Origin of the sequence: Pedobacter sp. AJM, assembly GCF_002197755.1 — a bacterium.
Lineage (GTDB): Bacteria > Bacteroidota > Bacteroidia > Sphingobacteriales > Sphingobacteriaceae > Pedobacter.
This window is the reverse complement of the sequence record NZ_NHOT01000001.1, coordinates 807,400-865,070: the sequence shown is the minus strand read 5'-3', so window position 1 is coordinate 865,070 and position 57,671 is coordinate 807,400. Positions and strand designations below refer to the sequence as shown.

General features: G+C 39.7%; 45 protein-coding genes (1 of these 45 running past the window's edge). 24 read left to right on the top strand and 21 right to left on the bottom strand.

The window, feature by feature from the left end; translation table 11 throughout:
* The 7 genes from CBW18_RS03730 to CBW18_RS03700 form a co-directional block, all read left to right on the top strand.
* A protein-coding gene (locus CBW18_RS03730; RefSeq protein WP_088299871.1) for a DUF4197 domain-containing protein crosses the window boundary here: on the top strand, positions 1–297 show its end. 459 nt of this gene lie to the left of the window's left edge; the window shows 297 of its 756 coding nt (coding positions 460–756); its start codon lies off the left edge, out of view; it ends in the stop codon at positions 295–297.
* 122 nt (positions 298–419) lie between these two features.
* Positions 420–1,346, top strand: a complete 927-nt coding sequence (locus tag CBW18_RS03725; protein ID WP_172406433.1) for a PD40 domain-containing protein — start codon at positions 420–422, stop codon at positions 1,344–1,346.
* Between the two features lie 214 nt (positions 1,347–1,560).
* Complete coding sequence (gene groES / locus CBW18_RS03720; RefSeq protein ID WP_010599229.1) at positions 1,561–1,851, top strand: co-chaperone GroES; 291 nt, start codon at positions 1,561–1,563, stop codon at positions 1,849–1,851.
* A gap of 119 nt (positions 1,852–1,970) precedes the next feature.
* Positions 1,971–3,605 (top strand): chaperonin GroEL, encoded by a 1,635-nt coding sequence (groL, locus tag CBW18_RS03715; protein ID WP_088299869.1) that lies wholly within the window; start codon positions 1,971–1,973, stop codon positions 3,603–3,605.
* A gap of 309 nt (positions 3,606–3,914) precedes the next feature.
* A complete protein-coding gene (locus CBW18_RS03710) occupies positions 3,915–9,830 on the top strand; it encodes a PKD domain-containing protein (RefSeq protein WP_253248955.1) in 5,916 nt (1,971 codons plus the stop codon).
* Between the two features lie 11 nt (positions 9,831–9,841).
* Entirely contained in the window at positions 9,842–10,849 is a 1,008-nt protein-coding gene (locus tag CBW18_RS03705; RefSeq protein ID WP_253248954.1) for a PorP/SprF family type IX secretion system membrane protein, read from the top strand.
* A 23-nt stretch (positions 10,850–10,872) separates the two neighbouring features.
* Positions 10,873–11,532: an MgtC/SapB family protein gene (locus CBW18_RS03700; protein WP_088299866.1), complete on the top strand. Its 660-nt coding sequence runs from the start codon at positions 10,873–10,875 to the stop codon at positions 11,530–11,532.
* A gap of 22 nt (positions 11,533–11,554) precedes the next feature.
* On the opposite strand, the gene CBW18_RS03695 is transcribed toward CBW18_RS03700, so the two are convergent.
* Positions 11,555–12,556 (bottom strand): energy transducer TonB, encoded by a 1,002-nt coding sequence (locus CBW18_RS03695; protein WP_088299865.1) that lies wholly within the window; start codon positions 12,554–12,556, stop codon positions 11,555–11,557.
* Between the two features lie 114 nt (positions 12,557–12,670).
* Between CBW18_RS03695 and CBW18_RS03690 the strand changes: the two genes are divergently transcribed.
* Complete coding sequence (locus CBW18_RS03690; protein WP_088299864.1) at positions 12,671–14,098, top strand: L-serine ammonia-lyase; 1,428 nt, start codon at positions 12,671–12,673, stop codon at positions 14,096–14,098.
* A 111-nt stretch (positions 14,099–14,209) separates the two neighbouring features.
* Positions 14,210–15,403: an aminopeptidase C gene (locus CBW18_RS03685; RefSeq protein ID WP_088299863.1), complete on the top strand. Its 1,194-nt coding sequence runs from the start codon at positions 14,210–14,212 to the stop codon at positions 15,401–15,403.
* 213 nt (positions 15,404–15,616) lie between these two features.
* On the opposite strand, the gene CBW18_RS03680 is transcribed toward CBW18_RS03685, so the two are convergent.
* The 15 genes from CBW18_RS03680 to CBW18_RS03610 form a co-directional block, all read right to left on the bottom strand.
* Positions 15,617–16,528, bottom strand: a complete 912-nt coding sequence (locus tag CBW18_RS03680; RefSeq protein ID WP_088299862.1) for an AEC family transporter — start codon at positions 16,526–16,528, stop codon at positions 15,617–15,619.
* Between the two features lie 63 nt (positions 16,529–16,591).
* On the bottom strand, positions 16,592–17,830 hold the full coding sequence (locus tag CBW18_RS03675; protein WP_172406431.1) for a DEAD/DEAH box helicase: 1,239 nt from the start codon (positions 17,828–17,830) through the stop codon (positions 16,592–16,594).
* Positions 17,831–18,021: 191 nt separating this feature from the next.
* On the bottom strand, positions 18,022–18,354 hold the full coding sequence (locus CBW18_RS03670; protein WP_216359184.1) for a hypothetical protein: 333 nt from the start codon (positions 18,352–18,354) through the stop codon (positions 18,022–18,024).
* Position 18,355: 1 nt separating this feature from the next.
* Positions 18,356–19,009, bottom strand: coding sequence for an RNA polymerase sigma factor (locus CBW18_RS03665; RefSeq protein ID WP_253248953.1), 654 nt, complete (start codon positions 19,007–19,009; stop codon positions 18,356–18,358).
* 49 nt (positions 19,010–19,058) lie between these two features.
* Positions 19,059–19,409, bottom strand: coding sequence for a preprotein translocase subunit SecG (secG, locus tag CBW18_RS03660; protein ID WP_088299861.1), 351 nt, complete (start codon positions 19,407–19,409; stop codon positions 19,059–19,061).
* Between the two features lie 14 nt (positions 19,410–19,423).
* Positions 19,424–20,440, bottom strand: coding sequence for a hypothetical protein (locus tag CBW18_RS03655; protein WP_088299860.1), 1,017 nt, complete (start codon positions 20,438–20,440; stop codon positions 19,424–19,426).
* A 76-nt stretch (positions 20,441–20,516) separates the two neighbouring features.
* Positions 20,517–21,023: an LptE family protein gene (locus CBW18_RS03650; RefSeq protein ID WP_088299859.1), complete on the bottom strand. Its 507-nt coding sequence runs from the start codon at positions 21,021–21,023 to the stop codon at positions 20,517–20,519.
* A gap of 62 nt (positions 21,024–21,085) precedes the next feature.
* A complete protein-coding gene (locus CBW18_RS03645) occupies positions 21,086–22,327 on the bottom strand; it encodes a sigma-54-dependent Fis family transcriptional regulator (protein WP_088299858.1) in 1,242 nt (413 codons plus the stop codon).
* A 91-nt stretch (positions 22,328–22,418) separates the two neighbouring features.
* Entirely contained in the window at positions 22,419–23,834 is a 1,416-nt protein-coding gene (gene miaB, locus CBW18_RS03640; protein ID WP_088299857.1) for a tRNA (N6-isopentenyl adenosine(37)-C2)-methylthiotransferase MiaB, read from the bottom strand.
* A gap of 142 nt (positions 23,835–23,976) precedes the next feature.
* Entirely contained in the window at positions 23,977–25,002 is a 1,026-nt protein-coding gene (locus tag CBW18_RS03635) for a cell wall metabolism sensor histidine kinase WalK (protein WP_088299856.1), read from the bottom strand.
* 33 nt (positions 25,003–25,035) lie between these two features.
* Positions 25,036–25,800, bottom strand: coding sequence for a TIGR03915 family putative DNA repair protein (locus tag CBW18_RS03630; protein WP_088299855.1), 765 nt, complete (start codon positions 25,798–25,800; stop codon positions 25,036–25,038).
* 15 nt (positions 25,801–25,815) lie between these two features.
* Positions 25,816–27,072 (bottom strand): putative DNA modification/repair radical SAM protein, encoded by a 1,257-nt coding sequence (locus CBW18_RS03625; protein ID WP_088299854.1) that lies wholly within the window; start codon positions 27,070–27,072, stop codon positions 25,816–25,818.
* Positions 27,073–27,180: 108 nt separating this feature from the next.
* A complete protein-coding gene (locus tag CBW18_RS03620) occupies positions 27,181–27,825 on the bottom strand; it encodes an HD domain-containing protein (RefSeq protein ID WP_088299962.1) in 645 nt (214 codons plus the stop codon).
* Between the two features lie 76 nt (positions 27,826–27,901).
* Positions 27,902–28,183, bottom strand: a complete 282-nt coding sequence (locus CBW18_RS03615) for a helix-turn-helix domain-containing protein (protein ID WP_088299853.1) — start codon at positions 28,181–28,183, stop codon at positions 27,902–27,904.
* Between the two features lie 341 nt (positions 28,184–28,524).
* Complete coding sequence (locus CBW18_RS03610) at positions 28,525–29,715, bottom strand: class I SAM-dependent RNA methyltransferase (protein ID WP_088299961.1); 1,191 nt, start codon at positions 29,713–29,715, stop codon at positions 28,525–28,527.
* A gap of 71 nt (positions 29,716–29,786) precedes the next feature.
* Here CBW18_RS03610 and CBW18_RS03605 point away from each other — a divergent pair, with 71 nt between their 5' ends.
* From CBW18_RS03605 to CBW18_RS03595, 3 genes are all read left to right on the top strand, one after another.
* Positions 29,787–30,155 (top strand): DUF3127 domain-containing protein, encoded by a 369-nt coding sequence (locus tag CBW18_RS03605; protein ID WP_088299852.1) that lies wholly within the window; start codon positions 29,787–29,789, stop codon positions 30,153–30,155.
* Positions 30,156–30,376: 221 nt separating this feature from the next.
* The gene (locus CBW18_RS03600; RefSeq protein WP_088299851.1) at positions 30,377–32,209 is read left to right on the top strand and encodes a sensor histidine kinase KdpD; all 1,833 of its coding nucleotides are present in this window, start codon (positions 30,377–30,379) and stop codon (positions 32,207–32,209) included.
* Positions 32,210–32,376: 167 nt separating this feature from the next.
* Positions 32,377–33,072 (top strand): response regulator transcription factor, encoded by a 696-nt coding sequence (locus tag CBW18_RS03595; RefSeq protein WP_172406430.1) that lies wholly within the window; start codon positions 32,377–32,379, stop codon positions 33,070–33,072.
* Between the two features lie 101 nt (positions 33,073–33,173).
* On the opposite strand, the gene CBW18_RS03590 is transcribed toward CBW18_RS03595, so the two are convergent.
* On the bottom strand, positions 33,174–34,022 hold the full coding sequence (locus tag CBW18_RS03590) for a menaquinone biosynthesis family protein (protein ID WP_088299850.1): 849 nt from the start codon (positions 34,020–34,022) through the stop codon (positions 33,174–33,176).
* 38 nt (positions 34,023–34,060) lie between these two features.
* Positions 34,061–34,687, bottom strand: coding sequence for a futalosine hydrolase (gene mqnB, locus CBW18_RS03585; protein WP_088299849.1), 627 nt, complete (start codon positions 34,685–34,687; stop codon positions 34,061–34,063).
* 101 nt (positions 34,688–34,788) lie between these two features.
* On the opposite strand from mqnB, the gene CBW18_RS03580 reads away from it, so the two are divergent.
* The 4 genes from CBW18_RS03580 (at position 34,789) to CBW18_RS03565 (ending at position 40,629) form a co-directional block, all read left to right on the top strand.
* Complete coding sequence (locus CBW18_RS03580; protein ID WP_088299848.1) at positions 34,789–35,199, top strand: 6-carboxytetrahydropterin synthase; 411 nt, start codon at positions 34,789–34,791, stop codon at positions 35,197–35,199.
* A gap of 12 nt (positions 35,200–35,211) precedes the next feature.
* Positions 35,212–35,847, top strand: a complete 636-nt coding sequence (gene folE, locus CBW18_RS03575; RefSeq protein WP_088299847.1) for a GTP cyclohydrolase I FolE — start codon at positions 35,212–35,214, stop codon at positions 35,845–35,847.
* Between the two features lie 99 nt (positions 35,848–35,946).
* Positions 35,947–36,828, top strand: a complete 882-nt coding sequence (fabD, locus tag CBW18_RS03570; protein ID WP_172406429.1) for an ACP S-malonyltransferase — start codon at positions 35,947–35,949, stop codon at positions 36,826–36,828.
* A 72-nt stretch (positions 36,829–36,900) separates the two neighbouring features.
* Complete coding sequence (locus CBW18_RS03565) at positions 36,901–40,629, top strand: ATP-binding protein (protein WP_088299845.1); 3,729 nt, start codon at positions 36,901–36,903, stop codon at positions 40,627–40,629.
* A gap of 5 nt (positions 40,630–40,634) precedes the next feature.
* Here the strand turns inward: CBW18_RS03565 and CBW18_RS03560 are convergent, their stop codons facing one another.
* A complete protein-coding gene (locus CBW18_RS03560) occupies positions 40,635–41,537 on the bottom strand; it encodes a hypothetical protein (RefSeq protein WP_088299844.1) in 903 nt (300 codons plus the stop codon).
* A gap of 200 nt (positions 41,538–41,737) precedes the next feature.
* On the opposite strand from CBW18_RS03560, the gene CBW18_RS03555 reads away from it, so the two are divergent.
* The 6 genes from CBW18_RS03555 to CBW18_RS03530 all read left to right on the top strand — a co-directional run bounded on the left by CBW18_RS03555 (position 41,738) and on the right by CBW18_RS03530 (position 51,106).
* Positions 41,738–43,282, top strand: a complete 1,545-nt coding sequence (locus tag CBW18_RS03555) for a glycoside hydrolase family 10 protein (RefSeq protein ID WP_088299843.1) — start codon at positions 41,738–41,740, stop codon at positions 43,280–43,282.
* 211 nt (positions 43,283–43,493) lie between these two features.
* Positions 43,494–44,591, top strand: a complete 1,098-nt coding sequence (locus CBW18_RS03550; protein ID WP_216359183.1) for an endo-1,4-beta-xylanase — start codon at positions 43,494–43,496, stop codon at positions 44,589–44,591.
* Positions 44,592–44,595: 4 nt separating this feature from the next.
* Complete coding sequence (locus CBW18_RS03545) at positions 44,596–47,463, top strand: glycosyl hydrolase 115 family protein (RefSeq protein ID WP_088299959.1); 2,868 nt, start codon at positions 44,596–44,598, stop codon at positions 47,461–47,463.
* A 24-nt stretch (positions 47,464–47,487) separates the two neighbouring features.
* Positions 47,488–48,588, top strand: coding sequence for a glycoside hydrolase family 43 protein (locus tag CBW18_RS03540; protein WP_371566168.1), 1,101 nt, complete (start codon positions 47,488–47,490; stop codon positions 48,586–48,588).
* 263 nt (positions 48,589–48,851) lie between these two features.
* Positions 48,852–50,012, top strand: a complete 1,161-nt coding sequence (locus tag CBW18_RS03535; RefSeq protein WP_088299840.1) for an acyltransferase family protein — start codon at positions 48,852–48,854, stop codon at positions 50,010–50,012.
* Between the two features lie 71 nt (positions 50,013–50,083).
* Positions 50,084–51,106: a LacI family DNA-binding transcriptional regulator gene (locus CBW18_RS03530; protein WP_088299839.1), complete on the top strand. Its 1,023-nt coding sequence runs from the start codon at positions 50,084–50,086 to the stop codon at positions 51,104–51,106.
* A 3-nt stretch (positions 51,107–51,109) separates the two neighbouring features.
* Here CBW18_RS03530 and uxuA read toward each other — a convergent pair whose 3' ends face one another.
* A complete protein-coding gene (uxuA, locus tag CBW18_RS03525; protein ID WP_088299838.1) occupies positions 51,110–52,279 on the bottom strand; it encodes a mannonate dehydratase in 1,170 nt (389 codons plus the stop codon).
* A 251-nt stretch (positions 52,280–52,530) separates the two neighbouring features.
* On the opposite strand from uxuA, the gene CBW18_RS03520 reads away from it, so the two are divergent.
* Positions 52,531–54,186 carry a glycoside hydrolase family 43 protein gene (locus CBW18_RS03520; protein WP_088299837.1) on the top strand — a complete coding sequence of 552 codons (1,656 nt, stop codon included), beginning with the start codon at positions 52,531–52,533 and terminating at the stop codon, positions 54,184–54,186.
* Between the two features lie 217 nt (positions 54,187–54,403).
* Here the strand turns inward: CBW18_RS03520 and nagB are convergent, their stop codons facing one another.
* Positions 54,404–56,329 (bottom strand): glucosamine-6-phosphate deaminase, encoded by a 1,926-nt coding sequence (gene nagB / locus CBW18_RS03515; protein WP_088299836.1) that lies wholly within the window; start codon positions 56,327–56,329, stop codon positions 54,404–54,406.
* Between the two features lie 142 nt (positions 56,330–56,471).
* Between nagB and CBW18_RS03510 the strand changes: the two genes are divergently transcribed.
* Positions 56,472–57,668, top strand: coding sequence for an anhydro-N-acetylmuramic acid kinase (locus CBW18_RS03510; RefSeq protein ID WP_088299835.1), 1,197 nt, complete (start codon positions 56,472–56,474; stop codon positions 57,666–57,668).
* Positions 57,669–57,671: the final 3 nt, after the last annotated feature.

Genomic DNA, 57,671 nt, shown 5'->3' with positions numbered 1-57,671 from the left:
TATTTTAAACGTGTAACTACCGCGCAATTGCTTGAGAAATTTAGCCCTGTCGTTAAGAATAGTTTGAATAAGGTAAATGCAGGTAAATACTATTCAGATCTGACTACCCAATATAACCGTTTGCCATTGGTTAAGCCCGTAAGCACAGATTTAACCGGTTATGTTACGCAAAAGGCAATAGATGGTTTGTTTATAGAAGTGGCAAAAGAGGAACTCAAAATCAGGGGAAATCTTAATTCACGAAGTACCACATTGCTGCAAAAGGTATTTGGTTACGCCAATAGGAAAAAAGGTTAAAAGAATCTTGCAGGTCATATGCGTTAAGTCTTGTTAAAATCATAAATAAGAGAAGATCCGTGTTTCTATAGCAACCGGATCTTTTTTGCTTTAAACAATTCGTAAAATTGTGGATGATTAAATTGAATTTATATTTAGTGGTAATCGCGGTTACCGGCCTTGGTTTATTTTTGGCCTGTAATGCCAATAACGATCGTCAACAAAAAACTTCAGCAGTTTTAGATACGGTTTCATTAAGCAGTAAAAGTTTTGCCCTTGCATATCAGGATGGAAGTAAAATTGTGGCCACCAGTATTGATACCATGAAACAGATTTCCTTTGGTGGTGCTACGCATCCAGCAATCTCTCCTGATGGAAATAAACTGGCTTATACCGTAACCGATAGCGCAGGCAATAAAAGCATCTGGATTGCGGATATGGAAAGTAAAAGTCAGTTGCAATTACAGGCTGACAGCAAGGACTATGATCATGCCATGTGGTCGCCGGACGGGAGAACTATAGCCTTTAATTTTTTAGATAAGCAACATATTTGGAAGGTGGGGGTCATAAAAGCGGATAATACAGGTTTTATCTTGCTGGATAGTAAACCGGCAGATAGTCTGTTTTCACCCAGCTGGAAAAATGAAACTGAATTGGTTGCACACGATCTGAAAAACCTGTATACGTTTAATAAGACTGGAAAGCTGACAGACACAAAGAAAATAACAGACTGTTTTGGCCCTGATTATCAATTTTTGAGCAGCAGCCGTTTCTTTTATACCAGTGATGGGAGAAAACTGATTTTTAATGCCAGATACGGGAAGCCGGTTGAAGAATTACATCATCAGGCTGAAGCTGTTTTTATCCTAGAAGCGGATTCGAAAAAAGTAAGCCGCATTTCGCCTGAAGGAATGAACGCGCTGGATGTTTTTGTAACGGCCGATAACCGGATTTTCTTCAGCGGAGCTGAAAAACCATTTAGTCAAAGTAAGATTTATGTTTCCGATTTAAAAGGTAACATTAAAACAGTAGTTGATAAAGGTACCTATCCAACCGCGACATTAAAATAATTTTTTCAAACCCTGCTTAACCCTTGCTCTTTTTAAAGGAGCTTTATAACCTGCAATGTGTGCTATCGGGCCTGCCAAGCTGACACCTTCTATCCCCTGATCATTTATATTTTGACAGTACGGGTGTAAATTTGTCCCTCAAAACCTATTGGCATAAAAAGTGTACTTGCAGGCTTAGTAAAAACTCAAATTAATATAAAAAATAATAAAAGTTATGGCGTTAAACCTAAAACCAATTGCTGGCAGTTCGAACAGAGTAATAGTTGAACCAGCTGCGGCGGAAGAAAAAACTGCATCGGGTTTGTATATCCCTGATACTGCTAAAGAAAAACCATCTAAGGGAACCGTAGTTTCTGTTTCTGAAGAAGATGCTGAAGGTAAGAAAGCGAGTGTAAAAGTTGGAGATGTTGTAATTTATGGTAAATACGGTGGCACCGAGTTTCCTTATGAAGGCAAAGATTACCTGATCATGCGTGAAACTGATATTTACGCTGTTGTAGGATAATAAATAATGATTGAATGACTGAATTTCGAATGCGTGAATTCAGCATTAATCAGGTAACTAATTATAAGATCGGGTATTCAACTATTCTATCACACAATCATTCAAAAATTTAAAAAGAAATGTCAAAACAAGTAAAATATAACGTGGAAGCACGTGACGCCCTGAAACGTGGTGTTGATATCTTAGCGAATGCAGTAAAAGTAACTTTAGGCCCTAAAGGTCGTAATGTAATTATCGATAAAAAATTCGGTTCTCCGGCAATTACCAAAGATGGTGTTACCGTTGCTAAAGAGATCGAATTGAAAGATGCGGTTGAAAACATGGGTGCACAAATGGTTAAAGAAGTGGCTTCTAAAACAGCAGATATTGCTGGTGACGGAACGACTACTGCAACTGTGTTGGCTCAGGCCATCATTACAACTGGTATTAAAAATGTTGCTGCCGGTGCAAATCCGATGGATTTAAAACGCGGTATTGATAAAGCTGTTGCTGCTGTTGTAGCTAACTTAAAAGAGCAATCTCAAACGGTTGGTGAAGACAATAATAAAATCAAACAAGTTGCATCCATTTCTGCAAACAATGATGAGGTAATCGGTGCTTTAATTGCTGAAGCCATGAGCAAAGTGGGTAAAGATGGTGTAATCACTGTTGAGGAAGCAAAAGGTACTGAAACTGAAGTAAAAACGGTAGAAGGTATGCAGTTTGACAGAGGTTATTTATCTCCATACTTTGTAACCAACGCAGATAAAATGGAAGCTGAATTAGATAGCCCATACATTTTAATCTACGATAAAAAAATCAGCAACATGAAAGAATTGTTGCCGGTATTGGAAAAAACTGTTCAGACTGGTAAACCATTGGTGATCATTTCTGAAGATTTAGACGGCGAAGCTTTAGCTACATTAGTAGTGAACAAAATCCGTGGTTCTCTGAAAGTGGTTGCAGTGAAAGCGCCAGGTTTTGGAGACAGAAGAAAAGCCATGTTAGAAGATATCGCAATTTTAACTGGCGGTATCGTAGTGTCAGAAGAAAGAGGTTATAAATTAGAAAATGCTGATTTAACTTATTTAGGTTCTGCGGAGAAAGTGGTAGTTGATAAAGACAATACCACTGTTATTAATGGTGCCGGAAATTCAGAAGATATTAAATCTCGCGTAAGTCAGATTAAAGCACAGATTGAAACTACTACTTCTGATTATGATAAAGAAAAATTACAAGAGCGTTTAGCTAAATTGGCTGGCGGTGTTGCCGTTCTTTATGTAGGTGCAGCAAGTGAAGTGGAAATGAAAGAGAAAAAAGACCGTGTTGATGATGCCTTACATGCTACACGTGCAGCAGTAGAAGAAGGTATTGTTGCTGGTGGTGGTGTAGCATTTATCCGTGCGGTAGCTGCTCTTGCCGATTTAAAAGGTGTTAACGAAGATGAGAATACAGGTATCCAAATCATCCGTCGTGCGATTGAAGAGCCTTTACGCCAGATTTGCGAAAATGCCGGTATTGAAGGTTCTATCGTAGTTCAGAAAGTGAAAGAAGGTACTGCAGATTACGGTTATAATGCCCGTACTGATGTTTACGAAAATTTAATTGGTGCCGGTGTAATCGATCCAACTAAAGTAAGTCGTGTAGCCTTAGAAAATGCGGCATCTATTGCAGCCATGTTATTGACTACAGAAGTTGTTTTAGCAGACGAGCCTGAAGAAGGTGGTGCACCAATGCCTCCTATGGGTGGCGGCGGTATGGGTGGTATGATGTAATATCACTTGTGGCGAAATCATTTCGTATAAAAAAATTCCCGGAGGCTATAAGTTTCCGGGTTTTTTTTTGCCCATGGAGTCTTAAAGAAAGTTGCCCAACATTTAGATTAATATTGATTCATTCATTTTGTTCGTCTTCATACTAAAAATTGCAATTATTATACAAAAATATCGTACTTTACATTAATATTTAAGAAATGTGTAAACGTTAGGATGAGGATGAAATCATACAACATTAGAAGGTGTTTGCGCGCTTAAATAAACAGAATTAATCATTCCCCCTACGTGTTTGCGACTATGAAGATCTGTTTGAAACGGAAATGGCCGGTTTTTGTGCTATTTGTTGTGCTGTTTTTTATTTCCTTCGCCGGTTATACACAGATCAACATTGGTGCCGTAAATGCAGGTCCTTTCACCCCCGGAAGCACTATAGCAGTTCCATTCAGCATTGCCAATGGTTGTACGCAACAAGGCAATACGTTTCAACTTTACTTATCTGACCAAAATGGAGACTTTAGTACAGAAAAGTTAATCGGCACTTACTCGGGATTTTATAGTACTTATGTAAATGGGATCATCCCAGCTACAGGAGTGGTACCGGGAATAGGGTATAAGGTAAGGGTAAAAACCACACAACCCGTTTCAGTCAGCAATGCATCTTCGGCCTTTGAAATAAAAGCCGGACCTTCGGTACAAGCCAGGTTGGTAACCTCGTATCTTAATTCCTCAAATAATGAAACCTTTGGCACTTGTGTAAGCAGACCTAATAATTCATTTATCATCAGTAATGAATCTACGGCAACAGCAGCAGTTACAGCGGCTATTAAAAATGAATCATCTGGAAGTACATCAACCCTCACTTTTACTAATCCCAATCAAACTTTTACGGCTGATCAGACCCAATATACCATTATCGCCACAGCGACTATGCCCAATGGTACAATCGGGACCAAAGCTTATTTGCTGGTGAATAACAGAACCATTACCGCATTTGGCACTTCTGGTAATAACATTGTATGCCTGCCCCTAGGCGCGTTAGAATTCAACGTGGATTATACTTCTCCGGCAGGTATTCAGAACAACTTTCCAGGTAACCGTTATACCATTAGCTGGGGAGACGGAAGCCAAACGGTTTATACCTTATGCGATATTATTAATAATTCAGGAAAAGTAACACATCCATATACCAGGTCATCATGCGGTAGCAATTCAGTAACCAGTGCAGGTACCATTTACAATGCATTTCCTGTGACCATAAATGTATCAAATGATTTTTGCGGTACCGTAGGAACACCGGTTTCTTCATCGGCGAAGGTAGTGGTTAAACCCATGAATGCCTTCACGTATCAAACGCCATCCTGTACCAATACGGATGTCACATTTTACAATACATCTATTTTAGGGGAAAATCCGGATACCAATACGCCGGCCTGTGCACCCAATAATGTTACCTATAACTGGTTTGTGGATGGGGCAATTGAACAAGCTAACAAGCCACGTTCATACAATCTTATTACCAGATTTTTAACACATGGCGTGCATACTATTCGCCTGGAATCAAACAGTTCAGGCGCTTGTAATGCTGATCCTGTAGAGATGCAGATTTGTATTCAGGATCCCCCGAAACCAGCATTTTCACTGCCGCAAACCACCATCTGCGCAGGGACTACCTTAACCGCTACCGATTTATCTGTACTGGATAATATTTGTGAAGCGGCCAATACCTACTCTTGGAATGTTTCTCCTGCTGTAACGTATGCGAATGGAACTAATGCATCAAGCAAAGAACCTGCATTTATATTTACAAATCCGGGTATTTATACCATCACTTTAAATATTTCTACTCCATCATGTGGCTTAGTGGCATCTGCCCCGCAAACGGTTATTGTTAATGAGTTACCAACAGCCACACTTTCTCCTGATATTACCCTTTGTAATCTGACAACTTATGATTTTAATAATACCACCACCGGACCAACGCGTACATTAATTTCGGGAACTTATCAGGACCTGGCAGATACCTATACCTGGACAGTTACACCTACCGGATCTGGAACATATAGCTTTACCAATGGAACAACAGCAAATTCCAAATACCCTTCCATAAAATTTGATAATTATGATGAGTACAATATTACCGTTACCCACAAAAATAACTGCGGAACAGTATCCAAAACACAAAAATTAACCTTCAGTACTGCACCAGTGATTAATGCAGGCGAAGATCAAAGTTTATGTTTTACGGGCACCAGTTTTAATCTGGCTGGAACCATTACGGGTACCGTAAGTACCCAGACGTGGATAGGTGGTTTAGGCGTATTTACACCAAGCCGAAATGACCTGAATGCAGTGTATACTCCAACGGCAGCAGAGAAAGCCAATGGCACCGTAAACTTAATCTTAAGAGCAACCACTACACTGGCACCACCCTGTAACCAGATTGAGGATGAAATCGTATTAAGGATAAAACCTGATATTAGCGTAAACAGTGCAGCAAGAAAATCTATCTGTACAAGAAAAAATGTTGATTATACCCCAACAGGATTAGTTAGCGGTACCACATTTAACTGGACGGCTACCGGATCTGCTAATGTAACCGGAGTTACGGCATCTGGAACAGGTATGATCAACGATGTACTGGTGAATAATGATCCGGTTTCTAACGGAACTGTAACGTATATCATTACACCCCAAAAAGATGGTTGTGATGGCGCTCCATTTAACTTTGTGGTTACTGTTACTCCAAATCCTGACGTGGTCGCTACAGCTGCCAATCAAACCATTTGTAGCAGTACATCTTCTGCCATCACCTTAACTTCGGCATTGACCAATGTTAATTATACTTATACCAGCGCAGCAACAGGTACCATTACTGGAAACAGCAACCGTCCTGTTGCCACTGCGGCAACTCAGATTAATGATATTTTAATCAATACCGGAACCACTAGCGAAACAGTAACCTATACGATTACTCCGGTTTCTGCAGGCGGTTGTACCGGAGCATCAACATCTATTACCGTTACAGTTTTACCAACGCCCACATTAGCCAGTGCCGGGCCGGACGAATCCATTTGTAATGCTTCAACCTATACCTTAAAAGGAAATGTTCCGGTGGTGGGAACGGGCAAGTGGACTGTGGTTTCTGCGCCGACAACCATTACTTTTGATGATGATACTAAGAACAATGCAGTAATTTCTGATTTAGTTGGCGGCAACAGTTATACTTTACGTTGGACCATCAGTGATCAGAATTGCAGCAATAGCAGTGATGATGTAGTGATCAGGGTAAATCTCCCAAGTGTTGGTGGTACAACCGGTAATGACTTAACATTGTGCGCCGGTGCAAATAATGGTGCAATTGCTTTAACAGGTCAGGTTGGCGATATCTTAAGATGGGAAATGTCCATAGATAATGGTGTGACATGGGCAGGCTTAAGCTCAAGGGCAAATCCATATGTTTTTTCAAACCTCACGGTAACCACCAAATTCAGGGCCATCGTTCAGAGTTTTCCTTGCTCAGAAGCGCAATCATCAGTAACTACTATTACCATTAATCCAGCAACTGTAGTTTCAAATGCGGGTGCAAACCAGAGCTTATGTAGTGGCAATACCATTATTTTAAGCGGAAATGATCCATCACCTAATACTGGTTTATGGACCCTTGTTTCCGGGCAAAGTGATGTGGTGATTGCTGATCCAACCTTGTTTAATACCCCTGTAACAGGATTAGTGCCCGGACAAACTTACAGGTTCAGTTGGGCCATCTCGGGATTTACAGGTTGTCCGCCATCAGTATCAGAAACAACAGTTACCTATTTTCTACCTGTAACCAATAGTGTTTCTACGTCTGCCATCCCTGTTTGCTATGGGCAGAGTACAACGATCACCGGAAGTACGCCGACCGGAGGAAATGGTACATATAGCTATCAATGGCAAAGCAGTATTGACGGGAATACATGGTCAAATATATCTGCTGCAACCAGTAAAGACCTAACTTTAACTGTAACAGCTTCTACTTTCTACCGCAGATTAATTAACAGCAATATCTGTACATCAGAAAGCAATAGCGTTGAGGTGGTTGTTTTACCTGCATTAACCAATAATACAATTACTGCAGATCAGACCATTTGTATAGGTGCTGCAGCAGCGCCGCTAACTGGTTCTGTGCCGGGTGGCGGAAACGGAACTTATACTTACCAATGGCAAACCAGTTTAAACGGAACGACCTGGACGGATGTGTCTGGCGCAACTGACATCAATTTTACCCCTCCTGTACCTACAGCAACAATCTATTACAGGCGAGCTGTGGTTAGTGGCTCTTGTTCTGCAATCATCAGTAATCAAGTTAAAATTACAGTAAATCTACCTGCAAAGGCAGCGTTTACTTATACTATTGATAAAGGCTGTGTTCCTTTTGAATTGAGTACGGCCAACATTACTGCAATCGCTTATCCGGATCGGAATGCTACTTATACCTGGTTTGCCAACAATGGGCAAATTGGTACAGGTATTAATTTTCCAGGTTATACCATTACAGGTGAAAATCAATCTGTAGTGATCAAGTTGGTCGTCACCAGCAGTTTAGGCTGTAACAGTGATGAGTTTTCTCATACTTTTTCAACCCGGCAAGATGTTACAGCAGCTTATACGCAAAGCGTTACAGAAGGGTGTGGCCCACTTAATGTGCGGTTTACGAATACTTCAAATTCATTAACTGCAGCAACTTTTAGATGGGATTTCGGTAACGGAACGACTTCTAATCTGGTTCAACCTGCAGATGTAGTTTACCCTGCCGATTTAAATGGGAGAGATATCACTTATACGGTAACAATGGAAGCGACTACACCTTGTGGCGTGAGCAGACAAACCTCTACGGTTTTAGTGAAAGCAGCGCCGATATCAGTTTTTTCTCCTGATAAAACAGCGGGATGTTCACCCTTTACGGTTACTTTCAGCAACACTTCATTAGGAAATAACAGTAGCTATACCTATGATTTTGGCGATGGAACAACACTTACAAAAACGGATAAAAGTAATGTATCACACACCTACAACACCATCGTTGTAACAAACTATGTGGTGAAAATGACTGCTACTAACGAATGCGGAACCAATGAATCTTCCTACAACATTAATGTGGCACCAAATGATATTACGGCAGAAATGGTGGTCAATAGTAGTCAGTTGCGGGGTTGCGCACCTTTAAAAGTTGATTTCTTTAATAATACCAAAGGTGCCAATACCTTTGTGTATGACTTTGGAGATGGAAGTACGGTAGTGAGAAATGTTGCTCCAGAAGTCGTTTCACATACCTTTACAACAGCCGGAAAATATAGGGTTACACTTTATGCTTCCAATGATTGCTCAAGTGCCTCAACTGTTGAAGAAATTGAAGTGTTGGCTCAGCCCGAGCTCAGTTTTACTGCTGATAAAACCAGTGGCTGTGATGGCTTAACCGTGAATTTTAAGAACAACAGTAAAAATGCCATAGGCTACCTTTGGGATTTTGGAGATGGAACAACCTCAACGGCTTTTGAACCCAGTCATACTTTTACCGGAGCAGGTAGAAATTTTATTGTAAGCTTAACCGCAACCAACATTTTGGGCTGTACCAATACCATTACCCTGGCTTCGCCGATTAGCGTGGTGGCACCTCCGGTTGCCGGCTTCGCCGTTTCACCTGGCAATGAAATATCAATCCCGAATTATTCCTTTGGTTTTAAAGATACGAGCACCGGATCAGTAAGCTGGGAATGGACATTTGGAGATGGTGCTGTTTCAACACTGCAAAATCCAAATCATACTTATGGCAATGAAGGTACCTATACCGTTACGTTAAAGGTGCTTAATAAGGAAGGCTGCAGCTCTACCACGGTGCAGTCGGTTAGGATTATTGGTGTGCCCGGGTATTTAAATGTTCCAAATTCATTTATGCCGGCAAGCGCGAAAAATGAAATCAGGGTTTTCAAAGCAAAGGGCCGTGGGATTAAGGAATGGACCATGTCTGTCTTTAATAAATGGGGGCAGCTTCTATGGGAAAGCTCGAAGCTGGACGATGGCGCACCCTTGGAAGGGTGGGACGGAACGTATAACGGAAAAGAGCAGCCACAAGGTGTTTATTACTGGAAAATAGAGGTTAAGTTCATTAATGGCACCGAATGGAAAGGGATGACATATGATTCATCATCCCCAAGGAAAACAGGAGTAATATATTTAATAAGATAATGATGAGGAGGATGAAATTATGTTTGCTGGCTTTACTACTGCCGCTGATTTCGGTAGGGCAGGATCATATTTACTCGCAGTTTTATAATGCACCGATTTATTTAAATCCGGCATTAACCGGTCAGTTTGAAGGTGACATCAGGTTTAATGCACTTTACAGAAACCAATGGACAGGTTTGGCAAGTGATTTTTCATACATGAGTGCATCGGCTGATTTAAATCTGCACCGCATGAACAGTGGAATTGGATTAATTTTTAACCGGAGCAGTGAAGGAACAGCTTATCTGGTAAAAAACAATGTAGCCGCCAGTTATTCTTATATTATTGGTGGCGATGATTTTACACTTTCATTTGGTTTGCAGGCTGGTGTAACCAACCAAAAATTAAACTGGGATAAACTGGTTTTTGGTGATCAGATTGATATCAATGCAGGTTATATTCCCGGAAGTGTGTCTGGTGCAGAAAGGCCGGCTATTGATAGCCGTTTTTACCTGGATGCCAATGCGGGTACCAATTTGGTTTATGGTAAGTTTATGGTAGGTGTAGCTGCGCATCATTTAAATCGGCCTGATGAGTCTCTATCTGGCTTCCAGGCGAAATTGCCCATGCGTATTTCCGCTAACTTAAGTTATAAACTCAGCCTTATTCCAGATCAGTATGACCGGGATGGAAGCTACCTGATCCCTTCAGTGGTGGTTTACAGACAGGGAAACGTAAACTCCTTCAGTATCGGCACACAATACAAATATGCGGGTGTCAACGCAGGGATCTGGTACCGGAATGATGGAAATTCAAATGGAAACGATGCAATTGTTTTTTCAGTCATTTTTGATATTTTCAACAGAAGAACCAATGGCGAAAAGTTTAGGTTAGGAATCAGTCACGATGCAACCACTTCTAAAATCAATTATTCCAATACCGGCGGAACGTCTGAAATAGGTGTGGGGTATGAAAAATATTTCCCAAATAGTTCTAGTGGTGGCCGTGCCAATGGCTTAAGATGTTACGATTTTTATTAATTTGCTTCCATTAATTTAGGGCAATGAATGAAATTTTAGATAACAGCCATTTTATTACACAAAGTGAAGTCAATAAATTCCTGCTGGCTACATTATTATGCGGTTTAATAGGCGCCGAGCGTGAATACAGAAGCAAATCTGCCGGATTAAAAACCATGATGATGATTGGCTTGGGTGCCACGTTATTTACGATCTTATCTATTAAAATCGGACCTGCAAGCCAGGATCGCATTGCTTCGAATATTGTTACGGGTATTGGTTTCCTGGGCGCTGGCGTAATTTTTAAGGAAGAAAACCGGGTTAAAGGTTTAACAACTGCCTGTATCATTTGGATCGTTGCCGCCATTGGGATGGCTGTTGGTTCCGGATATTACGAGCAGGCCATCGGTGTTACCGGTGTGGTGCTGCTGGCCTTGATTATTTTTCCTTTTGTTGAAGAAATAGGCGATCGTCGTTTTACCAAGAGGGTCTATCGCATTGTCAAAAAACAACATACGCATGGTGATTTAGAAAGTTATGAGGAGGTTTTTCGGGAAAATAAGTTAAAGCCTCAACGAGGCAAACACCAATTGGTCAATCATGTCATCACCGGAAACTGGACCGCAACCGGAACACCACAAAACCACCAACGGTTTGTGGAACAAATGTTAAAGGATAAGGAAATTCTGGAGTTTGATTATTAGGTTAATTAGTATCAATAGCCTTCTAAAAGGCAAAATTAAAACTTTGATTATATTTTACCTTAACTGGTACGCCACGCTCTTTACCAGGTTCCCATTTTGAGGAGTATTTTAAGACCCTTATGGCTTCCTCGTCTAATGATCTATCTGCAGATTTCTCAATAACAATATCAGTAATTCTCCCTGTAACGTCTACAACAAAACTGGTTTTAACAGTTCCTCTTATTCCATTTCGGTATGCATCCTGAGGATATTTTGTTGTTGTTGCGATAAAGTTATTCCAGGATTTTATTCCGCCTCTGTATTCCGGAGCCTGCAGCGGCGAAGTGTAGGAATATGTTTTTCCATCTTTTAAGCTTTCTCCGGAGATGAATTTGTTCCCATCATAAACTTCTTTAAATGTTAAGCCCATTCGGGTATCATAGCCTGTCCATACTCCATTTTTCATGCCATTCAAATAATCACCTTCCTCACCCTTTTCAAATTCTTTATACTTATCAACTACTTTTAAATGGCCTTTTCCGTTTTCAATATTAACTTTTCCTGAAGAGTCAGCATCAAATATTATTTTGAAACTGGTACCAAAAATGAGATCTGCCAAAGAAGAATTTATTCCCAACATCTGATTTGGCCGCGCTTCAATAGGAATGTATTCCGTTTCCCTGTAGAGTTTGCCATTACTATGATAATATAGCGAACTGCCAGAAGGCATTCCGTTTTTATAGTTAACTATTTCCGATCTTCTTCCTAAAGAATCATAACCAATTACGTGACCTTCGTAAATTAAGTTTGGCTCAAAAGCTGATAAATAACCGAGCTTTTTCCTTTTACCATTATTATAAAACTCGAAAAGCTTGAAGCGGGTATCAGCAGAATCAGGTTCCTCGATAATTCTGACAAAATCAGCTTTATCCTTTGTTTGAACTTGTTCGCCATTGTTTTTTAAATAATAAATATTTTGAGCTTTCTGGGCCTGTACCGAAGTAACAATTAATAAGCTAAACAATATTAAAAAGCGTAATTTCATAGATCAAAGTTAATTAGATTTAAGAATTAAATATGTCTGTTATATTATGTTTTGATTATTATTTCTTTACAGTTTCAATAAAACAATCATAGCTTTGTATAACTAACTTTTTTCATGATAAAAGAGCAAATCTCCGTTTTTGATATTTTTAAAATAGGCATTGGTCCGTCAAGTTCACACACACTTGGGCCATGGCGTGCTGCACAACAATTTACGGCATCGCTAAATCAACAAGGTCTTATCGATCGGGTAGAAACGATTAAAATACTCCTTTATGGATCACTGGCTAAAACAGGTAAAGGCCATGGAACGGATGTGGCAATCTTACTCGGATTATCAGGTGCTGATCCGGTTACTTTTGACGTGGATGCAGTTACACCAACATTTGAAGCCATTCAAAAAGATAAAAAGCTTAAGCTTGCCGGAGATTTAGAAATTGATTTCGACTATGAAAATGATCTGCTTTTTCTTTTTGCAGAAAGTCTTCCCTTTCATCCGAATGCAGTTACTTTTCAGGCCTTTTTATCAACTGGGAAAGCTTTTTCCGAGACATATTATTCTATTGGTGGAGGTTTTGTTGTGAAGGAAGGTGAAGACAACAGTCAGAAGCCACAGGTTGATTTACCCTTTCCAATAGAAAAAGCGAAAGAACTTTTACACTGGTGTTTGTCAACAGGGTTGAAGGTGAGTGAAATTGTATTGGAAAATGAACTGGCCTGGCGACCTGAAGCCGAAACTAAAATGCGGATGCTGCAGCACTTTGCCGTAATGAGGGATTGCATTTACCGGGGTTGCCATACCACCGGATTTTTACCCGGAGGCTTGGATGTTGCCCGCAGGGCGTTCCCGCTAAATAAACGATTGATCGGTAAAAGTGATTATCAGGACTATACCTCATGGGTAGAAGCCATCAGAAAGGGTGGGAATGGATTTAATTATATTTTGGATTGGGTAAGCTGCTTTGCATTGGCTGTAAATGAGGAAAATGCTTCTTTCGGGCGTGTGGTAACAGCACCTACAAATGGAGCTGCGGGTGTAATTCCTGCAGTGCTTCAATACTTTATTACCTTTTGCGATGGTTATGCAGAAGATAAGATTATTCAGTTTATTGCCTGTGCATCAGAAATAGGCAGTATTTTTAAAAAAGGTGCTACCATTTCAGCAGCAATGGGTGGGTGTCAGGCCGAAATCGGAGTTTCGTCTGCTATGGCGGCTGCGGCATTAACAGAGTGTTTAGGTGGCTCTCAGCGACAGGTTTTAATGGCTGCAGAGATCGCTATGGAGCATCATTTAGGCTTAACCTGCGATCCTATTGGCGGTTTGGTTCAAATTCCATGCATTGAAAGAAACACCATGGGGGCTATCAAAGCCATCACCGCAAGTCAGCTGTCATTACAAAGCAATCCTGATAAGGCAAAAGTTAGTCTGGATGCTGTAGTCAATACGATGTGGGAAACAGCCCTGGATATGAATGCAAAATACAAGGAAACATCCGATGGAGGCTTGGCAACAAATATCCCAATCAGCTTGCCGGAATGTTAATTCAACATTGTTGCATTTGAATGACTTTATTTATCGATTTATTAAAAACTTTCTGATTGTAAATCGGCAACAATTTTTACATTCGCTAAATTTTAATAATTATTCATAAAAATGATCAAATACACCAAACTATGTTTGATTGGTTTGGCATTATCGTTATCAACATTGGTAACTTTTGGCCAAGACAATCTGGTTAATTCTTTAAAAAATAACCAAAGCGATAACAGCAAGGATGCTTTTAAATTTACCGAAGTTATCAATTTAGCAAATACGCCAGTTCAAAACCAAGGTTCATCCGGTACCTGCTGGAGCTATTCTACAAATTCATTTATTGAATCAGAAATGATTAAGGCAGGCAAACAACCTGTTCAGTTATCACAAATTTTTACTGCCCGAAATGCTTATGTAGAAAAAGGGATTAATTATGTACGCATGCACGGTGCTGTTAACTTAGGTGATGGTGGTGCATTACACGATGTAATTAATATGTACAGAAAATATGGTGCGGTTCCGCAAGATGTTTACACGGGCTTAAACTATGGTACTAAAACCAATAAAACTGCAGAGCTTGGCGATATCGAGAAAGGCGTTTTAGAGGCTGTGGTTAAAAATGCCAATGGCGAACTGACCCCAAACTGGTTAAAGGCATATTCTGGCGTTATTGATGCTTATTTAGGAGCTGTACCCGAAAACTTCACATTTAAAGGAAAGAAATATACGCCTAAAACTTTTGCTAATGAGGTTGTAGGAATTAATCCCGATCATTATGTAGAATTATCTTCTTTTAATGATCATCCTTTCTACAGCAAGTTTACTTTGCTGGTTCCAGATAACTGGTCATTCGATCAGGTTTATAATATTAAAGTGAATGAAATCACTGAGATTATTGATAACGCTTTGAAAAATGGATTTACAGTTGCCTGGGCTACAGATGTAAGCGAGAAATCTTTCAGTTATAAAAATGGTGTAGCTTTCGTTCCTGAAATTCCATTTAACGATATGTCATTGAAACAAAAAGCAGATATGTTTAATGGCCCTCAGCCAGAAATGGAAATCACGCAGGAAAACCGTCAGGCTGCATTTGATAATTATCAGACCACTGATGATCATGGCATGCACATTGTTGGTTTGGCTAAAGATCAAAATGGTAAAGAATATTATATTGTTAAAAATTCTTGGGGCGTTACCAACGATTATAAAGGTTATTTATACGTAACAAAGAACTATGTAAAATATAAAACAACTGCGTTTTTATTAAATAAAGCTGGTATTCCTTCAGCAATATCTAAGAAATTAGGATTGTAATTCGTTCAAAATATTTGAGAGCCGCTGAAGAAATTTTGCGGCTTTTTTTGCTTTACTTATAAGCAATTTTATTTAAAATTTTGTCAACAGAGCTTTTATGACCTGTTCAGATTTACCTTTTGAAAAGCCAAGCATTATCTCTTTGTTCTACTTTTAATCAGTCTAATCAATTTCCATAAGGTTGAAAATAGAGCCAGTCTCATGTTATGACGCTTAAAAAAAGCCAAATTGCGTTAACACAAACCACCAGATAGCGGTTGTAATAAACGACAGTAAAATGCCCAAGCCCACAACTAAATTAGAAAGCTTCGGATTTAAATTATACTGATCGGCTACAACGCCAGCGGTTAATAAAGTTGGCATGGCCATTTCGAAAATAGTTATTTTAGTAATTATTCCATTCATACCCAAGAGCAATGCGATCATTAAAATGGCAAGTGGTGCTAAAATTAATTTAAACAACAAAGCAAAGCTGATGTGTTTAATCTCTCCAAACCATCCGCCAAATTTCAACTGTAAACCGATAGAGAATAAAGCCAAAGGACCAACTGTTCCTGCCAGTTTATCAAATAATACGTCCAGGGCAGATAAATCAATATATCGTGGAACAGTCAGCGCCAGTATACAGCCAATTAACGGCGGAAAGGTTAATACCTTTTTCAAAACTAATTTTACATTTAGCTTTTGCTGTTGCGAAGAACGGATGGCTACAATTATACCGATGGTTGATAAAAGCGTAAAGGTTACCTGGTCGCAAATGATGGCTACAGCCAGCTCCTTTTCACTGAAATAGGCAATAATCAAGGGAAAACCAACAAATGATGTATTGCTTAATGAACTAATTAGCTTCAAACCGCCAGATGTGGCTTTACTGATATTTCTAAACTGGCTGTAAAGTGTAATAAAAAGCCAGCCAAACATCCATACCACAACAGGGGCGAGAGCGGGGAAAAGTAAATCTTTAGTCCAGGTAATATGTGGTAAATATTTGAAAGATACCGCAGGTAGTGCAACGTAAATTATCCAGGCATTAATGCCTTTATGTGCATCTTTAGGTAAAGTTTTGCTTTTTCTAAAAAAGATTCCGGCTAAAATGCAGATGCCGATAAGGATAAAGTTTGCCATTTAAGAAAACAAAGATAGGCGTAAAATGAAAAACACCAATAAGAATCTTACTGGTGTTTTAATTTATGAAGCAGGATTACTCGGCTTAGGTTTCTTTTTATGCCATACCTTTTTCTTCGCATTGTTATTTCTGGCATGTTGCGGTTTCTTCTCTTCCACGTGCGTAATTTCCATGGAAGCAATATGTTCCGGCAGGGGCATTCTGGGAACTGCTTTTTCAATCAGTTTTTCAATGTTTTCGAACTTCCGTTTATCCCGTCCGTTTACCAGTGTAATTGCAGTTCCTTTAGTCGCAGCCCTTGCTGTTCTACCGATTCTGTGTACATAATCTGCCGGATCACCAGGTACATCATAATTAATCACCAGATCAACACCTTCCACATCAATTCCACGAGATAAAACATCTGTTCCGATAATGATGGGAAGCCTTCTGTTTTTAAAAGCTAATAAAATATCTTCACGCTCTTTCTGACCTAAATCAGAGTGGAATGCATCTGCTTTAATACTTAAGCTTTTAAATGTTTTATACAAGGCTTTAACCTTCTCTTTGGTGGATGCAAAAATAATAGCGCTTTTGTATTTCCCGTCTTTGAAGAGGTCAGTTAATAGCGCCTGCTTTTGCTGATCATGAATATTATAGGCCTGTTGATCAATCCCCTCTGCCGGCTTTGCAATAGAAATGGTAATTTGCTGCGGTTCATTCAGAATACTTCCGGCCATTTTTCTGATCTTCGGTGCCATGGTGGCCGAAAATAAAAGGGTTTGTCTTTTCTTTGGCAGGTAGCTTACAATGCGCATAATATCATCATAAAACCCCATGTCTAACATTCGATCTGCTTCGTCCAATATCAAATGCTGCAAATGTTCAAGCTTTAAAACGCCTGAAGACAAATGAGCCATTAAACGACCAGGAGTTGCGATAATGATATCTACACCATCCCGCATCGAACGTTTTTGCTGCTCGTATGCAATGCCATCACCGCCACCGTATACAGCAAGCGAACTGATATTGGTAAAATAAGCCAAGGCTTCAACCTGTAAATCAATCTGTTGTGCAAGTTCTCGGGTAGGGGCTAAAATCAGGGTATTGTTATGTCTGTCAGCAGCACGACTAATTTTATCCATCACCGGCAATAAGTAACTGGCCGTTTTTCCAGTTCCGGTTTGTGCACAGGCAATCAGATCATGATTGTCTAAAATTACCGGAATGGCTTGCTCCTGTATTGGTGTGGCACTTTTATACCCCATCGCCATCAGGCCCTCGTATAAATCAGGGCCAAAGTTAAAATCGTTAAAATTCAATCTGTTGTATTTATTTCTTTTAGCAAAAGTACCTCAAATTAAGGCGAATAGCAAACTGCATTTAACATCAGATCAGATTTGGAATTTGAAACCTGTATTCAGGTTATGTAAAGATGTGTTAAATTGTGAATGGCGCTTTTTTGGAAGATAAAAAAATCCTCTTTAAAATAAAACTGAATCAAAAATTATGATTAACCTTTTCTCCAGGAGCTGCACCTGTTTTTATATTCTTCTTTAAACTTCGCACGTTCTTCCTCATTCATGTTTTGCCATTTTGAACGCAATTTAGAGGCATTTTCGCGGAAACGGTTCCTGCCTCCTTTATTAAAATTACCGAAAAGCAACCTGCATAATACCAGAAGACCTAAAGCCTGCCAGAAATTCAACCGGCCGGCATGGGCAACTTCAGGTAAAATCCAGTTCCACAAAGACATTACAGTATAACCTATCGCTGTTCCGATAAGGGCTACAACAGGTAAAAAGAAAATGAATTTTTTGACTTTACTATATTTTCTGTGTCTCATATTAATAGTTTATAAATTCCTGATATAAATTTTGCAAACGGTTACGTAAATGTTTCACTGCATATCCTTTCCGGGATATAAGCGTTTTGATATTTTCGCCTGTTTCATCTGCCAGTTCCCGGAAACTACGTTCTTCCAGTTCATTTTGAATAAATACATATTGCTTGTTAGCAGGTAGCTCTTCGAGTGCCATAAATAACTGTTCCCAGAATAACTTTTTTAATCCTTCTTGTTCGGGGGCATAAGGTTCTGCCAGCAAAATCTCCCTGAAATTAAATCCGCCGTCTTCATCCTCACCTATAAAATCGTCAAGAGAGGCTTCTTTTTGCTTGCGGTACCGATCGGTAATCTTATTCCGGGCAACACGATACAGCCAGCCACTAATTTGTTCAATGGCACCAAGTTCAGGCTGATTGCTGAGCTGATACCATACATCCTGCAAAATATCTTCCGCATCTTCATCTGTATTTACCCGCCCGCGGATAAAGCTGAACAGGCGCTTGCCATAATAGGCAACAGTAGAAATGATATTTTGAGATTCGTTTTTCGGCACCACTAATTTTGCATTATAAACCGGTAAACGGATGGAGCTCCGGAATACTTTAAATTTATTCAGTTTTTTATAAGGGATAAGGTCAAAAACGGCTGAAAACAAAAAAGCCTTCCTTTAAGGGGAAAGCTTTGGCCAAATAAATTAGTCTGGTTTATTTTTTAGTGGTATCAGCAGGTTTTGCTGGTGCTGTATTGTTCAGGTTACTACCAATCGGAGATGGAGATGGTGTTTTGTCTAAACGATCCTGTATTGCTGAATTTCCTACTGCGGTAGCACCGCCGCCACTTTTAGAAACAGTGGTAATGGCTAATGTTAAAATTACGATTGCGGCAAGCAAAACCCATGATCCTTTTTCGAGAACATCACCTGTACGTTGCACGCCAAACATGTTGCTGGTACCTCCGCCGCTGGCTAAACCCCCGCCTTTAGGGTTTTGTATCAATACAAATAAGCCTAAAGCTATACATACAACAATTAATAAAATAATTAAAAAGGTTATCATGGTAATATTATATTTTAAAATTTCTTTTCTATAGATTGGATAAGGTCGGCAAAGTAACCACTTTTTTCTGGATATTTCAAACTTAATTTTTTATAAGTATCTATGGCTTTGTGATAAAGCATTTGTTCGATATAAATTTTAGCTAAAGTTTCAGAAACCAGGTCGTAATGATCTTCTGCACTCTTCTTCGCCTTATTTTCATTGTCAATTTGTTCAGGTTTCGGAGGCTTTATCGTTGGGTCTTCTTTTAAGAATTTTTCTATAATTTCTGCTCCTTTTGCATCCTTTACATCAGCTGATGGATATTCTGCCAGATGATCTGCAACTTCAAATGGTGTTTGAATATGAAAAATGTGCTCCACATATTGTTGCTGAAACTCGGCAGCATCTTTTTGCTGAGCAGGTTGTTGTTTAACAACAGCTGGTTTTGGCTGAACATAAGGCTGAAAAATCTGCTCATGTTCCTTACGGGTTTTGGATAACCACCATAAAAAAGTATAGGGCAGTTGATCATCGTCATATCTGGAAACAAAATTAATTTCATGATGATCCGGAACAACGGTTTCTATATCAGGAGCTGTGCTGACCACATCAGTACTCATACTTTGCTCAAAGGCAAAGAAGTCAGTAGTCGCTATGCTTTCAATAAACAGATCCTCTTCAGCAAGATTCTGGTTTGCCTCCGCTACATCCCCGGCTGTTTCAGTAGCATCTTTGTGGTTGTTTAAAATTTCTTCAGGTACATCATTTTCAGCCTGAGCAACAACTTCCGTTATCTCATTTTCTGGCTGTATTTCCTCATTCAGGTCTTCATCCTGGACAGAAACCATATTTAAAATATGAAATAAAGCATTCCCATGGCTATATAAAGCAGCCTTTGGAATGAAGGATGCATCAGCTTTTGCCAGTAGCAGGTGAATGGGTTGTGCGTATGGAAATTGTACTGCCAGCTCCTGAAGCATGGGCACATGCTCCGGGCCAACCTTTCCAGGTTGGGCAAGTAAATTTACCAATAGCTGTTGATGATCCATTCTTGAGGTTTGTCGCTAAGTTAAAAAATGTAAGCGGTTTTTAGAAAGTTTTGTGTGTGAACAGGTTCAAATGAAATTACCATTGTGCAAAAGCGCGGTTAAAAATATCTTCTGTCAGCTGTTTATTGATGTTCTCTATGGCTCCGGGTAAGGCAGCCTGTATGGAAGCGCCATTAAGTGGAAAGTCGAAATATTTTGTGAAGCTCTCTTCAAAGCTTTCTTTTTCTTTTCCGGCCGTATTGTTGGTGTATTTTACGGCCACGGTAATGGTTAGTCTGTTTGCGCCAGCCGTAGGTGTTGAGCTCGACTGTAAAGCCACTGGCTTAATATCGTAACCCGTAATTCTGCCCTCAAATACGGCATCTCCCTCTGTTGTAGATATACTTAAGTTGGTTTGGTTCCTGATCCTCGTTTTTAAGGCTTCTGTAAACTGATTACTCAAGGTAGGTACAACCAAAGGTGCATTGTTTTCAAAAACCTTCACCACAACGGTTTTTAAACCCACTGTAGAAGCGCCATTGAACTTGTAAGCACATGCCGTAAGTACGGCGATTAAAAGAAGTGCAGATATTTTAATTTTCATTTAAGTTGGATGAGGTGATGCTTACCGTTTAATGTCGGCTAGATTAAGTTTTTTTCGAAGGATTATAAATTTAACTCCTTAATTTTCCGGTACAGTGTTCGCTCTGAAATACCAAGTTCCTGGGCGGCAAATTTCCGTTTGCCTTTGTGTTTTTTCAATGCCTTTTTAATCAGATCGGATTCTTTATCAATTAAAGATAAGGATTCTTCAATTTCTTCAGCATCATGGGCATAGTAATCTCCATTATTTGGATTATTCCCATTGTTTGGTGTAGGTTGCTGAATGGTAAAGGTATGTTCCTGTCCACCCGGCAATTCAACATCGCGGTATAATTGATTAATGTATTGAGGATTATCGGCCAAAACGCTGGCTGTATTCCCGCCGTGCTGGATAATTTCGGCAACGAGCTTCTTCAGTTCAACCATGTCCTTTTTCATGTCAAATAAAACTTTATACAGGATATCTCTTTCCGTAAAGTCTTCTTTTGATTGTGAATTAATCGCCATGGGCAGGTTACTGCCAGACTCATTCGGAATGTAGTTCAGGATGGCGGCACCGGTAACATTTCTGTCTTTTTCGAGCACACAAACTTGTTCGGCAATATTTTTAAGCTGACGAACATTGCCCGGCCAGCTGTAATTGGTCAGAATCTGTATGGCATCGGGCTCCAGGTGCAGCGAAGGACTGCGGTATTTATCACTAAAATCTGCCGAGAATTTTCTAAAAAGTAAATAAATATCTTCTTTTCGCTCCTGTAAAGCCGGAATCCGTAGTGGAACGGTATTTAACCTGTAATATAAATCTTCCCTGAACTTCCCGTTTTTTACGCGGTTGTATACATCAACATTGGTTGCCGCGATAATGCGGACATCTGTTTTCTGAACTTTAGATGAACCAACCCTTAAATATTCACCACTTTCGAGTATCCTGAGCAAACGCGCCTGGGTTCCCAAGGGTAACTCGGCCACCTCATCTAAAAAGATGGTTCCGCCATTGGCCACTTCAAAATATCCTTTTCTGGCCTCATGGGCACCGGTGAACGACCCTTTCTCATGTCCGAAAAGTTCAGAATCAATGGTTCCTTCAGGGATGGCACCGCAGTTTACGGCAATAAATGAGCCGTGCTTCCGTGCACTCATCTGATGGATAATCTGTGAAAAAACTTCTTTACCACTTCCGCTTTCACCTGTAATTAAAACCGACATATCTGTTGGTGCAACCTGGCTGGCTATATCTATGGCACGATTAAGTAGGGGCGAATTGCCAATAATCCCGAATCGTTGTTTAATATTTTGTGTATCCATTCTTTATTGTTAAAAGTTGAATGTTAAAGGTTAAAAGTCATGTATGATACAGCTTGTCCTGTAATATTTAACCGTAACCTTTAATCTCTCTTTAAACTATTTTTCCAATCAGTGTAGCTGAAGTGCATCTTTCGATATACACGTTAGCGTATTGTCCTGGTTTTACGCTATCAATAGCCGGGAAAATGGCCATTGCGCCACTGTCGCCACGACCACAATAATCCTGATCTGATTTTTTTGAAGTACCTTCTATTAATACACGAACAGTTTTGCCTACCCATTCCTGTAAACGCATTAATGAATGTGCCTGTTGCTTGGCTAATATTTCGGCCAGACGACGTTTTTTAACCTCCTCAGGAATGTCATCCTCCAGCTTACGGGCTGCCAGTGTTCCCGGTCTTTCCGAATAAGTAAAGTTATAGGCAAAATCGTATTGAACATAATCCATGATGCTTAACGTTTCCTCATGTTCGGCTTCGGTTTCCGTACAGAAACCTGCAATGATATCAGTTGAGATTGCACAGCCTGGAATAATTCTTCTGATGGCATCTATGCGGTTGATATACCATTCACGCGTATAAGTACGGTTCATCAATTCTAAAATGCGGCTATTGCCGGATTGAACCGGTAAATGAATGTAGTTACAAATATTATCGTATTTAGCGATGGTTTCCAATACTTCATCGGTGATATCCTTCGGGTGAGAAGTAGAAAAACGAACCCTCAAATCCGGGTGAACTAAAGCTGTTTGCTCCAGTAAATTTGCAAAGTTTACGGTTTCAGTACCGTCTGCCGAAGTCCAGGTATATGAATCTACGTTTTGCCCCAAAAGTGTTACCTCACGATAACCGGCTTCAAACAGCGATTTTGCCTCTTCAATAATGGAATGTGCATCACGGCTGCGCTCACGGCCACGTGTAAAAGGCACTACACAGAAAGAACACATGTTGTTACAACCACGTGTAATGGAAATAAACGCAGTAATTCCGTTGCTGTTTAAACGAACCGGACTAATATCCGCATAAGTTTCTTCACGGGATAACAATACATTTACTGCCTTATGGCCGCTTTCTACCTGTTCAATTAAATTCGGTAAATCCCTGTAGGCATCCGGGCCAACCACCACATCTACCAGTTTTTCTTCTTCGAGGAATTTAGATTTCAGTCGTTCTGCCATACAGCCCAAAACACCAACAATCAGTTTAGGATTACGGCGTTTTTCGACACCGAACTGTGATAAACGATTGCGCACCCTGGTTTCTGCATTTTCACGGATGGAACAGGTATTGATAAAAATCACATCTGCCTGATGATAATCACCGGTCGTTTCAAATCCTGTTTCTGAAAGAATAGAAGCTACAATTTCACTATCGGCAAAATTCATGGCGCAACCATAACTTTCAATGTATAATTTACGTGCGTCGGCTTTAACGGGTGTATCTAAAATTAGTGCTTCACCTTGTCTGGCCTCATCATGCGTTTTATCCTGTACTTGTAAATCAATCATTCTTTAAAAAGATTTTGGGATTGCAAAAATACACAAATTAAATTAAAAGTGACAAATTGGCACATTTAGTTTAAATGTTTACAGTTTGATTATAACTGTAAAATTTGCTTCGTCAGGAAGAGACTTTTATACTGAAAATTATTTAACTGCCTTTGTGTAAGGTAAATGCAAAGGTAGTTCCAATTCCAGGCGTGCTTCTTACGGATATGGTTTGCTGGTGAGCCTCTAAAATATGTTTTACAATGGCTAAACCTAAACCGGTTCCGCCTACTTCTCTGGCCCGATGTGTATCAATGCGATAGAAACGCTCAAAAAGTCTGGCCAGGTGCTTTTCTTCAATCCCGATTCCATTGTCGGTCACTTCAATAAGAAACTGATCGTGAAGTTCAAATATTTTAATAGCCGTTTCTCCGTTTTCAACACCATATTTAATGCTGTTTACAATCAGGTTTATCAACACCTGGCGGATTTTTTCACGGTCTGCATGAACGAAGGTAACGGCAGTATATTTATCCTTGAAAAATAGTTTGATGTTTTTGGATTTTGCACGGTCATCCAGATTTTCCATCACTTCTTTGGCCAGCAACACAAAATCAAATTTCTGATAATTAATTGGAGATTCGCCGGTTTCAAGTTTGGCAATGGCATCCAGGTCATTGATCAGGTAACTTAACCGCTCTACGTTATTTTCTGCTTTTTTGAGGAATTTCATGGCCATTTCAGGGTCGTCAGTAATGCAATCCTGTAAGGTTTCAATATAGCCCTGAATGGCAAAAAGCGGTGTTTTAAATTCGTGCGAAACGTTCGACAGGAATTCGCGGCGAAACTGCTCCTGTTTTTTTAGTAAATCAATTTCTTTTTTCTTTGCGCCAGCCCATTCCTTCACTTCGTGTTCCACATCATTAATCGGGTCTGAACTAACATATTCACCCAATGCATCTTTTAGGTCTTTTCCAAGTTTTAGGTTGTGGATTAGCTTATAAATGAGCTTTATTTTGTTATAAATGTATTTTTCTAACAGGTAATAAAAAACAAGAAAGCTGCTTAGAAAAGAAACGCCAAAGGAAATTCCAAAGTAGTACCAGCTGCGTTCAAAATAAAAATTGACCATGCCAATGGAAAGCGCAACAGCAAGTGCTGTAATTAGAACCAGTACACTTAATTTCATGGTGCAATTTAGTGGTTTTATGTTAAACGGGTGTTAAGCCAGCTGCTTTTCGGTTAAATACTTCCAATATCTTTTGGGTACATGTTGCAGGTGTAATTTGGTGTTTTTCCGTGCGACAATATTGGCACTTTTAAAATAGTCTTTCCATAAAATAGCGTAAAGTTCTTCTTTTTCATCCATTAATGCAGGGGAAGGGTTTGGGGTTTTTGCACCATCAGAAAAATTGATGGTTACTTCTTCAACTGCATTTAAATCGTAATGAAGGCCATATTTTCGTTTCAAATCGTAAATAATCCACTGCTGATCGGCATAGCGATTTTTAAAATGATTCGAAATCAGGGGCAAAACATTAAAATCAGGATCAATTGATGTGTAAAACCTGCCGTCGGCCGTTTTTTGAAACCTGATAAAGGCTTCCATCCGGTGCTTTTCCCTTTCCACGCTTTTAGCGTATTTGGATAAAGCAATTACATGATCATTCCCGAAATTGGCTGATGCACCATCTGCGCTTTCAAAAATGTACAGGGCAAACTGAAAAAGATGGTTGTAAGCTTCGGGAATTTCAGATAAATAGCTACAATAAAAAGTTCTCTGCCAGTCTTTCTTCAGCTTTTTTTGAAGGCCTTTCCATACGCGATCTGCTTTCTCTTCATTGGTGATCACCTCAAACGATTCCGTAAAAGCATCGGGCTGAAAAATATCGCTCAATTGTAACTTGATATGCCCGGGTTTCCGTTCAAACCATTCGAACACTGCGGTTAGCAAACCAGAAAGAGAGCCATCGAAGGTGTAAATCATAGTCTTTTTAATTCACTAAAATAAAATGAGCTGATTGTTATCTGTTTTGAGGTATTTGCTTTGACTATCGGCCATGATAAAGGCCTTGATCTGCGTGCCCTGATAATCTTTTAATTGATAAGGACTATCTGCACAAGTTATAAAATGCTTAGCCCTGTTATACGCCACGCCTATTTTCTTCAGCTGATCAATTCTTAATTTCCCAAACTTTCTGGCCTGTACAATTTTTTTCGCAGACATGACACCAATACCCGGAATTCGGAGGATCATCCTGTAATCTGCCTTATTGATATCTACCGGGAAATGCTGCATATTTCTGATGGCCCAGCTGAGTTTCGGGTCGATGTCTACGTCCAGATTTGGGTTGGCATCATTTAGAATTTCCTGAACTTTAAAGCCATAAAACCGCATCAGCCAATCGGTTTGGTATAACCTGTTTTCCCTGAGCAAGGGTGGCTGGGTTCCTAAAACGGGCATCCTGCTATCATTGCTAATGGGCACATAGCCAGAATAATAAACCCTTTTTAAAGAGAAGTTTTTGTAAAAAGCATTAGCCGTATACATAATATCTTTATCACTTTCAGGCGTGGCACCAATCACCATTTGCGTACTCTGGCCTGCGGGAACAAATTTAGGTACATGCTTAATTAATTTTTTATCTTCAGCAAACTGAACAATATTTTGCTGTACAAATCCCAAAGGTTTGATCACATCCGCATGGCTCTTTTCGGGCGCTAAGAGCTTCAGCCCTGCTTCGGTAGGCATTTCCAAATTGATACTCATGCGATCGGCATATAGGCCGGCTTCCTTTATCAATTCATCACTGGCCCCTGGAATGGTCTTTAAATGAATATAACCATTATAACTTTGCTCTAAACGAAGTTTTTTGCAAACCAACAGTAACCGTTCCATGGTAAAATCTGCATTTTTAAAAATACCTGAACTCAGAAATAAACCTTCGATATAATTTCTGCGGTAAAAGTTCATGGTTAAATCCACCACTTCATCTACAGTAAAGGCAGCTCGCTTAATGTCATTGCTCTTTCTCGAAACACAAAATAAACAGTCATAGATACAGTGATTGGTTAACAGGATTTTTAAAAGGGAAACGCAACGCCCATCTTCTGTATAGGTATGACAAATACCTGAAGTATGACTGTTACCAATACCTTTATTGTCATTTTTACGGGTGCCTCCGCTTGATGAACACGAAACATCATACTTTGCCGCATCGGCCAGGATATTTAACTTTTCACGAATTCGGTCAGACATAGCTTTTTATTTACTAACAAATATAGTGATAAAGCTAATTTTATTAGTAATTTGAATAACTAAGCTTACTCTGTTGTGGAATAAAAGAAAAGAAATTGAAGTTGTGAATTAATTGCCTTCCCATTCGCTGTAAAATTGATCGAGGTAATCCAACATAAACTGATGTCTTTTCGCTGCGATTTTTTTACCTGCCGCTGTATTCATCCTCTCTTTCAAAAGCAAAAGCTTTTCATAGAAATGATTGATGGTTGGCGCGGTGGTATTTTTATAGCTTTCTTTTGAAAGATGTTCTTCCGGTTTAATGGAAGGATCATACAACACACGGTTTTTGAAGCCGCCATAGGTAAATGCCCTGGCAATACCGATAGCACCAATGGCGTCCAGACGATCTGCATCCTGCACAATTTGCATTTCTTTGGAAGTAAAACTGTTGTCGTCGAAACTGTTTTTAAAAGACATGTGCTGAATAATCATTTTTACGTGCTGCACCACCTCTTCTTCAACAGCTATGGATTGTAAAAAGGATTGCGCCAGGTTTGGACCTAAATTTTCATCGCCATTGTTAAATTTTGGATCAGCAATGTCATGTAAAAGCGCAGCCAGAGCAATAACCAGCTCATTTCTTTTTTCTTCCTGATTGATATTTAAAGCTGTTTTAAACACACGCTCAATGTGAAACCAATCGTGGCCAGCCTCTGCATTTTTTAAGGTTTGCTTAACAAATGTTATTGTTTTTTGAATGGGGTCCTGCATCATTAAAATTTACCACAAAGATATTGGAAATAGATGCACGGAGAAAGAAATGATATTAACAACGGTAAGTTATCACTTAACTTACCGTTGCTGCTCTATGCTCATCATCAGCAATAATCTTAATTAAATCATTTGGGTTTAAGGTTAAAAGGTGCGTAACCTCAACCTCTAAAATTTCTGAAACCTGAAACAAACGATCGATCGTTAATTTACTATATCCCAGTTCAATCTTACTGTAGGCATTTTGTGAAATTTTTAATTTTGCCGCCAGATAATCCTGGGTATAATCTCTGTATTCCCTGATTTTTCTAATATTTCCGGCAACGTTTTTTGTTTTTAAAGCTAATACATCTTCCATAAAAAAGGATTATTTTTTAATTTTTTCAATATATACGAGCCTAGTATCCTTACAGTTTTTAGATTTGTTAATTTTTAGCACTATAAGGAATTACGTTAACGGTATATAAGAAACAAATGCGTTAAACAAAGGTTTAATATATTGAATTTATTTCTTGAAGTCAGATGATTTTAAAATTAAATTTTTGGACTTATCAGCTGCATAAGCGCTTGTGAAGAAAATAAAAGCGTTATTCGGGGGGCCTTAAGCATTATAAAATAACCGGCGAATAAGAGCCAGGCACGAACATTTTTCATAATGTTCATGCCGGCTTGTTGATCCTGTAAAACTTAGATTAAGGTTTAAGAAATGGCTTCTGGCTCAATTTGAGGTGCCCGGCGTGAACCATCATATAATTCATATTCAAGCAGACGGCAATCCAGCTTTCCGTTATAAAACTCTAGCTTCTGTGAAGCTTTTAAACCTATTTTTTTGGCAAGGTCAGGATTGCCGGTAAAAATATATCCGGAATATCCCTTGCATTTGGTTTTCATAAAATCGCCCATGCGTTTATAGGTGAGTTCCAGTTTGCTGTGCACACCTAAACGTTCGCCATACTCCGGGTTAAAAACCACGGTGCCTTTGCCGTCTTCAGGAACGGGCGTAAGCTCAAAATCACAAACTTCAAACTCAATCAAGGTATCAACCCCGGCCGTTTTTGCATTTCTGCGGGTTACTTCCACAGCATCTTCAGAGAGATCGGAAGCGATAATTTTAAGGTCGGTATTTTTAATCACCTGTTCTTTCAGGATTCTCCGTTCTGCGAAAAAAGCTTCTTCTTCATAGCCTAAAATATGCATAAAGCCATAATTCATCCGGTATAAGCCCGGCGCACGATTAGTAGCAATCAGCGCAGCCTCAATGGCCAGCGTTCCAGAACCACACATCGGGTTAATAAAAGGCGATTTTCGATCCCATTTGGTGGCATAGATTACGCCTGATGCCAAAGCCTCCAGCATAGGTGCTTTTCCCGGGATTTTACGATAACCATGTTTGGCCAGTGTTTCACCTGAAGTATCCATAAATACATCTGCATCTGCATCTTTCCAATATAAATGTACTACTGCTTTATTCGCATCCGAACCAGAATCAGGGCGGATCCCCTTTTTCTCTTTCATGCGATCTACAATCGCATCCTTTACTTTTAAGTTGGCGAATAGTGGTGTGGTAATGTTCGGATTATCTACGTTGGAAGTTACGGAAAAGTAACCGGTAAAATCTATTAATTCTTCCCACGCTATAGCCGAAATTTCTTTGTATAAATCGTCAGGAGTAATGGCCTTAAAACTTTTAATTGAATATAAAATCTGACTGGCGCAACGCAGGTTCAAATTGAGTTTAATACATTCTGTAAGCGTAATATTTAGCTCAACGCCGGTTTGGAAAGCCCTTTCTATCGTGTAACCTAAGGCCGTAACTTCATCTTGTAAATAAGGAGAAAGGCGTTTATTGCAGGTGATAATTACCCTGCTTTTATTGTGGAAAACTTGCATCATAATATATGCGAAGTTATCAATAAAATTATAGAGATTTGGCTTTTATACGTACATTATTAGTATTAGTTATGGAAATTAAAGGAAAAGTACACGAAGTAGGTGCAACGCAGCAAGTGAGTGAAACGTTTAAAAAACGTGATTTAATAGTAGAATACGCAGAAAATCCAACATACCCAGAATATATCCGTTTTGAGGCTTTACAAGATAAAACTGCATTATTAGATACATTTAAAGCGGGCGATGAGGTTGAGGTTTTCTTTAATTTACGTGGCCGCCCATGGACAGACAAAACAGGTAAAACATCTTATTTTAACAGCCTTGTGATCTGGAGAATCAATGCGGTTGCTGCTGGTGCACAGCCAGCTGCTGCTCCGGCATATGCAGCTCCGGTTGATGTGAGCAATGCGCCAGGTGAAGATGATGATTTGCCTTTCTAAATAAAGAATCTTTTTTAAGCAAACAATTTTGAACCATGCCGGGGCTTTTGCCCCGGCATTTTTTTTGAGATTACTTTCTTAAATCTTCATTTTCAGTGTCATAACCCTTGTTAAAATATGTTAAAAACAATCTTCTCATTTCCCTAATCACTATTTTTGATATCTGATTAATTTAAAATCCCTTTTTGTTATCTCTTTTAAAGGTTAGGCAATACCGATTCATGAAAAAAAGAAGCTTTTGGTTTATAACTGTTTTAATGACCGTGGCACTACTGGGTGTTTTCGTGATGCAGTTATATTACATCAGGGAAGCTTATCAACTGAAATCTCAGCTTTTTGATGAACAGGTAAACCAGACTTTAGCCAATGTGGTTAAAAAAGTAGAACGTTTAAATGTAGCCGATCATCTGAATAAAAAGGATGCTGAAAATAAACTGAGGCAATTACAGGATTCCAGGCAAAGGGCGCTTGACATTAAAGATTTAAGGCAACAGTATGCGCAGGAATCTGAACTGCGGCAGGCCGAAAGGGAAAGCCAGATTGAAAACTACCTGAACCAGCAGGACAGCATTATCAGAGTTTCATACCGCGGGCCAAAGCTGATTTCTGAAAATGAATTTAAATCGCTTTCCGCACCAAAGGCATCTCTAACCGGTACGCGCCTGGATGTGGAAGTAGATGCGCTGGTGGACCTGAACAGCTTAAACCTGAAGGGTTACAGCATGCGGACCAAGCTCATTTCACCTGGTTCAAAAACGTTTAATTTCAGAACCCCTCAAAACCTTCCGGATACGATCAGGTATTTGGTGGCCGACCCAATGACCGGAAACCCACTGCTGGTTGGATTGCCAAAAATTTCGGATGATCTGGAGAAAAAATTCAAACGGGAGGATGAAATTGCCAAAAAACGGCTGGAGCTTAAAATTGCGTCACTTGGAAAGGATACTTTCTCCTACACACGCTTAAGCATGGTAGAAGATGTTTCCAAAGAGTTACAGGAAATAAATGTGCCCTTATACAAACGCATTAATTTTGAGGTACTCGGTACCTTACTGAAAGAAGAACTGCTCACACATAACATTAACCAGAAACCCTCTTATAAGATATCACTCGCGAAAAAAGATTCTGTTTTATTTATCGAAGCGGCTAATGTTAAAAAAGAGTTTTTACCGGAGAATACCTATAAAATTCCGCTTTTTGGTAATGATTTATTCCGTGATCCCGGAACTTTGATTGTAAGCTTCCCCAATAAAAATTCTACCATTGTATCGAACTTAAGTGCAACCCTGGCTTCATCAGTGGGTTTGCTTTTGGTGCTGGTATTTATATTTTCTTATACGCTTTATGCCATTCTGAAACAGAAAAAAATATCGGAGATGAAGACTGATTTCATCAACAATATGACGCATGAGTTTAAAACGCCTGTAGCCACCATCATGATTGCCAGTGAGGCACTCAAAGACCCGGAGGTTACTGAAGATAAAAGCAGGTTGAGCAGGCTAGCCAATATTATATATGATGAAAATGTGCGTTTGGGTAGTCATATCGAACGGGTTTTAAGTATTGCCAGATTGGAAAAAGGAGAGCTTAAAATGGAAAACACTGAGGTGGATATGAATGACCTGATTATTATTGTTTTAGACAGTATGGAACTGCAGCTTCAAAAGCGTAACGCCATCATCAACCTTCATACCGAAGCTGCAAATGCTGTTATTTATGGTGATGAACTGCACCTCTCCAACGTGCTTTATAATCTGATTGATAATGCCAATAAATATAGTGCAGAGGTACCTGAGATTACTATTTCGACCAGAAATACCAATAAACATTTGATTATCGAAATCTCTGACCGGGGGATAGGGATGACCAAGGAACAATCTAAAAGAATTTTCGACCAGTTTTACCGTGTGCCTACTGGTAATTTGCATGATGTAAAAGGTTTTGGCCTGGGACTGAATTATGTTCAGGATATTATTAAAAAGTTAAATGGTACCATAAAAGTGAGCAGCGAGAAGGATAAAGGAACAACATTTGAAATATCTTTACCTTTATAAATCAAAATATATTGGCAGATAAGTGTAGTTGAGGAATACAAATTGCTTTTGCTTACAAAATTTATCTAAAATTGTGGTGTTAATCGCTGTAAGCATTAAACCACCATACATATTCAGAATCAAACATTTAGTGTAGCCAAGCTGCATACGTGAATAAAATCAAGAAAATGAAAAAAATACTTCTGGTAGAGGACGATCCAAACTTAGGTTTATTATTACAAGATTATTTGCAGTTAAAAGGCAAGTTTGATGTGGTGTTATGCAATGATGGCGAGGAAGGTTTAAAGGCTTTTAACAAGCAAAACTTTGACCTTTGTATTTTCGATGTGATGATGCCAAAAAAAGACGGATTTACCTTGGGTAAAGATGTCAGGAAGGTGAATGCACATGTTCCCATTATCTTTGCTACCGCTAAAACCATGCTCGAAGATAAGTCGGCTGCCTATGATTTAGGTGGTGATGATTATATTACCAAGCCATTCCGTATTGAAGAACTGCTACTCCGGATTAATGCCATGTTTAAAAGGGTGGCGAGCAAGGGTGGCCAAACTGAAGAAGTACCGGAAACGGAATTTACCATTGGCGAATATCATTTTGATTATACCACACAAATTATCACCCATCACGAACAACAACAAAAGCTTTCAACTAAAGAAGCAGAATTGTTGCGCTTGCTGTGCTTAAAGAAAAATACCGTTTTAACCAGAGAAGAAGCCCTTTTAAGTATCTGGCATGATGATAATTATTTTAACGGGCGGAGTATGGATGTGTTTTTAAGCAAATTGCGGAAATACCTCAGAGGAGATTCAAACGTAGAGATTATTAATGTTCACGGTAAAGGTTATAAGTTGCTGGTGAGCTAAAAATGATAATTTAAATCGTCTTCCTGAACTTGTTTCAGGATCTCTTAAAGGAATGTATTACAGAAAGGCTGCATGTTCGATAGATGGAGCCTTTCACTGTTTTATAAATATAAATTTTCCTGTATCGCTGGAATAATATTCCTTTCCTGAGCAAGCTTAAATAAGGTGTCCACCGCTTTTCGTCCTTCTTCTCCCAGGTTAATACTGTACTTATTTACGTAAAGTTCAATGTGTTTATACATCACCGCCTCATCCATGGCCTGTGCATGTTCACGGATAAAATCAATTCCAGATTTTGGATGGGCGAAAGCATATTCTACAGACTGGCGAATCAGTCGGTTTACTTTTAATTGCACCTCACGGTCTAAGGTTCTGTTAATTACAATTCCGCCTAACGGAATGGCGCAACCTGTTAATTTCTCCCAGTAATCGCCCAGGTCTACTATTTTGGTTAAGCCTTTATTTTGGTAAGTGAATCTGTTTTCGTGGATAATCAGGCCTAAGTCAATCTCATCTTCGAGCAAAGCGGTTTCAATTTCGGAGAAAACCATTTCCTGCTTATTCTGAAGTTCAGGATAGGCGATGCCGAGTAAAAAGTTAGCTGTAGTGTATTTTCCCGGAATTCCGATGCGAAGAGACCCGGGATTAGTTTTCAATCTTTCGGCTAGTGTTTGCTGATCAAACTTACGGCTAATTAACAAAGGACCAACGCCAAACCCCAAAGCGCTGCCTGCATCAAGCAATGCATATTGACGGGCTGCATAAGCAAAGGCATGAAAGCTTAGTTTGGTGATGTCCAGCTGGCCTTTCATAGCTTTCTGATTTAAGGTTTCCACATCATCATAACTTACTTCAAATGTTAATCCTTCTGTATCTATTTTGTGGTGTATAAGTGCATCAAATATAAATGTATCGTTAGGGCAGGGAGAAAATCCGAGTGTAAGTTTCATAAATTCAAAAATAAAGATTGTAAAATACTAAAACGTCATCATGAGTTCATTTCCTCAGTAAAGGAGATGGCCCAGCTATTTAAATTTTTAATGGCCAAACCCATTTTCCAGTTTTCTTTATTACGTGGTTCAACATAATTTGATACACTTCGGATTTGAATACAATCCATATCAGCCTGCTTACAGGCGTAGAAAACCGCTGCACCTTCCATGCTCTCCGTAGTGGGATTTAATCTTTCCGTTAAATTTTTAATGCTTTTTTCACTTCCTGTTACACAGTTTACCGTTATTCCTGTTGCTGAACGCAAATCAATATTTTCTTTGTTTCTGGCTATAAAATGGCTTTCTCCAAAGCCTAAATCAGTTATAGAGAGAAATTCATCTCCGTTTTCTGCCCCAAGCTCGGCAAAGTAATCTTCGGTAATATTTAACAGGGTGCCTAATTCTATATTCCGGTCAAAGCAACCGGCAATTCCGAAATTAAGTACAAGTTGATACGTTTTGGTTAAATGCTGGCCAAGTGCAAAGGCTGTTGCCACCATCCCCACACCGGTGATGAGTACATCAAAATGCCTGCTTTCTACAAAATCTTTTTCGGGCAGATGATAGTGCTCGTAAAAAAAAGCAAGTTCGGCTCTGGTCGCGGCAACAATTAAAGTTTTCATAAGGTAAATTTAGCAGATAGTTTGATTAAACACCGGTTTCTTTAAGCTTTGATGTTTAGGCTTAAGGCATTATCATTATATTTGCGGTTTATTCAATAGTAATGATTTATATAACGAGAAAAGCATCATTCAATGCGGCCCATAAATTGGCAAGAACCGATTGGGATGATGACAAAAATAATGAAGTTTATGGCAAGTGTGCAAACCCGAACTGGCATGGTCATAATTATTGGTTATATGTTACAGTGAAAGGTGAAGTTAATCCGGAAACGGGTTTTCTGGTGGATTTAAAGTGGCTGAAAGATGTGATGAACAATTATGTTGTAGATAAGGTTGACCATAAAAACCTTAACCTGGATGTAGACTTTATGAAAGGCAAGCTGGCTTCAACAGAAAATTTGGCCATAGAAATCTGGAATCAGCTACTGGCTCCGATTGCTGAAAGCGGTGCGATTTTACATTGCGTTAAAATCTACGAAACCGAAAATAACTTTGTTGAATACTTTGGTTAAAACCCCATATTAATGAGCACTAAAGATGTATTAAAAGGAGAATCGATAGATGGCTATGTAAAAATAGATCGCTATAACGATGATAAAATTGAAGCTGTAGCCTCCCATTATAAAGATATTTTAAGTCAGCTGGGTGAAGATCCTGAGCGTGAAGGTTTGGTGAAAACGCCAGAACGCGTGGCCAAAGCTTTACAATACTTAACCCATGGTTATGATTTAAAGCCGGATGAGATTTTAAAATCTGCAATGTTTAAAGAGGAATACAGCCAGATGGTTGTGGTAAAAGATATTGAGGTATATTCCATGTGCGAGCACCACATGCTGCCATTTTTTGGAAAAGCCCATATTGCTTACATTCCCAACGGGCATATTGTGGGTTTAAGTAAAATTCCGCGAATTGTGGATGCTTTTGCCCGCCGTTTACAGGTTCAGGAACGTTTAACCAACGAAATCAGGGACTGTATTCAAAATACATTAAACCCTATGGGGGTTGCAGTAGTAATGGAATGTAAGCATTTATGCATGTCTATGCGTGGTGTTCAAAAACAAAACTCCGTTACCACCACTTCTGCTTTTACCGGTACATTTTTAAGTAACGATAAAACAAGGTCTGAATTTTTAAGGCTGATTACGGCGAGTTTAGATTAATAAGAGGTATCAAGTTAAAAGTATTAAGTAGTTGGTATCAAGTAAGGCGTTGAAGTGAGCGCTCCACGCTGAAACGCGAGCCGCCAAACCTAAATTATAATGAAAGCATATATTTTTCCCGGACAAGGGGCACAATTCGTAGGCATGGGTAAAGACCTTTATAATCACCCGAAAGCTGCTGAATTATTTGAGAAAGCAAATGAAATTATCGGTTTCCGCATCAGCGATATCATGTTCGGCGGAACGGATGAAGAACTTAAACAAACCAATGTAACACAACCTGCAATCTTCTTGCATTCTGTTATTTTAGCAAAGGTTTTAGGTGATGATTTTAAACCAGATATGGTGGCCGGCCACTCCTTAGGTGAATTTTCTGCATTGGTTGCTGCAGATGCACTGTCTTTTGAAGATGGCTTTAAATTGGTTATAGCCCGTGCAAATGCTATGCAGAAGGCCTGCGAGGCCCAACCCTCTACTATGGCTGCAATTTTAGGTTTGGCCGATGATGTAGTTGAAAAAATCTGTGCTGAAATCGATGCAGTTGTTGTTCCGGCAAATTATAACTGCCCGGGCCAGCTGGTTATTTCGGGCAGCATTGAAGGAATTGACCTGGCTTGTGCTAAATTAACGGAAGCCGGTGCAAAAAGAGCTCTCAAACTTAATGTTGGCGGAGCATTCCACTCTCCTTTAATGGAGCCTGCTAAAATTGAACTGCAGGCCGCCATTGAAGCCACCAATATTTCTGCTCCGGTTTGTCCGGTTTATCAGAATGTTGATGCTAAGCCCTATACTGATCCGGTAAAGATTAAGGAAAATTTGATTAAGCAGTTAACAGGTGCTGTACGGTGGACGCAAACTGTTGAACATATGCTGGCAGACCAGACTACAGAATTTGTAGAAGTAGGCCCGGGTAATGTTTTACAAGGATTGGTAAAAAAGGTAAGCCGGGAAGTGCAAACCAGTAGCGCAACTATTGCCTGATATTTCTAAACAGCACCATAAACAAAATATTTGTGGTGCTGTTTTTATCTATATTTACCTTTATCAAAATTAATGACATTGAGCTTTGGTGTAAAAATTAGATTTCTGCTGTTTGTATTGGCCTGTTGCCTGATTACAACCTCTATCACATTAAGCAAATTTACCACCAAATCTGAGCTGCTGGAAAGATATGCAAGGGAAGTTCAAACTAACCTGCTGATTAAGGAAAAGAATGTAGAAGATTTTCTTTCCAATAAAAAAGAAGTACAGAAAGCGAAGCAACTGCATCATAACCCGAAAGGTGCCATTGATTTTTTAAACACTTACAGGAAAAATAAAGGAATCAACCTTTTAACTTTTCAACATAACCAACTTAAATTCTGGAGTTCCTATAAAGTAACAGATTTCGATCTTTCCAGGGTAAAAGAAGGAAAATCCGTATTGTTCTTTTATAATGGATGGTATGAAGTAATTAAGCATTCAGAAGGCAGCTTTTGTTTTGTTTTTCTGATTAGCATCCAATCTCAATACCCGTTTAGGGAAACACCATATTTTAAAAATGACATTGATCCGTCTCTGACGAATTCGAAAATACTAACGCTGGCTTCTTTTACCGATAAGGATGTTTATGTCATCAAAAGCCTGGATAACAAATTTTTGTTCGGGCTAAAAATAAAACCAGGATATAGCAACGATTATTATTCGGTTACACAGCTCTGGCTATTTATTGGCGGCATGCTGTGTATCTGCATGTTTTTTAATTCATTAAGCGCACTGATTGCCAAAAAAGGCTATCTTGTTTCAGGTACTTTTCTGTTACTGGCGTTCTTTGCTTTGTTCCGGTTTTCAGATTTATATTACGGTTGGTTTAACCACCATTTTTCACTATCACTGTTTGATCCGCGAATTTATGGAGATAGTTTTCTCATGCCTTCTCTTGGTGATTTCATGCTGAATGTATTTTCTTTAACCTGGTTTTTACTGTTTGTATACAACCACAAAGAGGAATACCAGTTTGCCGGATGGATCAAAAGGAGTAAAGTACTGGGTATCCTCATCCATGCGATTTTACTGGTTTTCATCGGCATTATAGCTTATTATAGTGATGAGGTCTTTTTCGGGCTTATTTATAATTCCAAAATCAATTTCGAGATTATTAATATTTTAAAGTTAAGCGGCTCAAGCTGGGTCAGTATTGTGATCCTGTGTTTGGTATGGTTTCAGATCTATCTGATTACGGTAATCACTGCTACAATAACGTTATCTTTGAAGGTTACCAACAAAGAAAGGCTGATTATCTTTTTGACCGCCTTTGCCGCACTTTTTGTATACAAAGCCTTAACAGATTTTACTGCCTTTTTTATTGTTTTTGCACTTATTCTGTTTATCATCGCAAGAGGAATCTATGTACAGGGAATCAGGTTCTCGGTTGGTTTATTTGCCATTGTTTTTTTCTGCCTGGCTTTCAATACATCCATTAAATACATTAAATATAAGGATATAAAAGAACGCAGCCTCCGTGAACCGCTGGCCCGCAAAATTCAATCGTCTGAAGATCCTAATGCCATTATCTCGCTAGGTGTATTCGAATCACAATTGCTTAATGATGAGTTTTTGGTGCGTTATTTTAAACAAGGCGCCGTTACCAATTATACCGTATTAAAAAACCACATTAAAAATTACATGGACGGATACTTGTCCCGTTATGATTATCAGATTTATCCTTATAACAGAAACGGACAGAGCATTGATAATGTGAGAAGCCAGCCTTTTTCAAAATATAAAGAACTGGTTGAATCAGGTTCCGTTAAAATTAACGGAGGTAATTATTTTTACCAGGTGAACAATACCTTTGGTTATCAGGACTATTTCGGTATTATATCTGTGATAGACCATGGGTCATTATTGGGTACGCTGGTTGTTGAACTCCGTTCGAAACCGTATAATTATAATAATAAATTACCTGACTTACTTGGCGATCAGAAATTGATCAGAGATGAAGACTTCAGGGGTTATTCCATCGCCTTCTATAACAATAACCGTCTTTTAAATCAATCTGGAAACTATACCTATCCATTAGACGGGCATAATTTTAAGGGCAAAAAGGATGATTTTGTAAGCAGTAGTGATAGCGCACTTCCATACAGTCACCTGATTTACAAGCCTTCGGATAATAAAATGGTGGTCATCAGCAAGGAAAAGGTGGGTTATGTGGAGCGTTTGGCGGCTTTGTCTTTCTTCTTTCTCGTTTTTATCATTTTCTCCTTATTACTTTACGGGTTGGTGTGGCTCATTAAAAACCTGGATGATGAACGGGTAGGCTGGTTTAGCATTAACCGCTCACTCATGATTAATGCCAACAAAATATTGTACAAAACCCGTATTCAGGTATCCATTGTGCTCTCTGTTGTAGCTACCTTACTCATTGTAGGCTGGGTAACTTATTATTACATGGACAATGAATACAGGGGACAGCAAAATGCCGCCATTAAAGATAAGATCAGAAAAGTACAGCAAAATTTTGAGAAACAGGTATTTAGCGGGGGGATTAATGATGACGAAAATGCCGTTGCTGATTTTAACAACTTTGCAGATATCAATAATGCCGACCTGAATCTTTATGATACAAAAGGCAACCTGATCATGACAACCTATCCCAAGTTATATAATTATAAGGTGATTGGTAAAAAGATGGGACCGCTGGCATATACCTATCTTACCCAGCTCAAACGGTCAGAATATATTAACCCGGAAGAAAAGGTGGGCAACCTGACTTACGCAGCTGCATATGCGCCTATTCGCAATGCACAGAATGAAACCATCGCTTACATTGGTTTACCTAATTATTCCAATGAAGAGGAATATTCTGATAAGATTGCACTTTTCGTCAGTAACCTGATCAATATTTATGCACTCGTGTTTGTTGCGGTGGGCGTTTTAGCCGTATTCCTGGCCAATCAGATTACGAGTCCGTTAACTTTTATCCAGGAAAGCATTAGCCGAACCAGGATCGGGCAACGTAACGAGCCTATCGTATGGCGGAGACATGATGAAATCGGATCGCTGATTAAAGAGTATAACAGCATGATTGCGGCGCTTGAGGCCAGTGCGGTGAAGCTTGCCCGCTCTGAAAGGGAAAGTGCCTGGCGGGAGATGGCCAAGCAGGTGGCACATGAAATTAAAAACCCGCTCACTCCGCTAAAACTGGGTGTTCAGCTGCTGGAGAAATCCTGGCGGGAAAATGATCCCAATTTTGAGGTTAAGTTTAAAAAGTTTAGTAAATCATTCATTGAACAGATAGACAGCCTTTCTAAAATAGCCTCTGAATTCTCAAATTTTGCCAAAATGCCTGATACCAATCTGGAGAAAATAGAGATTCTGCCGGTACTGGAGCAGGCCAGAGAAGTGTACAAAAATACCGGTAATGCAGAAATAAACCTGCTGAATAAATCCAGTCAGCAGATTTATATCCTGGCAGATCATGACCAGTTATTGAGGAGTTTTAATAACTTGTTTAAAAATGCCATTGAGGCGATTGAAGGCAATGAACACTGTTGCGTAACGGTGGTTTTATACAACGATAAATCGCACGCTTTTGTAGAAATCAAAGACAACGGAAAAGGAATTCCACTGGTATTACACGATAAAATTTTTGTACCAAATTTTACCACTAAAACTTCCGGAACTGGTTTGGGGCTTGCTTTTGTCAAGCAGGCTGTAGAAAATGCGGGTGGCGAGATAAGTTTTACTTCAGTGCCTGATGTGGGTACTACGTTTTATCTTACATATCCACTGGCATAAAGGCCTTATCTTAATTCTACCTGGGCTTTCCCCATTGTATTGCCATTAGTATATAAAATAACTGTATAAATTCCTTTCATGAATGATTTTGGATTCTTCCAATCGATCACGTAAGAGCTGTTGTCATTATTGTAGTCTATATAGATGGAATGACTAAACTGCATCTCCTGGCCATCGGCCTCAAAACGATCTCCGTCATCAGCCAGTAAATTCCCTGCAGGGTCAAATACCCGCAGGTAGATGTTGTGGTGGCCCTTTTCTGCAAGCTCATTTGGGATAATAGTAAAGCGAACGCTTAACTTTTCTGCAGCTGAAGATTTGCTAACCTGAACTTTTTTTCCGCTCGATTTTGTCCTAAAAGCAAAGATTTCTGCATTCTGCAGCTTTAATGCCGCTGCAGTTTTAACCTTGGCACTAAGACTGGCATTTTCATCTTCTAAGCCTGAAGCTCTATTGCTGATGTTTCTTAAGGTATTCTCCAGGCTGTCTCGGCTGTTTTTCAGGAAAATATTGTCTTTCTGAAGCTGGATAATCTGATCATTATAATTCTTCACAAAAACCTTCAGCTCACTAATCTGGGTATTGGCTTTATCCAGTTCGCCCTGGGTAATCTCTCCTTTTTCTAAAGCAAGTTTAAGTTCTTCAATTTTCTTTCTGGCTAGTTGCTGCTCTTCTACGAGTTTTTCATTTAAATCAAGATTCAGTGCATTTACTTTGTCAAGCTCTACTTCAATTTTCTCCACTTCTAAACGAAGTTTATCTTTTTCTGTACTTACTGTTACAAACTTTTTGCTCTGTTGTCTGTCTTTAAAAAATAAATAAGCGTTTGTTCCGACAAGTGCCGCAATAACAATGATCAGAAAGTAGATTTTATTCCTATCTCCCTTATTAATCTTTTGTGGTTCCATTCTTAATAATGCTGTATCTTCTTAAATTAATATACTTTTGTTCTCCCATAGGTATAAGGGGTACAATTAATTTAGCAGGGCGCAAAATAGAATTATTAATAAAATTTATAAGAGTTTTTAAAAAAAATCGTTTAATTGCTAAGATTCATTTGTATTACACACACAAATAAAACATCCTGAATAAAAAATAAGACAGAATAATGCTTAAAAACTTTCTATACGCACTTTTAATTGTAACTACACTACCATATATATTAAATGCTCAACCACCATCAAAAATTGCACCAAAAAGAGAGTTCAGGGGCGTTTGGGTTGCCACAGTGACCAATATCGACTGGCCCTCAAGGCCAGGATTAAGCGTTGACCAGCAAAAGCAGGAGTTGATCGGTATTCTTGAACGCCATAAATCACAGGGCATGAATGCCATTATTTTACAGGTACGGCCTGCCGGCGATGCTTTTTATGCCAAATCAAGGGAGCCCTGGAGCCAGTGGTTAATGGGAAGGCAAGGTTTGGCTCCGGCACCTGGATATGATCCTTTAGCTTTCGCCATTAAAGAATCTCATATCAGGGGGATGGAACTGCATGCATGGTTTAATCCTTACCGAGCCAGCATGAGTAGCAGCACTGTGTTCAGTGAAAATCATGCCATCAGAAAACACCCCGATTGGTTTTTTACTTATGGTGGTAAAAAGCATTTTGATCCGGGAATACCTGATGTCAGGGCATATATTGTTCAGGTTATTTTAGATGTAGTAAAGGAGTATGATGTGGATGGGATCCATTTTGATGATTATTTTTATCCCTATAAACTTGAAGGACAAACCATTAATGATTCGGAAACATTCAATAAATACAAAGAAGACTTTACTGATATCAGAGACTGGAGAAGGAATAATGTTAACCTCTTGATTAAAGAAATAGATGACAGTGTTCATCATTATAAAAAATGGGTAAAATTCGGCGTCAGCCCTTTTGGAATCTGGCGGAATAAAAACGAAGATCCGGAAGGTTCTGCTACCAGTGGCTTATCCAATTATGCGGAACTTTTTGCCGATAGCCGGAAATGGGTAAAAGAAGGCTGGGTAGATTATATCAATCCGCAGATTTATTTCTCTTTTACCAGGAGGGTTGCACCTTTCGGTACACTGGTTGATTGGTGGAGCAACAATAGCTATGGCAGGCATGTATACATCGGGCAGGCTGCCTATCTGGTAAATTCACGTGCGGAGAAAGCCTGGAGTAACCCTGCTGAAATACCCAATCAGATCCGGTATTTAAGAGAGAACAGCCGCATTCAGGGCAGTGTGTATTTTAGTTCCAAATCATTAAGTACAGTGGCAAGATCTTTGGCCGACTCACTAAAAAATAATTATTATAAATACCAGGCTTTACCGCCGCAAATGCCCTGGCTGGATGAAGTACCGCCTAATCAGCCACAGCAATTATCAGCCGATGCACTTAAAGATGGTGTTCATTTAAAATGGGAGAAACCATTAAAGGCTAAAGACGGGGAAACGGCATCAGGTTATGTGATTTATCGCTTTGCAGAAGGAGAAAAGATCTCTGTTCTTGATCCGAAAAACATCATCAGAATCAGTTTTGAAGATTATGTCTCGTTTATAGATACCGGTATAGAAAATGGAAAGCGTTATAGCTATCTGGTAACGGCCTTAGACCGCCTCAAGAACGAAAGTGAGCCCAGCGGACCCGTAGGTGTGGAGGTTCCTTTGGCAAAGGAATAGCGGAGTTGGTAAGGTGTGCGGATAGCGGCTTAGCTGATGAGTTGGGAAGTTGAAATGGTTCTGGCTGGATGGGGGAGTTGCTCATTTGATCAAGAAAACAGTAAATATGTGCAACCGATTGCTGTTTGGGGTAAATAGTTATACTTTAGTACGGGTATAATTTTATCAAACCAGGTATAGCATGAGCAGGAAGTGTAAATTCTTAAGATTTATGGGATCAGTATTATGGATTTATTTTCCGTTAATAATGGTGCTGAACTCCTGCAAATCGCCGCAAAACATGGTTAATTATTCCTCAGATCAGCGTGGCTTAAAAGACTTCTATCAATCTTATTTTTCAATTGGTGTGGCGTTAGGCATGAAAGACCTTGCCGGAAACGCGGTGCCGCTGATCAAAAAACAGTTCAATAGCATTACTGCAGAAAATGCAATGAAAATGGTTTCTCTGCAGCCCAGAGAGGGTGTTTTTTACTGGAAAGAAGCTGATTCTATCATCAGTTTTGCACAAAGAAACGGCATTAAAGTTCGCGGCCATAATTTATGCTGGCATGAGCAAGCTCCAGATTGGCTTTTTAAAGATCATGAAGGTAAAGAAGTAACCAAAACAGTATTGCTGCAAAGATTAAAAACACACATTACTGCGGTCGTAAGTCGATATAAGGGAAAAATTTATGCTTGGGATGTTGTTAATGAAGCCATAGATGATGATCCAAAAGAATATTTAAGAAAATCTAAATGGTTCCAGATCTGTGGTGAAGAATTTATTGTAAAGGCATTTGAATATGCACACGAGGCCGATCCTGACGCTAAACTTTTTTACAATGATTATAATACCGAAAGGCCTGAAAAACGGGAAAGGATTTATAAACTACTTAAAAGTTTAAAAGATAAAGGTGTACCAATTGATGGCATAGGTTTACAGGCACACTGGTCTGTGCAGGAGCCTGGCGAAGACGAACTTAGGACAGCCATAGAAAGCTATTCATCACTCGGACTTAACATCCAGTTTACGGAACTCGATATTTCCATTTATCCATGGGAAAAAAATAAACGTGCCCGCAGACCAGGTGAATCGGACGTGTTTACGCCCGAACTGGAAAAAGCACAACGGGATAAATATGCGATGGTTTTTAAAATTTTCCGCCAATATAAAAATGTCATTACAAATGTCACATTCTGGAATATCTCCGACCGTTATTCATGGCTGGATAATTATCCGGTAGCTGGAAGAAAAAATTATCCGTTGCTTTTTGATGGGCATTTCCAGCCTAAAAAAGCCTATCAGGAAGTCATTAACTTTAAAGATTAACCAGATGAAGAAACTAGTTCTTATTATGATATTCCTGGGTTGCAAAGCCATCAGTCAGGCTGCAGGTGTTGATCCATTCATTTCAAAAAGCTATGTTAAGGGAAGTTTTGCACTGGCAGGCAAAGGCATGGTATCTTCTATTCTGGTAAGTGGAAATGAATGGCCTGGCGTTATCCGGGCCGCTACTAATCTTCAGGTGGATGTTGAAAAAGTTACCGGCTTAAAGCCAGCTTTTCTAAGCGATAAAACAGCCAATACCGCCATTATTATAGGTACCATAGGAAAGAGCAATATTATTGATCAGTTAATTCAGGATGGTAAAATTAATGTAGCCGGTGTGGCAGGTAAGTGGGAAAGCACCTTGATTGAAGTGGTGATGAATCCTGCGCCGGGAATAGATTCAGCACTGGTGATTGCTGGCAGTGATAAACGTGGAACCATTTATGGGATATATGAATTATCCGGGCAGATGGGTGTTTCACCATGGTACTACTGGGCAGATGTTCCGGTTAAAAAAAGTGAAGCGCTTTTTGCCATTTCAGGCAGGCATATTATTGCTTCGCCTGCTGTAAAGTACCGTGGCATATTTCTTAATGATGAAGCTCCGGCACTTTCGGGCTGGAGCAAAAAGGAATTTGGGGGCTTCAACAGCAAATTTTATAGTAAAGTATTTGAATTGATTCTGCGTTTAAAAGGCAATTACCTTTGGCCAGCCATGTGGGGCAGCGCTTTTAACGATGATGATCCCATGAATCCGGTTTTGGCTGATGAATATGGTGTAGTAATCGGGACTTCGCACCATGAACCTTTGGCCAGGGCACATGATGAATGGAAAAGATATAAAGGTGGCAAATGGAATTATGATCAGAATCCCGAACAGCTGCGGGCCTTTTGGGAAAGTGGTTTGAAGCGTGTGGCTGATAAGGAGCAGATCATAACAGTTGGTATGCGTGGTGACGGAGATGAACCGATGACAGCCGGAACGGCTACCGCATTACTGGAAAAAATCGTGAAAGACCAGCGAGAAATCATTGAAAAAGTAACGAAAAAACCCGCTTCTGAAACACCTCAATTATGGGCACTCTATAAAGAAGTACAGGCCTATTATGATAAGGGCATGCGGCTACCTGATGATGTTACCTTACTGCTTTGTGATGATAACTGGGGCAATATCAGGAAACTGCCCAAGCTTAATGAGGCACCCAGAAAAGGTGGTTATGGCATTTATTATCACTTTGATTATGTGGGTGATCCACGAAATTATAAGTGGATCAATACCAATCCCATCCAAAAAATCTGGGAGCAGATGAATCTCGCTTACGAGTATAATGCGAGTCAGATCTGGATTGTAAATGTAGGTGATTTGAAACCAATGGAATTCCCCATTTCATTCTTCCTGGATTATGCCTGGGCACCAGATGCCATCCCCGCAGAAAAACTGAAGCAATATACCATCGATTGGTCTGCACAGCAATTTGATAAAACCTATGCTATGGAAATTGCTGAAATACTTGACTTTTACTCCAAATATAACGGTCGGGTAAAGCCAGAATTGCTGAATGACCGTACCTACAGCTTGATTAATTATAATGAATTTGAGAATGTAGTTGCAGATTACCAGAAACTGGAGCAAAAGGCCAGATTCATTTTTGATCAGATCCCGGCCGAGCAAAAGGATGCTTATTATCAGCTGGTCATGCATCCGGTAGAGGCCAGCGCGAACCTTTACAACCTTTATTATCATGTGGCCAAGAATAAGCTTTATGCCAAACAAGGTCGTTTCGCCACAAATGCAATGGCTGATCAGGTTGCAGCATGGTATAAACGTGATGAAGACATCACCCAATATTATAATAAAACCATGGCCAATGGAAAATGGAACCACATGATGGATCAAACCCATATTGGCTATACCTCCTGGCAGCAACCTGAAAAGAATGCTATTCCAAAAACGATAAGGCAGACTTCCGGCTCGGCGCAAACTAAGCCACAAATGGGGCTGGCCATTGAAGGGAGTGATTCTTCCTGGGTAAGCAATGAAAAAGTAAATGTTGCTGTTCCAACTTTTGATCATGATATCAATTCATCACATTATATTGAATTATTTAACAGGGGTAATGGTTCTGTAAACTATCAGATAAAGGCTCCGTCGCATGTTAAATTGAGCACGGCAAAAGGAATCTTAAATGAGGAGAAGAGAATCCGGATCAGTATTGACTGGGGCAGGGCACCAAAAGGGAAAACACAGGCAAACCTTCTGATAACCGGAAGTGATGGAACAAAATTAAGTGTTCCTTTATCTTTAAATCATGCAACATATACGAACCAAATTGTAAATGCTTTTGCAGAACGCGACGGTTATATTTCTATGGAAGCACCAAATTACAGCAGGGCAATGAGCAACCGCCCGATATTTTGGAAAACCATCCCGAACTACGGAAAAACCACAGGAGGAGTGCTTCCGGTTCCGGTTACATCACCTGCTCAAAACCTGGATGCCAATACCCCGCATCTGGAGTATGATCTTTATCTTAACCGCGCAGGTACATTTAACCTTCATACTTATATTTCACCTACCATTGATTTCACCAATAGTGATGGATTAAAATTTGCCGTTTCCATTGATGATGAGCCACCAGTGATTGTCAATATCAGTGCCGGATATCAAACAGATCCCGCCTGGCGACGATCAGTAGCCGATAATATCAAGATCTTCAAAACAGCCGTGAATTTTAAAAAAAGCGGCAGGCATACCCTTAAATACTGGATGATAAACCCGGGAGTGGTATTACAGAAACTGGTACTCGACCTGGGTGGCCTGAAGCCAAGTTTTCTTGGTCCACCGGAAACTTTTATAAGTAAATCAAAATAAACTTAACCATTTATAAATCTTAAAATGATGAGAAACATTAAAAAATTATCTGGACTGGCCTTAGTTATGGCACTTGCAGTAACCAGTTCCTGCCAGCAAAATGCAAAGAAAAACACTTCAGAAACAGCTGATACCAGTAAAAAATCCAAGTATCTTTCGCAGCCTTTAATCAGTGAAATTTACACGGCAGATCCTTCGGCACATGTTTTTAATGGGAAAATATACATTTATCCATCGCATGATATCGATGCCGGGGTACCTGAAAATGATAATGGCGATCATTTTGCCATGAATGATTACCACATCCTGAGTATGGACAGCATAAATGGAAAGGTAACAGATCATGGCGTAGGTTTAAGTATAAAGGATATTCCATGGGCAGGCCGCCAGCTCTGGGCACCTGATGCAGCCTTTAAAGACGGTACTTACTACCTGTATTTTCCGGTAAAAGATAAACAGGATGTGTTCCGTATCGGGGTGGCCACGGCTAAAGATCCGGCAGGTCCGTTTAAGGCAGAACCAAAACCAATAGAAGGAAGTTTCAGTATTGATCCTGCCGTATTTACTGATACAGATGGTTCAAGTTATATGTATTTCGGAGGTATCTGGGGTGGTCAGCTACAACGCTGGAACAATGGCAAATACGATGCAAATGGTTCAAAAACTGATTCTCAAAAGGAAAACGAGCCTGCATTAACGGCGAAAATAGCAAAGCTAAATAAAGATATGTTAACTTTTGATGGTGCGGTGAAAGATGTAGTCATACTCGATCAAAATGGTAAACCATTGCTCACCAAAGACCATGACAGGCGTTTCTTTGAGGGCGCATGGATGCACAAGTATAATGGAAAATATTATTTTACATATTCTACCGGTGATACACACTTTTTAGCTTCGGCCATTGGCGATAGTCCTTTCGGGCCATTTAAGTATCAGGGTACTTTTATGAATCCGGTTCAGGGATGGACAACACATCATTCTATTGTTGAAGTGAAAGGCAAATGGTATATCTTTTACCATGACACCCAGCTTTCAAATAAAACGCATCTCAGAAATATAAAGGTGACAGCACTTACGCATAACCCGGATGGAACCATAGCCTTAATAGAGCCGATGAAAAAATAATTCAGCATTAACCTGATTGGTTTTAGCACAAAAAGGCTGATGATTTTCAAAATTGTGCGCTATCACTTTAAGCTTCGTAAGTTGAATTTTCGGCTTGCGAAGTCTTAAGGTTTACCCAATAGGTTTTATCAGTTTAGAAAGTGGTTGGTTATTTTTTTTAAACCACGTAATTTGCCATTACATAAGCCGCATAGAACGTGATCATTTATTTCGCGATGTAAAAGCAAAGTATTAAATTAGTTTGCTAAACCTAATTCTAATTCATGACCGAGCCTAAACAACGCCTGCTATCACTTGATTTCTTCAGGGGATTAACTGTTGCCGCGATGATTTTAGTGAATAATCCGGGTAGCTGGGGCCACATTTATGCGCCTTTAGAACATGCAGAATGGAATGGTTGTACACCAACAGATTTAATTTTTCCTTTTTTTCTCTGGATTGTTGGTGTTTCCATTGCATTTGCGATGAGCAGTAGTAAGGCAGATCCAAGCACACACTACAAAACCATCAATAAGGCGATCAAAAGAGGTGTTATTCTGTATCTGCTTGGATTTTTCCTGGCCATATTCGGCAAAATGATGGCCGTTATGACTGATGGTAAAAGTCTTTTAGAAGCTTTTCAAACCGTCAGGCTGCTGGGTGTTTTACAGCGCATTGGGATTGTATTTGTCGTAAGTAGCATCATTTTTCTAAAAGTTTCCACCCGGGGCATATTCAAATTATTAATTTCCATTTTAGCCATTTACTGGGCACTCATGACTTTTGTGCCCGTACCTGGCATAGGCTATGCAAATCTTGAGAAAGAAACCAACCTAGCTGCATGGATTGATAGAGGGGTTTTAACCGAAGCACATACCTGGTCATCATCAAAAACCTGGGATCCTGAAGGTATATTAAGTACATTACCGGCTATAGGTACCTGTTTGTTTGGCATTCTGGCAGGGGTATGGATGCGTGGAAAAGATACGGATCAACCTACAAAGGTAGCCTGGTTATTCACTGCAGGTATAGCTGCGGTTATTTTAGGGTTACTTTGGGATTTACAGTTTCCCATTAACAAAGCCTTGTGGACCAGTTCATATGTATTGTATGCCGGTGGTTTGGCATCTATCGGATTTGCACTTTGTTACTGGCTGATTGATGTTCAGGGTTATAAAAGAATTACACAGCCTTTTGTTGTTTACGGCGTAAATGCCATTACTGTCTTTTTTCTGGCAGGCCTGATGCCACGTATGTTAAATTTTATTAAACTGCCAAATGCTGACGGTACTCAATCACCATTACTTGAAAAGATGTATGCTACGTTTTATACGCCTTTCTTTTCGCCTGTTAATGCATCATTGGCCTGGGCCATAAGTTATGTGCTTGGTTTCTATGTACTCCTGTATTTCATGTATAAAAAGAATATCATCGTTAAGGTTTAATTGTTAAATTGGCGGAACAATCGGTTGAAAAATAGAATATGATAAATTGGTAGCCCTCATTACATTAAAAATTGAGTAAGAAAACAACTATATACGATATTGCCAAAGCTTTAAACATTACTGTTTCTACGGTTTCGAGGGCTTTAAGTGGTTTTCCGGCAATAAGTGAAGCCACCCGTAAGGCCGTAATTGAAACGGCAGAAAAGCTGAATTATAGTCCTAATAAGCTGGCTTCGGCACTAAAATCAGGCAAAACACATATTATTGGTGTCATTGTGCCCAGTGTGCAGGCTCATTTTTTTGCCTCCATTATCCACTGTATTGAAGACGGCTTAAAAGACAGTGGTTACCGGGTAATCATTTATCAATCAAATGAATCGGTTGAAAATGAAATTAATGGCGTAAAAACATTGCTTGAGGCTCAGGTAGATGGCATTATGGCTTCATTGTCTCTGGAAACGAGTGATGTATCTCATTTTAAGGAAATTGTAAAGCAAAACAAGCCCCTGATTCTTTTTGATCGTGTAAACGAAGATTTGAATGTGCCTACCATTACCCTTGATGATTTTAGGGCGGGTTATATGGCCACCCAGCATTTAATTGATCAGGGATACCGGAACATTGCTTTCATAACCACTATTCATCAGATTAAAATTTTTAACGACAGGCTGAAAGGGTATAAAGCGGCATTACAGGACAATCATCTGCCTGTTTTGGAAGAGTATATTCATTTTGGCGGATTATCCATTAAAGACGGCAGGTTTGGTGCCGGAAAATTAATGCGGTTTGAAAATAGACCAGATGCCATTGTTGCCGGAGATGATTTTACGGCATTGGGTGTAATTAAAAAACTGAAGGAGATTGATCAGACACCGCCTGAAATCGGGGTGATTGGTTTTGCGAATGAAGCATTTTCGGCCTATATCACGCCAAACTTATCTACCATTGATCAGCATGCCTCGCAAATGGGACAGGAATGTGCAAAAATGTTTCTAAAGATGATTCATCAGGAAAATCCTTATGAAAATACAGCGCATATTGTGTTAAATCCAACAGTAGTAGAAAGGCAATCTAGTACTAAATTGCCTTCCTGATGCTTAATTGAATAAGCTTTTGCTGATGCCCATTTCAAGGCCTCTGATTTCGGCCAGGCCTTTGAGCCTACCTATGGCAGAATATCCTGGATAAGGTTGTTTGCTAAGGTCATCAAGCATCTGGTGTCCATGATCCGGACGCATTGGTATTGTTCTGTTTTCAGCATGCATCAGTTTTACTGCTTCACGAACGACTGTAAACATATCAGCATCGCCCTCCAGGTGATTGGCTTCATAAAAATTACCGTCTTCATCCCTTTTTGTACTTCTTAAATGGAGAAAATGGATTCTTGAACCTAATCTTTTGATCATTCCCGGGAGATCATTATCTGGTCTTGCACCAAATGAACCACTGCAGAAACAAAGCCCATTTGATTTAGCCGGTACCTGGTCGATCAGGTATTGTGCATCTTTTTCTGTACTCATAATTCTGGGTAAACCTAAAATGGGATAAGGAGGATCATCCGGGTGGATGGCCATTTGCATACCGTGTTCGTCTGCAACCGGCGTAATCTCCTTCAGAAACTGAACCAGGTTTTGTTTTAAGATATCGGAGGTAATTCCTTTAAAGCCATCTAATAATGCTAAAACTTGTTCAGGTGTGAAATGATCCTTGCTGCCTGGTAAGCCCTGCAAACAATTTGCAGTGAGTTCATTTTTTTGTGTATCGGTTAATTTGTCGAAATAATGAGTAGCCTTTTTTATTTCATCTTCAGTATAATCTGCAGTTGCATTTGGCCTTTTCAGTAAAAATAAATCGAAAGCGATGAATGCTGATTTTTCAAATCGTAAAGCCAGGGCCCCGGTTTCAGTTTCGTACCTGAGGTTGGTGCGCATCCAGTCCAATACCGGCATAAAATTATAGGTAATCACCCTGATGCCGCAGGAGGAAAGGTTCTCCAGGCTTATTTTATAATTGTTGATCCAGGTTTGGTACTTCCCGGCTCTTTTTTTAATGTCTTCATGTACCGGTAAGCTCTCCACAACACTCCAGGTCATGCCGGTCTCTTCAATTTCAGCCTTTCTTTTCTGAATTTCTTCAACAGTCCAGATTTCACCTACCGGAATGTGGTGTAATGCCGTAACCACACCACTGCAGCCCGCCTGTTTAATGTCTGTTAAACTTACAATGTCATCTGGTCCATACCAACGCATGGTTTCAATCATTTTCATTTCTATCGTTTTGATTTTGGTTTAATATAATTGGTATTGCTGCTTGTTCAGTAAAAATTTTCGTGCTTTATTTAACAGGTAAAATTAAAATATTGGTTACAACTGTGAATTTATGTAAAAAGCACCTTATACCGTACTTTTAAAATGCCATAAATTGTAGAGGCAAAATAAGAAAAAAAATCATATTGCAATCGGTTGCATTTTCATGTCATTATGTATATCTTCAACAATTTAACCAGGTATAAATAAATATGAGAAAGCTGATTTTCATTTTTTTAATAGGCATAACGTTCCGGGGCGTTGCACAAATTAAGTTTAACAACCCCATATTATCAGGTTTTTATCCCGACCCCAGTGTAACTAAAGTTGGATCAGATTACTATCTGGTCAACTCAACTTTCTCGTATTTTCCAGGTATTCCTGTGTTTCATAGTCAGGATTTAAAAAACTGGAAGCAGATTGGAAATGTAATCGATCGCCCTGGTCAGATGAATTTTATGGACAATCGCGTTTCCAGGGGATTATTCGCGCCAGCAATTCATTATCATAATGGATTATTTTACGTTACCTGCACTTTGATAGATGGAAAGGGTAATTTTGTGGTCACGGCTAAAAACCCTGCGGGGCCATGGAGCGATCCTGTTTGGCTGCCTCAGGTGAAGGGAATCGATCCGTCTTTATTTTTCGATCGTGATAAAGCTTATATTATTTACAACAGTGATGCGCCGGATAATAAACCCTTGTACAGTGGCCACAGAACAATCAGGATGTACGAATTTGATCCTGAAACCTTAAGCGTTCGGGGTGAAGAAATACCACTGGTTAATGGCGGTGTTGATATCAGTAAAAAACCGGTTTGGATTGAGGGACCACATATTTTTAAAAGAGGAGAATGGTATTACCTCTGTGCTGCGGAGGGAGGAACATCAGTAAATCATTCACAGGTGGTATTAAGAAGTAAATCCGTATCGGGGCCATATCTGCCTTATGAAAATAATCCGATTTTAACACAGCGGAACTTAGATCCCAACAGGAAAAATCCTGTTACTTCGGCTGGTCATGCAGAACTTGTAGAAGGTCCGGATGGAAATACCTATGCTGTTTTCTTAGCGGTCCGGCCATATGAGGGCGATTATTACAATACCGGGCGGGAAACTTTTATTGCACCTGTAAAATGGGAAAACGGATGGCCTGTCATTAATCCGGATAGCAAGGAAATAAAATATAGTTATTCGGCTGGCTTCAAAGAAGTCAAGCAAAAAGACGCAAGACCTCAAAGTGGCAATTTCTCTTACAGAATAGAATTTAAAGACAAGCTTGATCCTGCCTTACTTTTTCTAAGAACTTTAGATACAAGCTGGTTTAAGCTTAGTAAAACTGATGGTTTAACGATGAATCTACTGCCCGAAACCTGTATGGGAAAAGCTAATCCTGCCTTTATTGGTAAACGATTGCAACACATAAAAGCCAAAGCCAGTACGGAGCTGGTATTTAAAGCCAAAACAGCTAACGAAAAAGCCGGGATAATGATTTTTCAGAATGAATATCATTTTTACTATTTATGCCGATCAGTTGTAGATGGCAAATCAGTATTGCAGGTTTTAAAAGGCGACCAGGATCAAAAAAAGGCGACGCTAATTAAACAGGTTGAAATCAGTGGAAATAATAAAGTATACCTGCAGATTGAAACAAATGGCGATAAATGTAATTTTCAATATGCTACACAACCTGATAAATGGAAACTGCTATTGGGTGATGTTGACGGGAAGTATCTGAGTACTAAAGCGGCAGGCGGATTTGTAGGATCTCTATTTGCCCTCTATGCTACTTCTTCCGGCGAAGCTTCGCAAAATGTTGCAGGTTTTAAATGGCTGGACTATGCGGGTAATGATGAAATTTACCGTTAGTGCCAACTTGCGAAGTATGGGCAGGATGTGGGTTTGGAAGAACTTCTTTTCAATTTAGTTTAATAAACAAAAAGGGGCTGTGTCATAAATCGATTTATCTTTGAATCTTGTCACGTTGAACTTGTAGAAACGCACTGAACGGCTTTTTTACAAGTCCTTCGACAGGCTCAGGAAGACATTTTGTATTTATGAAACAGCCTCTTAAATCTTAATTTATTTAGTCCTGAAACTTCCACCTGACGAAAGCTTCCATGGCTTCATATTCAGCCAGGCCGAGTTCATCATAGGCTTTAGCCGTTTCACGGTTGCGGTCTTCTGCACGTTGCCAGAATTCCCTTGAATCGTCGCCCGGAAAAACAGCCCGGTCTTTCTGACTCTGGTGCTTAAAGATCGCATTCCTTTTGCGCTCCAATTCCTGAGGAGAAATGGGTACGGCCATTTCAATTTCATGGGTTTCAAATTCATGCCATGCACCACGATACATCCATAACCAGCAATCTTTAGCCCATTCTTCCGTTTCACGGAGGCGGGTTAAAGCCGCAAGAATAATATTGAAGCAAACAATGTGCGTTCCATGCGGATCTTCAAAATCACCGGCAGCAAAAACCTGCTGTGGTTTTACCTTTTGTAAAAGTTGAATGGTTAGATCAATATCTGCATCGGTAACCGGATTTTTCTGGTTCTTTCCGCTTTCATAAAAAGGAAGTGCCTGGAAATGAATGTGATCATCTTCCAAACCACAATAACGCGCACCAGCAATGGCTTCACCTTTTCTAATTAATCCTTTAACGGTTTGAATTTCAGGAGTATCTACCTGGTTGGGTTGTTTAGCCTCAATGAAAGTCCTCATTTTATGGTAAAGATCTTTCAGGTGAGTGTTATCCATGCCCATTTTCTCTGTAAAATCTACATTAAATTCGACAAAACGCAAGGCATCATCATCCCAAACGGCGGTATTTCCAGAAGTTTGATAAGCTACATGCACATCATGTTGCTGATCAACTAACCGGATGAAGGTACCACCCATCGAAATTACATCATCATCAGGATGCGGAGAAAATATAATCACCCGTTTTTTCGCTGGTTCAGCTCTTTCCGGACGTTGAGAATCATCAGCATTAGGCTTTCCGCCTGGCCAGCCGGTAATGGTATGTTGTAATTTATTGAAAATATGAATGTTGATGTTGTAAACCGGACCCTTTTCAGTAGCCAGTTGCGCCATACCATTATTGTTGTAATCATCTTCTGTTAACTTTAATACCGGTTTACCTAAGGTATTGGCCAACCAGATTACAGCTTTACGGATCAATGCGTCAGTCCAGATGCAATCTTTAACCAGCCATGGCGTATCAAAACGAGTCAACTCTGAGGCCGCAGGGGTATCCAGGATAAACTCAACATGATCCGACAATTGCAGATAGGTTGCCGGAACCTCGCCAGAGATTTCTCCTTCTACAGCTTTTTTAATGATGGATGCTTTTTTACGGCTCCATGCCATCAGGATAATTTCCCTTGCTTTAAAAATAGTGCCGATACCCATGGTAATGGCTTTGGTGGGTACAAAGGTTTTTCCACCGAAATCACGTGCAGCATCTCTGCGTGTCAGATCATCCAAAGTCACCAATCGGGTACCTGAATTTGGTGCCGATCCGGGTTCGTTAAACCCGATGTGGCCAGTACGGCCAATTCCAAGTATCTGGATATCCAAACCGCCTAAATCACCAATTTTCTTTTCATAATCCAGGCAAAAGGCCGGAATATCTTCCAGTGCCAGGGTACCGTCAGGAATATGAACATTGTTCTTGTCGATATCGATGTGATCGAAAAGATTCTCATTCATAAACGTAACATAACTCTGCGCTGCAGTTGGCGCCATTGGATAGTACTCATCCAGGTTAAAAGTAATCACATTTTTAAAACTTAAACCCTCTTCTTGATGCAGTCTGACCAGTTCGGCATAAACTGCAATTGGGGTAACACCTGTTGCTAAGCCCAGTACTGCAGGTGTGTTGCTTGCTTGTTTGGATTTAATGAGGTTGGCGATTCGGTGCGCCACATTAACTGAAGCAATTTTTGGATTTTCGAACACGCTTACGGGTAGTTTCTCGAAACGTGTCTCCTCCAGTAGATTTAATCTAGCCATTTTTTTTATATGGTTTTTAATGTACGGAGCAGTAAAGATAGCGAGTTATGTGCAGTTTTTAATAAAGGTTATTTACTTTTATTGATTAAATGCCCGATGTACAAAAACTAAGCGCTATCAATTTTAACAATCAAGCCTGAATATGAATAATCAAATTCAAAACCTCTATCTGAAAGCAAATAAAGCTGAAAGACTGATTATTGGTTTAATGAGCGGTACCTCTATGGATGGTTTGGATATTGCACTTTGTAAAGTAAGTGGAAGCGGTGCGGATACGGATATTGAGGTGCTGGAATTTAAAACTGGAGATTTTACACCTGATTTCCGGGCAAAGGTTAAGGCGGTATTTTCTAAAAAGGAAGTGGATCTGCAGTTGGTTTGCCTGATGAATGAGTTGATTGCCGATACCCATGCCGGGTTGATTAATGATGCGTTGAAGGAATGGGGTTATCAAAATGAAGAGATCGATTTCATCGCCAGTCACGGACAAACCATTTTTCATGCACCAAAATCATTGCATCAGATGAATGATTATCCAAACGGTACCTTACAGATTGGTGATGGTGATCATATTGCCGTAAAAACCGGGATTATTACCTTATCTGATTTCAGGCAGAAACACCTGGCGGCAGGTGGTGAGGGAGCTCCATTGGCGGTATATGGCGATTATTTAATCTTTTCTAAAAAGGCAGAAGACCGAATCATGCTGAATATCGGGGGCATTGCTAATTTCACCTACCTCCCGGGAAGTTTGCAGGCAGATGAAGTTTTTTCTACCGATGTGGGGCCGGGTAATACCCTGATGGATCAGTTTATGCAACAGCATTTTAATCGGTTTTATGATCAACATGCTGCAATAAGTTTATCGGGGAATTTAAACCAGGATTTGCTTTCCGCCTTGCTGAACAATGAATTTTTTGAGGCCACTTTCCCTAAAACCACCGGACCAGAGTTGTTTAACCTGGATTATCTGCTGAATGCACAAAAAGCCTCCGGAACAGCAAACCTTAAAAAAGAAGATGTAATGGCTACACTCTGTCACTTTTCTGCCGAAACCATTGCTCATGCGATTCAAAAGTGTTTTGTCAGGGAGGTAAAGGCAAAGGTTTTAATGAGCGGTGGCGGGATGCATAACCCATTGCTGGTTAATTTATTGCGTGATAAATTGCCTGATTTCAGTTTTGGAACCACTGCCGATTTAAATATAAATCCAGATGCAAAGGAAGCCGTATTGTTTGCCGTTCTGGCAAATGAAACGCTTAGTGGCAAACCTATTAATTTTGGCCACAGAAAAGGAGTTCCTTCCGTGTGCATGGGTAAAATCAGTTTACCCCAATAGCTG

Excerpts from the sequence above, each read along its gene's own strand:
- secG (WP_088299861.1), bottom strand. The coding sequence starts at position 19,409 with ATGATAACCTTTTTAATTATTTTATTAATTGTTGTATGTATAGCTTTA.
- CBW18_RS03620 (WP_088299962.1), bottom strand. The coding sequence starts at position 27,825 with ATGCAGGACCCCATTCAAAAAACAATAACATTTGTTAAGCAAACCTTA.
- CBW18_RS03690 (WP_088299864.1), top strand. The coding sequence starts at position 12,671 with ATGATAAAAGAGCAAATCTCCGTTTTTGATATTTTTAAAATAGGCATT.
- groES (WP_010599229.1), top strand. The coding sequence starts at position 1,561 with ATGGCGTTAAACCTAAAACCAATTGCTGGCAGTTCGAACAGAGTAATA.
- CBW18_RS03590 (WP_088299850.1), bottom strand. The coding sequence starts at position 34,022 with ATGAAACTTACACTCGGATTTTCTCCCTGCCCTAACGATACATTTATA.
- nagB (WP_088299836.1), bottom strand. The coding sequence starts at position 56,329 with ATGGCTAGATTAAATCTACTGGAGGAGACACGTTTCGAGAAACTACCC.
- CBW18_RS03705 (WP_253248954.1), top strand. The coding sequence starts at position 9,842 with ATGAAATTATGTTTGCTGGCTTTACTACTGCCGCTGATTTCGGTAGGG.
- CBW18_RS03610 (WP_088299961.1), bottom strand. The coding sequence starts at position 29,715 with ATGCAAGTTTTCCACAATAAAAGCAGGGTAATTATCACCTGCAATAAA.
- CBW18_RS03600 (WP_088299851.1), top strand. The coding sequence starts at position 30,377 with ATGAAAAAAAGAAGCTTTTGGTTTATAACTGTTTTAATGACCGTGGCA.
- CBW18_RS03540 (WP_371566168.1), top strand. The coding sequence starts at position 47,488 with ATGATGAGAAACATTAAAAAATTATCTGGACTGGCCTTAGTTATGGCA.
- mqnB (WP_088299849.1), bottom strand. The coding sequence starts at position 34,687 with ATGAAAACTTTAATTGTTGCCGCGACCAGAGCCGAACTTGCTTTTTTT.
- miaB (WP_088299857.1), bottom strand. The coding sequence starts at position 23,834 with ATGATTGATTTACAAGTACAGGATAAAACGCATGATGAGGCCAGACAA.
- folE (WP_088299847.1), top strand. The coding sequence starts at position 35,212 with ATGAGCACTAAAGATGTATTAAAAGGAGAATCGATAGATGGCTATGTA.
- CBW18_RS03680 (WP_088299862.1), bottom strand. The coding sequence starts at position 16,528 with ATGGCAAACTTTATCCTTATCGGCATCTGCATTTTAGCCGGAATCTTT.
- CBW18_RS03625 (WP_088299854.1), bottom strand. The coding sequence starts at position 27,072 with ATGTCTGACCGAATTCGTGAAAAGTTAAATATCCTGGCCGATGCGGCA.
- CBW18_RS03615 (WP_088299853.1), bottom strand. The coding sequence starts at position 28,183 with ATGGAAGATGTATTAGCTTTAAAAACAAAAAACGTTGCCGGAAATATT.
- CBW18_RS03670 (WP_216359184.1), bottom strand. The coding sequence starts at position 18,354 with ATGAGACACAGAAAATATAGTAAAGTCAAAAAATTCATTTTCTTTTTA.
- CBW18_RS03555 (WP_088299843.1), top strand. The coding sequence starts at position 41,738 with ATGCTTAAAAACTTTCTATACGCACTTTTAATTGTAACTACACTACCA.
- CBW18_RS03535 (WP_088299840.1), top strand. The coding sequence starts at position 48,852 with ATGACCGAGCCTAAACAACGCCTGCTATCACTTGATTTCTTCAGGGGA.
- fabD (WP_172406429.1), top strand. The coding sequence starts at position 35,947 with ATGAAAGCATATATTTTTCCCGGACAAGGGGCACAATTCGTAGGCATG.
- CBW18_RS03650 (WP_088299859.1), bottom strand. The coding sequence starts at position 21,023 with ATGAAAATTAAAATATCTGCACTTCTTTTAATCGCCGTACTTACGGCA.
- CBW18_RS03595 (WP_172406430.1), top strand. The coding sequence starts at position 32,377 with ATGAAAAAAATACTTCTGGTAGAGGACGATCCAAACTTAGGTTTATTA.
- CBW18_RS03565 (WP_088299845.1), top strand. The coding sequence starts at position 36,901 with ATGACATTGAGCTTTGGTGTAAAAATTAGATTTCTGCTGTTTGTATTG.
- CBW18_RS03685 (WP_088299863.1), top strand. The coding sequence starts at position 14,210 with ATGATCAAATACACCAAACTATGTTTGATTGGTTTGGCATTATCGTTA.
- CBW18_RS03545 (WP_088299959.1), top strand. The coding sequence starts at position 44,596 with ATGAAGAAACTAGTTCTTATTATGATATTCCTGGGTTGCAAAGCCATC.
- CBW18_RS03695 (WP_088299865.1), bottom strand. The coding sequence starts at position 12,556 with ATGAAATTACGCTTTTTAATATTGTTTAGCTTATTAATTGTTACTTCG.
- groL (WP_088299869.1), top strand. The coding sequence starts at position 1,971 with ATGTCAAAACAAGTAAAATATAACGTGGAAGCACGTGACGCCCTGAAA.
- uxuA (WP_088299838.1), bottom strand. The coding sequence starts at position 52,279 with ATGAAAATGATTGAAACCATGCGTTGGTATGGACCAGATGACATTGTA.
- CBW18_RS03630 (WP_088299855.1), bottom strand. The coding sequence starts at position 25,800 with ATGATTTACACCTTCGATGGCTCTCTTTCTGGTTTGCTAACCGCAGTG.
- CBW18_RS03645 (WP_088299858.1), bottom strand. The coding sequence starts at position 22,327 with ATGGATACACAAAATATTAAACAACGATTCGGGATTATTGGCAATTCG.
- CBW18_RS03700 (WP_088299866.1), top strand. The coding sequence starts at position 10,873 with ATGAATGAAATTTTAGATAACAGCCATTTTATTACACAAAGTGAAGTC.
- CBW18_RS03655 (WP_088299860.1), bottom strand. The coding sequence starts at position 20,440 with ATGGATCATCAACAGCTATTGGTAAATTTACTTGCCCAACCTGGAAAG.
- CBW18_RS03510 (WP_088299835.1), top strand. The coding sequence starts at position 56,472 with ATGAATAATCAAATTCAAAACCTCTATCTGAAAGCAAATAAAGCTGAA.
- CBW18_RS03605 (WP_088299852.1), top strand. The coding sequence starts at position 29,787 with ATGGAAATTAAAGGAAAAGTACACGAAGTAGGTGCAACGCAGCAAGTG.
- CBW18_RS03580 (WP_088299848.1), top strand. The coding sequence starts at position 34,789 with ATGATTTATATAACGAGAAAAGCATCATTCAATGCGGCCCATAAATTG.
- CBW18_RS03550 (WP_216359183.1), top strand. The coding sequence starts at position 43,494 with ATGGGATCAGTATTATGGATTTATTTTCCGTTAATAATGGTGCTGAAC.
- CBW18_RS03560 (WP_088299844.1), bottom strand. The coding sequence starts at position 41,537 with ATGGAACCACAAAAGATTAATAAGGGAGATAGGAATAAAATCTACTTT.
- CBW18_RS03520 (WP_088299837.1), top strand. The coding sequence starts at position 52,531 with ATGAGAAAGCTGATTTTCATTTTTTTAATAGGCATAACGTTCCGGGGC.
- CBW18_RS03635 (WP_088299856.1), bottom strand. The coding sequence starts at position 25,002 with ATGAAATTAAGTGTACTGGTTCTAATTACAGCACTTGCTGTTGCGCTT.